Origin of the sequence: Arthrobacter luteolus NBRC 107841, from assembly GCF_001552075.1 — a bacterium.
GTDB classification, from domain to species: domain Bacteria; phylum Actinomycetota; class Actinomycetes; order Actinomycetales; family Micrococcaceae; genus Arthrobacter_B; species Arthrobacter_B luteolus.
The window spans coordinates 518,344-576,014 of record NZ_BCQM01000002.1; the positions used below are offsets into that span (position 1 = coordinate 518,344).

The following is a 57,671-nucleotide window of genomic DNA, read 5'->3' on the forward strand; positions in this document are numbered from 1 at the left end:
TACCGGCTGCTGTCCGGTGTGCCCGGTCGAACCTCGGGGACCGGGCCGTTGTTTACAAGGGCGACCTGTTTGCTCCCCTGCCCCGCACACTCCGCGGCCGGATCGACGTGGTGGTGGCGAACGCTCCGTACGTGCCTACGGAGGATCTGGAATTGATGCCGCGGGATGCCCGGGAGCACGAACCTGCCGAAGCCTTCGACGGCGGTGCACAGGGCATCTCGGTTCTGGGCCGGATCGCCGTTGAGGCACCGGAATGGCTCCGGAGCGGCGGCCGGCTGTTCGTGGAATGCAGCACCAGCCAAACACCGGCCCTGAGTGCCGTTTTTGCTGCTGCCGGTCTGCGGCCCACTGTGCTGCGGGACGAGGAAGCAGGCGCCACGGTCATGGCTGGATTGTGGTGCCCAGCAGACGGCAGTTAGCCCTGTGGGTAACCTGCGGGAACGTCCAGCTCCTGGACGGACCCTGCGAGTTTCTCCAATGCGCCCGGGACAAGTGAGTAATGTGCCCAGACTCCGCGTTTCTCGCGGTGCAGCAGCCCGGCAGCCACCATGATTTTCAGGTGGTGGGAGATGGTGGGCTGGCCCAGCTGAAGCTGCTCGGTGAGGTCGCAGACGCAGGCCTCCGCGCCCGGACTGGCCGAGATGATGGAGAGTATCCGCACCCGGTTCGGATCAGCCACCGCTTTGAACACCTTGGCCACGGCTTCGGCGCGGGCGGGTTCCAGGCCTTTAACGGCGCCGGAAGCACAGCTTGCGGCGTCCAGGGACAGGGCCGGGGCACCGGCGGGCGCGTTGAGGGATACGCTCATGCCTCCAGTATGCCGCAGAGATTGACAATCGTCGATGCATGAGGAAATACTTAAATTGAAGTTTGTCGATATCTGAGTTGTGGAGACCCATGAACACCCTTGCCGCCACTTCGGCCGGTTTAGCCCAGCCGGCGCGGCTATCCACCCTTGACCGGTTCCTCCCGCTCTGGATTCTTGCCGCCATGGCGCTCGGCGTGGGCATGGGCACCTGGATCCCCGGCCTCGGAAGCGCCCTCGAGGCCGTCCAGGTGGCCGGAGTGTCGCTGCCCATCGCCGTCGGCCTCCTGGTGATGATGTATCCGGTCCTGGCCAAGGTGCGGTACACGGAGACCGGCGGGGTGCTCCGGGACAAAAGACTGATGCTGACCTCCCTGGTGCTGAACTGGGTCCTCTCCCCCGCTCTGATGTTCGTGCTGGCCTGGGTGTTCCTGCCGGATTTGCCCGAGTACCGGACCGGTCTGATCATCGTGGGACTGGCCCGCTGCATTGCCATGGTCCTGATCTGGAACGACCTCGCCTGCGGGGACCGCGAAGCGGCAGCAGTGCTCGTCGCCGTCAACTCCGTGTTCCAGGTCCTGGCGTTCGGTGCCCTGGGATGGTTCTACCTGCAGATCCTGCCCGGCTGGCTGGGCCTGGAAACCACCAGTGCCGGATTCTCCTTCGGGGCAATCACGGGATCCGTGCTGGTTTTCCTCGGCCTTCCCCTCGCTGCGGGATTCCTCACCCGCGTGCTCGGAGAAAAGGCCCGCGGACGCACGTGGTACGAGGCCCGCTTCCTTCCCAGGCTCGGCCCCTGGGCGCTGTACGGACTGCTGTTCACGATCACCATCCTTTTTGCCCTGCAGGGGAAGCAGGTCACATCCAATCCCCTGGACGTGGCCAGGATTGCGCTGCCCCTCCTCGTGTACTTCGTGGTGGTTTTTGCGGCCGGCATGCTTCTCGGCTGGCTGCTGCGGCTGGGCTACGCCCGCACCACAACACTCGCCTTTACCGCTGCCGGGAACAACTTCGAGCTGGCCATCGCCGTGGCCATTGGCACCTTCGGCGCCGCGTCCGCGCAGGCATTGGCCGGCGTCGTTGGCCCCCTCATTGAAGTCCCGGTCCTGGTGGCGCTGGTCTACGCCGCCCTCTGGACCCGGAAACGGTTCTTCGCCCCCGGCGCACCCACCCTCCTCTCCGAAGGAACCCCCACCCCATGAAACCCAGTGTCCTCTTTGTCTGTGTCCATAACGCCGGCCGCTCCCAGATGGCTGCCGCCTACCTCACCCATCTTTCGGCTGGGCAGGTCCAGGTCCGTTCGGCCGGTTCAGCACCGGCGGCGGCCCTGAATCCGGCGGTCGTGGCAGCCATGGCCGAAGCCGGCATCGACATCTCGGCCGAACGCCCCACCGCCCTGGAAACAGCTACCGTCCAGGAGTCCGACGTCGTAATCACCATGGGCTGCGGCGACACCTGCCCGGTTTTCCCGGGGAAACGCTACGAGGACTGGGAACTGGCCGACCCGGCCGGGCAGGACCTTGAGACTGTCCGCCCCATCCGCGATGCGATCCGGCAGCGGGTGGGAATCCTGCTTGAATCCCTGTTCCCCGAACTGCAGAAGGAAAATCCATGAGTCAAATCTCCAGCAACCTCCCCGTCGCCGTCATCGGCGCGGGGCCCGTTGGGCTTGCCGCAGCCGCACACCTGCTCGAACGCGGCCTGCAGCCGCTCATCCTGGAAGCCGGTCCGACGGCGGCAGCCGCCGTCCAGTCCTGGGGACAGGTGCGGCTGTTCTCGCCCTGGCAGTACAACATTGACGCCGCGGCCCGCCGGCTGCTCACCGCTGCAGGCTGGGCCGCACCTGATCAGGATGAACTGCCGACCGGACAGGAACTGGCAGACCGGTATCTGCTGCCCCTCTCCCGCCTCCCCCGCCTTGCCGGGGCCCTCCGCACCTCCACCCGGGTAACGGCCGTGACCCGGCTGGGTCTGGACAAGACCAGGTCGGCAGGCCGCAGCGATGCGCCCTTCCTGGTTCGAACCGAAGGCGCGCAGGGCGGGCTGGCCGATTACACGGTGCGGGCCGTCATCGATGCGTCCGGCACCTGGCAGACGCCCAATCCGCTGGGCCAGGCCGGACTTACCGCTCCGGGCGAGCAGGCGGCCAGGGACGCGGGCTTTATTACCCAGCCCCTGCCGGACGTCCTCGGGGCGGATTCCCGGCTCTTCGCCGGAAAACACGTCCTGGTGGTAGGCGCCGGGCACTCCGCAGCCAACACGGTCCTGGCCCTGCACCAGCTGACGGTGGACGCCCCCGGCACCCGGATTTCCTGGGCCGTCCGCGGCGCCACTCCGGAGGCACTGTACGGCGGAGGGGACCTGGACGGGCTGCCCGCCCGGGGAGAGCTGGGCACCAGGCTGCGCGGACTGGTTGACGCCGGGGCGCTGACGCTGCTCACCGGATTCAGCATCACCGGGTTCACCGGGTTCCCTGCCGCTTCGGCGCCCGGCGGCGGAACCCTAACGGTGCAGGCGGAGACACCGGCGGGCCCGGCCGCCCTGGACGTGGACGTGGTGGTTCCGGCCACCGGGTTCCGGCCGGACCTGGGGTTCCTGCGCGAACTGCGGCTGGACCTGGATGCCTCGGTCGAGGCACCCAGCGGGCTGGGGCCGCTCATCGACCCGGAATTCCACAGCTGCGGGACTGTGGAGCCGCACGGCGCAAAGCTCCTGGCCCACCCAGAGGAAGACTTCTACATCGCCGGCATGAAGTCCTACGGACGGGCACCCACGTTCCTGATGGCCACAGGCTATGAGCAGGTACGTTCAATCGCCGCAGCGCTGGCCGGGGACCGTGCCGCTGCCGACCGGGTGGAACTGGAACTGCCGGAGACCGGCGTCTGCTCGGTGACCCCCGTCGCCTCCGGCAGCGCCGAAGCACCGGAGGCTTCCTCCTGCTGCAGCGCACCGGCCGAGCCACAGCCACTCACCCTTGGAATCCGCACCGGCCTGGTCCACGGACGGAGCGGCAGCTAGGTCAGACCGCGGAAACCTCTGCGGCCGCAGGAGCACCGCCGGTATCCTCCGCGGTTTCCTCCACCGCACCGGGGATGTGCCGGTGGCTGGCCAGGAAGGAGGCAATGCGGTTGACGGCGTCCCGGATGTCATCCTCAGCCGGGAGGATCACAAAGCGGAAGTGGTCCGGGTCCGGCCAGTGGAAGGCAGTTCCCTGCGAAACCAGGATCTTCTGCTCTTCGAGCAGGTCCAGGACAAACTTCTCGTCGTCGTCGAACGGATACATCTCCCGGTCCAGCTTCGGGAAGAGATACATCGCGCCGGCGGCCGGCACGCAGCTGACGCCGGGGATTTCGTTAAGCAGCCGGCACGCCAGGTCCCCCTGCTCCGCCAGGCGCCCGCCGGGCTTCACCAGGTCTCCGATGCTCTGGTAACCGCCCAGCGAGGTCTGGATGGCGTGCTGCGCGGGCACGTTGGGGCAAAGCCGCAGTGAAGCCAGCAGGCCGAGTGACTCCCGGTACGCCGCGGTATCGGCCCGCCTGCCGGTCACCGCGACCCAGCCTGCACGGTAACCGGGCATCCGGTAGGCCTTGGACAGTCCGGAGAAGGTCAGCACCGGCAGGTCCCCGGCCACCGACGCAGTGTGGATATGCACTGCGTCCTTGTACAGGATCTTTTCGTAAATCTCATCAGAGAAGAGCACCAGCTCGTGGCGGCGGGCCAGGTCAGCGAACTGTTCCAGAATGTGCCGGGGATAGACGGCGCCGGTGGGATTGTTCGGATTGATGATCACGATGGCCCGGGTACGGTCAGTGATCTTGGCTTCCAGATCGGCCATGTCCGGCCACCAGTTGCTCTGCTCGTCGCAGGCGTAATGCACGGCTTCACCACCGGAGAGCATCACGGACGCCGTCCACAGCGGGTAGTCCGGGGAGGGAATGAGCACCTGGTCGCCCGGTTCCAGGAACGCCTGCAGCGTCATGGAAATCAGCTCGCTGACACCGTTGCCGATGAAGATGTCCTCCACACCGATCTGCATCAGACCCCGGGTCTGGTAATACTGCGAGATCGCTGTCCGCGCGGAGAAGATGCCCTTGGAGTCGCTGTATCCCTGCGCGCCGCGCAGGTGGTGGATCATGTCCACCACGATCGACTCCGGCGCCTCCAGCCCGAAGGGCGCAGGATCACCCAGGTTCATTTTCAGGATCCGCTGGCCGGCGGCCTCCATTTGCTTGGCCACGTGCTGCACGGGGCCCCGGAGATCGTAGCGGATGTTCTGCAAACGGCTGGAATTCTGCATGGGACGCATCATCGGATTTTCCCACCACCGGGCTCGCTTACCAAAACGGACCGTTCCATGACGGTGGCTGCACCAGTCCGAAGGAGCCCGGAGTCCGGCGCCCGGACAACCGTGCACTCCCAGCAAAATTGCAGATGCTGCACGTAGGGTTTGGTGAATGACACCAGATGTACTCAGCGCGCAGGACCTGACCAAATCGTACGGGCAGGGGGAAAACCGCTTTGACGCCCTCAAGGGGGTCAGCCTCACCGTGGCGGCTGGTGACTCCCTGGCAATCGTCGGCAAGAGCGGCTCCGGCAAATCCACCCTCATGCATCTGCTGGCCCTGCTGGACACCCCTGACGGCGGCAACATCACGGTCAAGGGCCAGGACGCCCGCTCGCTGGGCAAGCAGGAAATGAACGAGCTGCGTAACCGGGACTTCGGTTTTGTTTTCCAGCAGTTTTTCCTCACCCCCAATTCCTCGGTGCTGGACAACGTGGTGCTGCCGCTGATGATCGCCGGCGTGAAACCGTCCGAACGGAAGAAGCGCGGCATGGAAGCCCTGGAGCGCCTGGAGATGGCCGACAAAGCCAGGAACAAAGCCACCGACCTTTCCGGCGGCCAGAAGCAGCGCGTGGTCATAGCCCGTGCCCTGGTGAACAACCCGTCCGTGATCTTCGCCGACGAGCCCACCGGCAACCTGGACACCGCCACCGGCGCCGTCGTCGAGGACATCCTCTTTGACCTGAACCGTGAGCAGGGCATCACGCTGATCGCCGTCACCCACGACGCCGATCTCGCCGCCCGCTGCGGCCGCCAGCTCTACATCAAGGACGGCCGCGAAGTATCCGCCGCCGAACTCACCTCCACCACCATCTCCACAGGGGCTTCAGCATGACCGCCGGCGATCTTCTCCGCTCAGCCATATCCAACACCTTCCGCAGCAAGGTCCGTACGGCACTGACCGTCGTCGCGATCTTCATCGGCGCGTTTACCCTCACGCTCACCAGCGCCATCGGCGCCGGCGTTTCGGACTACATCGACAAGCAGGTCGGTGCCATCGGCGGCGACGACCTGATGACGGTATCGCCGGCCACGGAGGCAGCCGCCGCCGATGACGGACCCAAGGAATATGATCCGGACGGTGCTGCCACACAGGGCAGCTTTACGCTGCTTTCGGACGAAGACATCGAGAGCATCCGCGCCACCGACGGCATCGACAATGTGGAGCCCGCCGCGATGCTGGCTCCGGACTTCATCCAGCACGACGGCGGCGCCAGGTTTGAGCTGACCGCCAACCCGATGGTGGGGCTGGCCGATGCCGACCTCGCCGCTGGCCGGCAGCTGGCCGACGGGGACGGAGCAGAAGTGCTGATCCCGTCCAGCTATGTGGAGGCGCTGGGCTTCGCCGACGCTGACGCCGCCCTGGAACAGCCAGTCACCCTCGCCGTGACCGACTACGCCGGCACGCAGCACACGGTGGAAGCTGTCATCGCCGGGGTGCAGAACGATTCGCTGTTCGGTGACGGGGCCGGCTTCAATGCTGATCTGCGCGCTGAACTGGATGCCCTGCAGCGCACCGGAATTCCAGCCGGTGTCTCCACCGGCTACATCACCTCCGTGGCCTATCTGGACGCCGGCACGGATGCGGACCAGCTTGCCGCCATCAAGGCTGACCTGGAAGCGAAGGGCTTCACCGGGCTCACCGTTGCCGACCAGATCGGCTCCATCCAGACTGTCATCAACGGCATCATCGGCGTCCTGAATGCTTTCGCCGTCATCGCCTTGATCGCCGCCGGCTTTGGCATCGTGAACACCCTGCTGATGAGCGTGCAGGAACGCACCCGTGAAATCGGCTTGATGAAGGCGATGGGGATGGGCGGCGGCAGGATCTTCGCCCTGTTCAGCGTGGAAGCCATCTTCATCGGTTTCCTGGGATCCGCCCTTGGAGCCGGCATCGCCGTCGGACTTGGTTCGGTGATCAGTTCGGTGCTCTCCGCTACGGTGCTGTCCGCACTGCCGGGGCTGCATATTATGTTGTTCACTCCGGCGTCCGTGGCCACTATCATCGGCGTCGTTATGCTGATCGCTTTCCTGGCCGGAACGCTGCCGGCCCGCCGGGCGGCCAAGCAGAATCCGATTGACGCCCTGCGGTACGAGTAGCTGCTGCAGGCTGCGGACCATTTCCATGGCGACGGAAGGAACGGATATGGACGACGCCGGCGCCGCCCCGGCTGAGGCCGCTCCGATGGAAGGGCTGCGCACCCGCAAGCGTGCAGCCATCCGTTCCGCCATTGAACGGACAGCCATCGACCTGGTCCGCCGGCACGGATACGAGCACGTGACCGTGGACATGATCTGCGCCTCCTGCATGGTCTCGCCCCGGACCTTCTTTAACTACTTCGGGGCGAAGGAGGGTGTCTTCCTCGGGCCCGGTCCCGCAGTGGCAACGGAGACCGTGGCCGGAATTTTCCTGGCCGATGCCGGCACTCCCGTGGTCCTGAGTTTGGCCTCAGCACTGGTTTCGGCACTGCTTGCGGGACAGCCCGATCCGGAGCTGGCCCGTGAGCGGATGAAGGTGGTGATGGGCTCGCCCGAGCTGCTGGCCAAGCAGAACGAAGGTCTGGCGGTCGCGGAAACCCAGCTGGCGGACCTGGTGCTGGCCCGGTACGCAGCCGGGTCGCGCCGGGGCACGGAACCGGAGCTTGCCGCTGAGGCCAGGATGGTAGTGGGCCTGGCGCTGGGCATGGTCCGCGTAGTGCTCCAGGAAAGCTGTTCCCGGGACGACGGCGGCTGGCCCGGTGCTGACGCAATGGCCCGCTCCGGACTGCTGCTGCAGCGGATCTTCGAGACGCCTGCCTGACCTCCTGACGGAGGTCTTTTCCGGTGATGCGCCGCCGGGGCCGGGTCAGGTCCGGGCGGCCTTTTTCCGTTCCGGCAAAGCGGCCCGGACACCGAACAGCTTGTCGTACAGCAGGCCCGCCGCCAGCGCCAGCACCACAAAGATCAGGATGATGACGCCCATTCCGATCATTCCTGCCTGAAGTCCGGCCCCTGCGTCGGCATCAAAGTAGAGGATCGCCTTGTTGGCGATGGTCATTTGATAGAGCGGCTCTGCCCTGGCGATGAAGCTGAAGAAGCCGGGAAGCATTTCCAGCGGAACCACGCCGGTGGCAGCAGGAAGCCCCATAAACACCACGTAGATCATCGAGAAAATCAGCCCGGCGCTGCCAAAGAGGCTCACCAGTCCCAGCGTGACGGCTGAAATCGTGGCGAGTGAGAGCCACGAGCTGAAGAAGAACCATCCGCCGTGCGGGATCGGCATGCCCACCAGATTGGCGATCCACATCACCAGGCCCGCGGTGGGCAGGGCGATAACCAGCATCAGCCCCCACTTGAGCAGGAACGTGACCCAACGGGCCGGCTGCAGCCGGGGGCCGAGGACAAACCTGGTGCCCAGCTCCACCGGACTGACCCCCAGCCGCGAATCGATGAGGAAGTGCAGCGTAACCGATCCGCTGATTCCCACCACCATAAGCAGCACGGAGTAGAAGAACGCGCCCATGCCAAGCGCAGCGCCTTCGGGCGGGCTTGCGAAGGGAGTCTGGGTCACCTGGATTGGATCCCGCAGGACCGCGGCTGACGTTCCATCGATCTGCGGGGTCAGGCTGCTCTCCACTGCTGCCGGCAGCGGTACCTGGGCCAGCGTCCGGTCCAGGGTCCGCTGCGCTTCGGCCTGGGCGGCCTGCGCCGAGGACTCCAGCTGACCGCCCAGGCTGCTGCTGGCCTCCCGCAGGGCCGGTTCAACGGCTTCCGCCGCCAGCTGGCTTCCCAGCGGACTGGCGAGCGGGTTGGTGTAGAGCGTGACCTCCGGCCGGCTGGCCTCCGTTGCCGTGAGGCTGGAGGACACCAGGCCGGTGGCGTCGGCGGAGAAATCCTCGGAAAACACCACCGCAGCATAGACCTGCCCGGAGCCCAGCTGCTGCTGGGCAGTGTCCCAGTCCAGCTGCCGGAGGTCGATCTCATCGGTCTTGCCGAAGTTCTCCGTCAGGGTGTCGGTGATGCTCTGCCCGAAGTTCTGTTCGGTGCCGCCGGCATTGCTGCCCTGGTCACGGTTGACGACGGCGATTGGCACGTGCTTCAGGTGATCGGCCGGACTGCCCAGCCCGCCGATATACAGTGCCGAACCGGTGCCTCCGAGCAGCAGGAGCACAAACAGGGGCAGCAGCCAGGTACGCACGGACAGGTACGCGCCCGCGTTGGACTCGCCGCGGTGGCGTCTGGGCCGGGCAGCCGGACGGGGAGCATCAGTGGAACGGGATTCATGTGCTGGCATGGGAACAACCTCCCGGATCGCCGGGCGCGCTCCGTGGTTCTGCCGAAGCGGTGTCCTGGTCGAAGCAGTGTCCTAGTCGACGCTACGCGGGGGCTTGCTGCGGCGAACAGCCCACAGGAACGCACAGCGCGAAATCGGTGCAACTTCGCTTACCGCAGTACTGCCGGCCTGCTCCGCTTCGCCGAATCATCCCCGTCCTGGCTGACACAGCCAGGGACCGGCGTCTACCCTGAACTGCACAACAACCCAATGGTGGCCTGCGTGCCGCCCGGCCCGGGAGGATAAGTGGATCCTGTTCCGCTGGAGGCGGCTGTGCGAACGGCCGCGGCCGGGAACAGCGGCGGTGCGGTGCCGGATAGGTTCGTCCGATTCCGGATAGCCCTGGCCTTCACGGATGCGGACCGGGAACGCCTGCTGGAGTTTCTGGGTGCCGGCCGGATAGCCACCATCACGGCAGACTTTCACCCGGCGCCGGTCAGCAGGCAGCAGCCCGCCGGCTGGGATCCGGACCCCGGCACGGATCCCGGCGCCGGTTTAGCGACCGGTTTAGGGACCGGCTTTCCTGTCCCGCCGCTCTATGGGGCGGCCGAGGCTCAGTGGCTCCGCGCCCAGGTGCGGGCCGCCGTCGTCGGAACCCAGCTGATCCTGGCCGGTCCGGAAACCGAGGTCCTCACGGCGCGGACCGATGCCCTGGCATCCGGAATGGTCTCCGCCGAAATCCTGCTGCTGCCCCGGCCGGACCCCGTCCGACGCGTTTACTGCCCGCACTGCCGGACCATCACCCGCACGGCACTGGAGCCCGGATCCAGCGCCGACTGCTGCGGCTGCGGGCGCGGACTGCGAATCGTCGGCCATTTCTCCCGTAGCCTGGCCGCCTACCTCGGGGTCGCCGCCGGCCTTGAGCCGGCACCTGAACGGAAGGGGCAAAGGTGAACCAGGCTCACATGTTCCGGGCTGACGGTTTCCGGCGCCCGCTCCCCCTGCGGCAGGGTTTCTCACTGGTGGTCCAGACCGTCCGTGACGAAGCGCCCGGAGTGCGGTCCCTGGTCCTGGCCCCGGACAGCGGGGCCACGCTGCCGGAGTTTGTGCCGGGCAGCCATCTCCTGGTCGAATGCGGCAGCAAGGTGAATGCCTACTCGCTCACCGGATCCGGAACAGACCCGTCCGAGTACACCGTCTCAGTTCTCCTGCACAACAACGGAGGCGGTGGCTCCCGCTTCATCCACGCTCTGCGGCCCGGAGACCGGGTCCAGGTGTCCCGGCCGCGCAACGGTTTCAGCCCGCGGCCGGCTGCCACACGGCACCTGCTGATCGCCGGCGGCATCGGGGTCACTTCGGTTCTATCCCACGTCCGGGCCGCTGAGATGTGGGGCCAGCCGTATTCGGTGCTCTACACCTACCGCCCCGGAACCGCACCGCACCTGCAGGAACTGCGGGAGCTGTGCGGCGGCAGGCTCACCGAGTGTGCGAACCGGGAGGCATTCCGCCGCCGGCTATTTACGGCGCTGGCATTCCAGCCCATCGGCACCCATCTCTATGTCTGCGGCGGCGCCGGCCTGGTTCAAGCCGTAGTCGGCGCTGCCGGGAGTTTGGGCTGGCCGGAGGAGCGGCTCCACCGGGAGGTGTTCGATCACACGGCGCTTGATCCGGGGCGGGCTTTCACCGCGCATCTGGAGCGCAGCGGCAGGGATGTGCCCGTGCCAGCCGGGATCTCACTGCTGGAAGCGCTGGAGGACGAGGGCTTCCGGGTACCCAACCTGTGCCGGCAGGGTGTGTGCGGCGAGTGCCGGCTCCCGGTGACCTCCGGGCTTCCCCTGCACCGCGACAGCTTCCTGCCGGCGGAGGCCCGGAGCAGCAATACCGTCCTGATGCCCTGTGTTTCCCGGGCTGCCGGAGACCGGCTCGGAGTGGACCTGTGACACGCGGCGGCGGCACGCAGATGGATACCGGGCTGCCCGCGCATGTGCGCCGCTTCCCGTTCCCTTTCCCGCACGGGCAGTACATGTACAGCGTCAATGTGGAGCCGGCCGGACGGTTCACCCCCACGGCCGCGGGCGGCTGGGGCGGCCGGATCGTCGACGTGGACGGCGGCTACTCCCGGGACCTCACCGCCCGGCGCAGCATTCTGGCGGCCGATCCCAGCCGCGCCGCCGAAGACCCGCAGATGCGGCCCAGCGTGTGGGGCACGTTGAACTATGTCCTGTCCGAACTGGCAGGCTCCTATCCCGGATCGATGCGGTACCAGCGCAGCGGAAGCCGGTGCCGCTGGGTCAACGAGCTGGCCGGCACCAACCTCTCCTTCACCTACGGAGATGAATCCACGCTCCCCGGCGGCGCGCTCCGGTTCCTGTCCAGCCAGATGCAGGAGGACTTTGCCCTTCTGGACCACCGCGGCGGAGCACTCTGGCTGGACGCCGGAGTCGTCACCTTTGCGTCCAACTGGTCCCTGCGGTTCGACGTCGGCCTTCCGTTCAGCGAGATCCACGCGCCCGTGCCCCGGCTGGCGGACATGGGCATCATCGAGCGGGCGGAAAAGTTCCTCATCGGCCTCCAGCCCGGTGAACCGTACCGGCGGACCAACTGGAGCGTTTCGGTGGACCGCCGCCTGGACATCTCCACCGAGACCTACCCCGTGTGGGGACCTGATCGAGCGGGAATCGCGGAGGATCCCGCACTGCCGGACCGGCTGCATCTGCGGGTGGAGGTCCAGCACCTGGTCAAGGTGCCCAGCACCGGCGTCCTGCTGTTCCTGATCCGCACCTATCTGCTGTCACTGCGGGACCTGGCCCTGGTCCCTCAGTGGCGCACACGGTTCGGTGAGGTTCTGCGCGGCCTGCCGGAGGATCTGGTCGAGTACAAGGGCCTTTCCCGTATCCGGGAGCCCGCCGCCGCTTGGCTTCTTGCGGAGGATATCTAGCCACCTGTCACGATGCGCGGACGGCGGCCGGGGGTGGGGGGGGCTGGGGATGGGGGCAGGTGGGGAGCTGGTCGCGGGTTGCGCGCCGAAAGCTACCTCCGGTCTCCGTGTCCTCCGCGCCCTTCGCCGTCTTGTGCTCCGCTGTCTTGTGCTCTGCCGGCATACCCACTGCCGCCGTGCCGGCCGCTGCCGTGACGGAAGTGGCCTGCCGGCGCGTTCTTCGCCAGGAGACCCAGTAACCGGGCAAGCTCCGCCCGGTCCCCGGCAGAGAGCGCCGCGAAGTACTCATCGGCTTCCCTGGCACGGTCCCTGCGGACTCCGTCGCGCATCGCTGTGCCTTCGGCCGTCAGGGAAATGAGCGTGGCCCGCCGGTCTGATGGATCCGGTCCGCGCTCCACCAGTCCCTTGCCCTCAAGCTGGTCCACCACTTCGGTCGCCGACCGCGGAGCGATCCGCAGCTGCTCCGCCAGTTCCTTGAGCCGCATGCCGCCGTCGTCCGTGTTCCGTGCGACGGCGTTGAGCGCCCGGTACTGGTGCGGTGTCAGGTCGAACGGTGCAAGCTGCGTCAGCCAGCGGCCGCGCAGACCGCGGAAGGCGGCGTGCATCAGGTCGCCAAGGGCGGCGGAATCATCGGAAGGGTGCGGCATGGGATCAGTCTAGTTCTTCGATACCCAACCACATTGTGAGGTAACCGCGATAAGGGCGGGCGTACACTCAACGCCATCACGGCATGCGGCTGACCGGGCAACGGCCCGGCAGGGAGGGGAAGCGGAGGGTTCCGGCCGGAGACGCGGCGCCCTGGCACCGGAAGGCATGGGACGGGAGACAGATTGAAAGAATTCGTCAAGCTCCCCCGTTGGGCCTGGGGGCTTGTTGGGTCGTCGTCCGGCTGGCTTGTCGCCATGGGCACCATACGGCTGATCAAGGCCGACGTTCCGCTGCCAGCGGCCATGCTCCCACTGTTGTCCGGAACAGCCCTTATGGTTCTTCTGTACATTCATCGTGCTCAGGGTCAGTCCCCACAGCGGCTCGCAGCGAAACGCAGTGCGGAAGCGGAAAAGCGCTGGGAGCAGGAGGCCTACCAACGGGAGCTTGACCGGCGCAGGGAGTACGAAGCACACCTGCGCCGGACCGGGCAGCATCCTGGTGACGGTCCCCCATGAGGCGGCGTCCGTCCAAGGGTGCGAGGACGGACAGGAGAAACACCGAGCAGGTTCACGGCAACCACATAATGAGGTAACCTCTACATATCCGGCCGCGGGCCACAGCTGCGCAGGCCGGGTTCAGCAAGGAGGAACCTTTGGCCATTCACAACACCACCCGGGAACGCCCGGGCGCCGGCATCCCTGACGGACCCGGAGCGGTCCCCGGATCCGGCCCCGGAGGCGGAGGCGGCGGCGGGCGGGGTCCCGCCCGGTTGAATCCGGCGGACAAGAAACAGCTGGGCCGTCATCCGGTCAGCCTGCGCCGCATCGCCGCGCTGTTCGCACCGCACAAACGGACCATCGCCGTCGTCGTGCTGCTGATCAGCGCCGCGTCGGTGATCAACCTGGCCCAGCCTTTCCTGGTCCGCGCCGTGATCGACGACGCCCTGCCGCACGGCAACACCAGGCTGCTGCTGATCCTCACCGCCTCCATGGTCGGGGTTGCCGCCCTTACCTCGGCGATCGGCGTCGTCCAGACCTGGCTGGCCACGGCGATGGGACAGCGCGTGATGCACACCCTCCGCGTCCGGCTGTTCACCCATCTGCAGGCGCAGTCCCTCGGGTTCTTCACCCGCACCCGCGGCGGTGAGGTGCAGTCCCGCCTGACGCACGACATCTCCGGCATGCAGTCGGTAGTGACGACGACGGCGACAGGCGTGGCTTCCAACCTCACCACCACGATCGCCACCGCTGCTGCCATGGCGGCGCTCTCCCCCGGCCTGAGCCTGATTTCCCTGGTGGTGCTTCCGCCTGCGATCTGGCTGTCCCGCAAAGTCGCCCGTCTGCGCCGGACCGTCACGGACGAGCGGCAGCGGGAACTCGCGGCGCTGCACACCCAGGTCGAGGAAGGCCTGTCCGTCTCCGGTGTCCGTCTGGCCAAAACCCTGGGCACCATTCCGCGCGACGCCGAACGGTTCACCGCCCGGTCGGAGAACCTGGTCGGCCTGGAGCTGCGCAGCCAGCTCGCCGGCCGCTGGCGGATGGCCACGATGCAGGTGGTTTTCGCCGCCATTCCGGCAGTGATCTACCTGGCCGCCGGTTTCCCGGCGACCAGCGGTGGCATGACGATCGGCACGCTGGTCGCGTTCACCGGCCTGCAGGCCACGATTTTCCGTCCGGTGATGGGACTGCTGGACATCGGCGTCCAGTGGGTCACCGCGCTGGCATTTTTCAGCCGCATTTTCGAGTACCTGGATCTGGATCCGCAGATCAAGGCCCCCGTGAATCCCGTCCAGCTGGATACCTCCCGCCTGCGCGGTGAAGTCCGGTTCGAGGATGTCCGTTTCTCCTACGACGGCGGCACCGACGTCCTCCACGGCGTCAGCCTGACGCTGCCCGCCGGGTCCACCACCGCCGTCGTCGGCCCCACCGGCTCGGGCAAAAGCACACTGGCCTCGCTGGTGCCGCGGCTGAACGATGCCTCCGGCGGCCGCATCACCATTGACGGCATCAACGTTAAGGACATTGCTCCCGGGGATCTGGCACGGATCGTGGGGGTTGTGTCGCAGGAAACCTACCTCATCCACGCCTCGGTCCGCGAAAATCTGCTGCTTGCTGCCCCCGAAGCATCCGACGGCGAGCTTTGGGACGCACTGTCCGCCGCGCAGATCGCCGGTGCCATCGGCGCCCTGCCGGAGGGCCTGGACACTCTGGTCGGTGCCCGCGGCCACCGCTTCTCCGGCGGTGAACAGCAGCGCCTGGCGATCGCCCGGACCATCCTGCGGAATCCGCCGGTACTGGTGCTGGATGAAGCCACGTCCGCCCTCGACAACACCACCGAAGCGCAGGTGCAGCTGGCGCTCGAACAGCTGTCCGCGGGCCGGACAACGCTGACCATCGCGCACCGGCTCTCCACGGTGGAGAACGCTGACCAGGTGGTGGTGCTCGACGGCGGCCGTATCGTGGAGCGCGGTACGCCGGCAGAGCTTCGTAACGGCAGCGGCCCCTTCGCCCGGCTGGCAGCCCGCACCGGCGCCGAAACCGGCAGCCGGCGCTGACACGCAGCGCTCATGACGCCGCCAGCCCGGGTCCCGCGGCCAGTTCTGGCAGGATGGGTACATGTTGAGCTCCCGCGCCGATTCTGCCGCCGAAGAAGGCTTTTATCCCTGGCCGCGCGAAATTCCCAGCGAATGGGTCCGCCGCGCCCAGCCCGCCATCCTGATGGTCTCGGCCCTGGTGCTCTACCACCAGTTCGCTCCCCTGCCTGCCAGTCCGATGGGCTACGTCAGTGAGTTGTTCGTGCTCAGTACGGCCTTTTCGTTCCTGTCGGCCCGCGGACGCAGGAAGGCATCACAACCCGGCGGCGCAACAAGGCCGGGCGGCCCAGCCGAGCCCGGCGGCCCAACCAAGCCCGGCGGCCCCACGCCTCCCCACGGTTCCTGACCCCGCCTGCTCCCCACCAGCCAGCCGGATACCGGCTACCGGCTACCGCGAGTCGAATCACGGTGTTCAGCCACACGGACGAAGGTCCCCGGCAGCTCCACAGCCAGGTCTTTGACGGCAACAGGCCGGCACCCGAGGGGGTGCCGGCCTGTTGCCGTTTTGCTGTGGACCATGCGCGGCCGCGGAAAGGTGCTTACCGCACCTCCGCCAGAGCGGAGTGTGCCGCGGAAGCCGGTTCCCCGCTGCGGCTTAGCCGCGTCAGGTACCCGGCGAATTCGTGCAGCTCCTCGATCGTCCAGGAGCCCAGCACCAGGGGGTCCAGCATGATCCCGGTCCGTACGGCGGTGACCCGCTCCTTAGCAGCCTGCGTCAGCACCAGCAGCCGGGCGCGTCCGTCCTGGGGGTCCGGCTGGACCTCAACCAGCCCCAATTCCTCGAGCTGGCGGGACTGCCGGCTGATGACACTTTTATCCACCATCAGCATCTCGGCAGCTGCTCCCGGGTGCAGTGGACCCGCACCCTTGAGCAGCTGCAGCACCTTCAGGCCGAACAGGGACAGGGCCGGGTCAACGTCCTTTGCTGCCGCGCGCATGCGGGCACGGACCAGCTCGGTGAGCCGCCGCAGGCTGTCCTCGACCTCCTGCAGCGCCTCCTCCCGGGTCATTCCCTCCGGCGTCATTTGACCGGGATTTCCTCGTTGACTGCTCCGCCGGGCGAGGTCGGGTCGTCGATGGCAACCGCACCGCTGACCGCAGCGGGCGCTGCGGCGGCGGCCGGCGCCGCCGGATCGGCCGGATTTGCCGGCTTCGACGCGGCGGCGTTCTTCAGCTGTACGGCATTCTGCCGTCCGAGGCTGGCGTTCGGCAGGAAGATCACGCCGATCAGGGTGATGATCGCCAGCGGCACGCTGTACAGGAACACGGAGCCGACGCCCACACCGTAGGCGCTCTCCACGAGGGCGGCGATGGCGCCGGGCAGTTCAGACACCTTGGGAATGGTTCCGCTGCCCAGGGCCGCGGCTGCCGCTGCCTGATCAGCGGGGGCCAGCGCACCGATGCCGTCCTTGATCTGGGAAGACACGATGGTGCCAAGTACCGATCCCAGGACCGAAACGCCCACCGTGCCGCCAAGGCTGCGGAAGAACGTTACTGCACTGGTGGCAACGCCGAGGTTCTTCACCTCGATGGAGTTCTGGACCACCAGCACCAGGTTCTGCATCAGCATGCCCAGGCCGGCGCCGAGGATGGCCATGTAGATACCCACGAGCACCAGGCTGGTCTGGTAGTCCAGGGTGCTCAGCAGCACGGTTCCGACCACCGCGAGGACGGCCCCGGACACCATGATGGCCTTCCACTTGCCGGTGCGGCTAATGACCGTACCGAACAGGGTGGAGGAGATCAGGAGCCCGGCCATCATCGGAATGGTCAGCAGGCCGGACTCGGTGGGGGTGGCCCCGCGGGCCAGCTGCATGTACTGGGCCAGGAACACCGACGTGCCGAACATGGAGACACCCACGGAGATGCTGGCCACGACGGCAAGCGTGAAGGTGCGGTTCTTGAACATGGACAGCGGAATGATCGGCTCCGGGGACTTGAACTCCACCAGCACGGCGGCGATCAGCAGCACTGCGGAACCCGCGACCATCAGGAATGAGGCCAGGGAGGCCCAGCCGAACTGGTTCCCTGCCAGGGTTACCCAGATCATCAGCATGGAGACGCCGCCGGCGATCAGGACGGCACCCAGGTAGTCAATGTGGACCTTGCGCTTGGGGTGCTTGGGCAGGTGCAGGGTGAGCTGCAGCAGGATGATCGCAGCAACGGCAACCGGCAGGGCGATGAAGAAGTTCCAGCGCCATCCGAAGGCATCGGTGACGACGCCGCCAAGCAGCGGTCCGCCGACGGTTCCAACGGCCATCACAGCGCCGAACAGGCCGGCATACTTGCCGCGGTCACGCGGGCTGATGATGTCCGCCATGATGATCTGGCTCAGGGCCGCCATACCGCCGGCACCCAGGCCCTGAAGCACGCGGAAGACAATCAGCGTTCCGGTGTCCTGGGAGAATCCGGCCAGTGCGGACCCGAGCACGAAGACGCCCAGGGCAAGCTGGATGAGCAGCTTGCGGTTGAAAAGGTCTGCGAACTTGCCCCAGAGCGGAGTGGACACGGTGGTCGCGAGCAGCGTGCCGGTGACCACCCAGGTGTAGGCGGACTGGTCCCCGTCGAGGTCGGAGATGATCAGCGGCAGCGACGTGGAGACCACGGTGCCGGCGAGGATCGACACGAACATGCCCAGGAGCAGCCCCGAAAGGGCTTCCAGCACCTGCCGGTGGGTCATGCTGCCGTCAGGCGAAACTGTCCGCTTGGGCGTTTTACCCGTCGGGGGCTTTTGCGGCGTTTGTGTAGAGGTACGTTCTGCGGGCGGCATCTGGCTCCTGCTTGGTAGTTGATTTACGTCAACTATATAAACTAGTTGCTTGAGACAACTAATTAAGTATCGAATCACACACGGCAGCTGATATGGAGGGGTGCAGGACCCCGCGGGATAGGATTCTGCTGTGCAGAACATCAGGATCGTCAAGAAGCCCGGTTATGCCGTGGACGCCGCGGACCGGGCACTGCAGCTGATCCTCCTCCTGCAGGAAACCGAATGGCTCCGCATCGGCGAAGCAGCCAAGGCGCTCGGCGTCGCACCCTCCACGGCGCACCGGCTGATGTCCACCCTCGTCTACCGGGGATTCGCCCTGCAGGACGATCAGCACCGCTACTGCGCCGGACCTGCCCTTCACCCGGAACCTGCTGCCAGCGCCGAACGGGCGCTGATCGCCGCTGCACGGCCGCACCTGGAAGAACTGGCTGCCGCGGTGCAGGAGACGGTGAACCTGGTGGAGCGGGTCGGCGCCACGGCCCGCTACCTGGCTACCGTGGAAGGCCCGCAGCTGCTGCGGGTCGGCAACCGCGCCGGAACCATCCTGCCCGCCCATGTCTCCGCCGCCGGCAAAGCCATCCTCTCCACGCTTCCGGACCACATGGTCGCAGCAGTCTGCTCGCGTCAGGCACCGCGCGGCGGTTCATCGCTGTCCGCGGATGCCGTACCGGACCTTCTGGCCGAGCTGGACGAGGTGCGCAGGCTCGGGTTCGCCGTCAATCTGGGCCGGACCGAGCCCGATCTGGCGGCGGTGGGTGCCCCGCTGTCGCCCGGAAACCGCCCCGCTGTCCTGGCTGTCTCCCTGAGTGCACCCTTGTCCCGGGCGGCACAGATCCAGGACCCCGCGTCGACCGCGGCGCTGGTGTCCTGCTGCCGGTCACTGCTGCTCGATCTGCAGGCGCAGGGACATCTCGCGGCAGGCAATGGTGCCTGATTCTGCTCAGCGGAATCTTCTACCGAAAGTGTCGGCTGGATCACTAGGGTTGTGCCAGCGCCTGCGGCGGCGCGGTAAGACTTCGGGCACATGCGCCCGCCGATCAGCAGGAGTACCAGTGCAGTTCTATTCCGACGGCTACCGCCCCGGCAACCCCGACATCCGTCCCGCAGCACCCGGCCGGGAGAATCCGGCCGCTCTGCCCACCGAAGTCGATGTCCTGATTGTGGGGACCGGCCCGGCCGGGCTGGTGCTCGCCGCCCAGCTCGCCGAGTTCCCCGGCATCACCACCCGGGTGGTGGAGCGCCGGGGAGGCGCGCTGGAAAAGGGCCAGGCAGACGGCGTCGCCTGCCGCACGGTGGAAATGTTTAATGCCTTTGGACTTGCCGAGCGGCTGCTGCGCGAAGCCTATTGGGTCAACGAGACCTCCTTCTGGCGGCCCGGCGCCGCGGACCGCAACGGTATCATCCGCAGCGGCCGGGTGCAGGACGTGGCCGACGGGCTCTCCGAATACCCTCATGTGATCGTCAACCAGGCCCGGATGCAGGACTTCCTGCTGGAACGGATGCGCAACTCCCCCAGCCGGCTGGAGCCGGACTACGGCCTGGAGGCCGTCAGCGTCGAGGTGGCAGACGGCGGCGACTACCCGGTGACGGCCACCCTGCAGCGGACCACCGAAAACGCCGGGGACGACGCCGGGTCTCACCTCACGGTGAAAGCCAGGTACGTGGTGGGCTGCGACGGCGCCCGAAGCGCCGTCCGGAAGTCAATCGGCGTCGAACTGGCCGGCGACGCCCGTAACCACGCCTGGGGCGTGATGGACGTCCTGGCCGTCACCGATTTCCCGGATATCCGCCTGAAGGCCGCCATTCAGTCCGACGGCGGCAACATTCTGCTCATCCCGCGGGAAGGCGGATATCTGACCCGCTTCTATGTTGACCTGGGCGACCTGGATCCGGCGGACCGTGCGGCCCGCAGCCGGTTCACCGTGGACCACATCATCCAGACCGCGCAGAACGTGCTGCGCCCCTACACCCTGGAGGTCAAGGACGTCGCCTGGTGGTCGGTGTATGAGGTGGGCCAGCGGGTCGCGGACCGGTTCGACGACGTTCCGCCCGCCGAGCGCGGCACGCGCACCCCTCGGGTCTTTATTGCCGGCGATGCCTGCCACACGCACAGCGCCAAGGCCGGCCAGGGTATGAACGTCTCCATGCAGGACGGATTCAACCTTGGCTGGAAACTTGCGGCCGTGCTCGAGGGCCGCAGCCCTGCCAGCCTGCTGGACACCTACACGGGTGAACGCCAGGCAATCGCCCAGGAACTCATCGACTTTGACACCCGCTGGTCCAAGACCATGGGCTCCAAACCCAGGGACCCCGACGCCGCGGGCCAGGACGGTGTGGATCCGGCCGAAGTGGAGCGGCAGTTCGTCGAAGCGGGCCGGTTCACAGCCGGTTTCGCCACCGACTACCAGGCCTCCATGATCACCGGCGCAGATTCCCATGAGCATCTGGCGAAGGGCTTCCCCGTCGGTGAACGGTTCCACTCTGCACCGGTCCTCCGGTTGGCCGATGCCAAGCCGCTCGGCCTGGGACACACAGCCGAGGCCGACGGCCGCTGGCGGTTGTACGCCTTTGCCGACGCTGCGGCCCCAACGGCGGCGGGTTCCCGTCTCGCGGCACTTTGCCGCCACCTGGAATCAGCGGACTCTCCGGTCCGCCGGTTCACCCCGCAGAGCGCCGACCCGGATGCCGTGTTCGACGTCCGCGCCGTGTTCCAGCAGCACCACCGGGACCTTATGCTCAACGAGATGCCGGCGTTCCTGCTGCCCCGGAAGGGTCCGTTCGGACTCATCGACTACGAGAAGATGTTCACTCCGGACCCGAAGTCGGAGGACATTTTCGAGGCGCGCGGCATCGACCGCTCCCAGGGCGCGGTGGTCCTGGTGCGGCCGGACCAATACGTCGCCCACGTGCTGCCGCTGGATGCGTTTGCCGAGCTGGATGAATTCCTTTCCGGAATTTTCCTGCCCGCGTTCGGCTGAATCGTCCCCCATCGCGATCCTCCCGCTCATGGTGGGCCTCGTGGGAATCGGCCAATAGGCCCGGCCGGGGTTGACTCACCTCCCGGCGGACGGTGAGTGTGTGCCTATGACGCAGAGCGGTCCATCACCCGCGGACGACGACGCCGACCCGCCCGTTTCGGCCACCGTCCTGGACTGGGCGTTTTTCGTTTTCGGTGGGATCGCGGCTGTGTGGTTCGCCTTCCTGCTCCTCGACGAAAGCCTGAGCTGGCAGCGCATCTGGTTCCTGATCGTCTTCTGGGCGGCCCTCGCGTACCTGGTGCTGCCCCGCCTGCACCGGATCCTGACCCGGATCTATGTGCCCAACTACTTCATGGGGCGCACCCGGACCAGCGACGGCCTCTTCGGCGACCCGGTGAATCTGGCTTTCCTGGGCGAAGCGGACCAGCTGCGCGGGGCCATGGTGCGGGCCGGCTGGACCGAGGCGGATCCGGTCAACCTGGCCAGCAGCTGGCGCATCATCACCTCCACTGTCCTGCGCCGGAGCTACGACGCGGCGCCTGTCAGCCCGCTGCTGCTGTTCGACCGGCAGGAGGACTTCGCCTATCAGCAGGAGGTGGACGGGACCCCGGGCCGGCGGCACCACATCCGCTTCTGGAAGTGCCCGCAGGGGTGGATGCTGCCCGGCGGCATCGCCGTGGACTGGCTCGCTGCCGCCTCGTACGACCGCGCCGTCGGACTTTCCTACTTCACGCTTCAGGTCACCCACCGGATCAGCCCCAACGTGGATCAGGAACGGGACCACGTCCTCGACACCGTCACCCAGGCGTCACCGGCGGCGGTAGTGCACGTTATCAAGGACTACTCCACCGGGTACCACTCCCGGAACGGCGGCGGAGATTCGATCCAGACCGACGGCGACCTGCCCATCGTGGACCTGACCGCACTGCCGATGCCAGCCGAGCCCGCGGTGGTTCCGCCGGACAGCCGCGACCGGCTGCCCGCACCCACCGTCGTCGGCTCCGCCCTGGTGCTGCTCCGGATGATCGCGGCACTGGCCGTCTCCGGTGTGCTCCTGAGCGGCTCAACGGAAGGCACCTGGATCGGCGATCTGATGGGCCAGGACCAGCAGGTGCTGGACGCAACACAGGCCTACGTACCCATCGGCACAGGGCTGGTGCTCTTTGCGTGTGTTGAAGCGGCCCTCGCCGTGCTGATCCTGCGCGGAAGCAACGGGGCCAGGCTGACCGCGATGGCTTTCAGCACGGCATCGATCCTGCTGCAGGGGCTGTCGTTCGTCACCGGCGGTCCCGGCACCCTGCAGGGTGAGCGCCCGGCGTACGCCCTGGACGTCCTGATCCTCCTGGCCCTGTCCAGCGACCGGGCCAGGATTTATGCCCACCGCAGGCGGGCCCGGCGGAGGGTACGCCAACAGGCCAGGTAATGGTCCTGTTCCGCGGCTCACAACAACCTGCGGCTAACCTCGGCAAAGCCCCAGCACAGCATGGTTTGCAAGCATGGGTTCTCCCCCACCATGAATTTTCGGAGAACACCGCATGAATATCTTGACCATGGCAGCGGCAGATCTTGCCGCAATTTTCCTGCTGACTTTCGGCCTGTACCTGCGGCGGCACCGCCGCAGGGACCTCGCTGTCTCCTACCTGGGCATCAATGTGGGAGTCTTCGCGGTGGCGTCCGTGCTCAGCGGTTCGGCTGCCACCGCGGGGCTGGGCCTCGGACTGTTCGGAGTGCTTTCCATCATCCGGCTGCGCTCCACCGAGCTTGAGCAGCACGAGGTTGCCTACTATTTCTCCGCGCTGGCGATCGGACTCATCTCCGGCATCGGCAGCACCCCGGCCTGGCTTGCACCGGCCCTCATCGTCCTGATCCTGGGAGTTATGTTCGTGGGCGACCATCCGCGGGTGCTTCCCGCCTACCGGCACCAGCGGGTTGTCCTGGACCAGGCCGTCAGCCGCGAAGACGAGCTGTACCGGCGGCTGCAGGAGGTTTTGGGCGGCGAGGTGCACTCCGCCACCGTGCTTGAACTGGACCTGGTCAATGACAAAACGATCGTCAACGTCCGCTACTCAAGCCAGCCGTGTACCGGGCTGCCGAGGCCGCTGCCAGCCGAAGCAGCCGCTTATCCGGCCCAGGATCCGGCCTTCCCCACCCGCACCGTATGAGCACCGGAACGTTCCACCGCCCGGATAAGAAGCTGACTTTCGCTGACGCGCTGCCGGCAATCGGTCTCGACGCGCTGAATACTTCCGCTGCCCTCCAAACCCGTGTGGACCGCAAGTACCTCGTGGACTCCGCTTTGGCGGACACGGTTCTCGCCTCTCTGCCGGCCCGTGCGATGGTCCTGGAAATGGCCGGCCTGCGGTCCTTCACCTATGACTCTGTCTACTTCGACACCCCCGCCCGGGAGAGCTATCTGCTGGCCGCGCACGGACGCCGCCGGAGATACAAAATCCGTACCCGCACCTACTTGGAAAGCGCTCTGAGCTTCCTGGAGGTCAAGACCGAAGGGGCCCGCTCAGCAACCGTGAAGGACCGTATTCCCTATGGCCCGGCGGACCGAAGCCGGCTCACCCTCGCGGGCCTGGACTACATCGCCGAAACCCTGGGCGCTTTCGGGACACTGCCTGCTCTCAGGTTGCTGGGCCCGGTGCTGGAAACCGGATATGCCCGCACGACTCTTTTTCTGCCCGGCTCCGGCAGCCGCGCAACGATCGATTCGGACGTTACCTGGCGGATCCCGGGGAACCATGGCTGGACCCTGGACCGCAAGGTGGTGGTGGAAACCAAGTCCGGTTCCACTGCGGGAGCCCTCGATCGGCACCTCTGGGCCCACGGCGTCCGCCCGTGCCGCATTTCCAAGTTTGCGACCGGGCTTGCCGCGCTGTGTCCGGACCTGCCGTCCAACCGCTGGCACCGCACACTCGCCGCCGGATTCGCCCTGCGTCCGGAGGACGCACAGTGAACCCATCAGCGCAGCCCCCCTTTCGGCACGCAGAAGGAGCTTCCCCCGTGATTCCCCCTAAAAAAGCATCCACCCGGGCCTTCTCCGGCCCGCACTGGCCACGTTCAGCCCTGACCGCCGCTGCCCTCTCACTGGCACTGGGTGTCGGCGGCTGCGGCACCGTTACCAGCGAAGGATCGCTTCCCCCGGAGGATTCGGCAATCTCCTTCTTCGACGATTCCCTCGTCCACGGAATCAGTGTCGAGTTCAGCGACGAGGACTACCAGGCGATGCTGGCTGCCTACAGCGCCTCCGGTGACAAGGACTGGATCTCAGCGACCGTCACCATCGACGGCACCGTATTGAAAGACGTTGGACTGCGGCTGAAAGGCAACTCCAGCCTGAATGGCCTCTCCGGCCAGGGCGGAGACGGCGGCGGCACCTCCGAGCAGCCCGAAACCCTTCCCTGGCTCATCCGCACCGACAAGTACATTGACGGGCAGGACTACCAGGGCCGGACAGATCTGGTGGTCCGGGGCAACAACAGCGAGAGTTCCCTCAACGAGGCACTGGCCTTGGAACTGATCGGCGCCGCTGACCTCGCGACGCTCGAAGCGTCCGCCACCCGCTTCAGTGTCAACGGCAGCGCCCAGCAGCTGCGCCTGGTCATCGAGTCCCCCGACGACGACTTGTGGAATGAGGACACCTTCGGCACCGGGGGCAGCACGTACAAGGCTGAAAGCACCGGGGACTACACCTACCGCGGAGAGGATACGGAATCCTACACAGATGTCTTTGAGCAAAAGGCCGGCGGTACTGAAGATCTGCAGCCGGTGATCGAGTTCCTGGACTTCATCAACAACTCCACCGACGAGGACTTCAACGCCCACCTGGCTGACCACCTTGATGTCGATGCCTTTGCCCGCTACCTGGCCGCCCAGGAACTGCTGGGGAACATGGACGGCATTGACGGCCCGGGCAACAACTCCTACTTGCGCTATGACTCAGGGACCGGCCGCATGACCGTCGTCACCTGGGATCTGAACCTGGCCTTCGGCGGCATGGGCGGCATGGGCGGGAGCCAGCCGCCGGAGGGTCTCCCGGAGGGAATGGAACCGCCCGAGGGGATGGAACCTCCCGAAGGCCTGCCCGACGGCGTTCCTGACGGGCGTCCCGACGGCCTTCCCGACGGCACTCTCTACGGCACTGCGCCGCCTGCCGGAGCACAGCTCCCGGCCGACGGGACGGAACAGAAGGGTGCCGGGATGCCCGGATCGGCGGATAATCCACTCACCACAAGATTCCATGCGGATGCGGAATTCGAGGCCGCATATGACCAGGCCCTAACGGACCTTCGAACGGAGCTTTACGAGTCGGGCCGGGCGCAGGAGATCCTCGACGCCTGGACTGCTCTGCTCACCGAACAGGCAACGGACCTGGTTTCTGCGGAAACGGTCCTGGAGGAATCCGCCGGCATCGCGGAGTACTTCACCTCCGGGGAATCGGATGCCGGCACCGGACCCGCGCCGGAAGCCAGCGCTGCGGCCGGGCTGCCCTGACAAACCGGGCTGCCCTGACAAACGGATGGCCCCGCCCGGACCGTTGGGTCCGGGCGGGGCCATCGTCAGGTCCGGCTGCTTAGCTCAGCTTGGAAGCGACCAGGCTGGTGAGGTCCACCAGGCGGTTGGAGTAGCCCCACTCGTTGTCGTACCAGCCGACGATCTTGACCTGGTTTCCCATGACCTTGGTCAGGCCGGAGTCCAGGATGCAGGAGGCCGGATCGCCCACGATGTCAGAGGAGACAATCGGGTCTTCGGTGTAGGTGAGGATGCCGGACCACTGCTCGGATGCAGCAGCGGCGCGGAACGCGGCGTTGACTTCTTCCGCCGTCGTCTCCTTGTTCACGGTGACGGTCAGGTCGGTGGCGGAACCGGTGGGGACCGGAACGCGCATTGCGTAACCGTCCAGCTTGCCCTTCAGCTCCGGCAGCACCAGGCCAATGGCCTTGGCAGCGCCGGTCGACGTCGGCACCACGTTCAGCGCAGCGGCGCGGGCACGGCGCAGGTCGCTGTGCGGGCCGTCCTGCAGGTTCTGGTCCGCGGTGTAGGCGTGGATCGTGGTCATCAGACCCTTTTCGATCCCGAATTCCTTGTTCAGGACATCCGCCATGGGTGCCAGGCAGTTGGTGGTGCAGGAGGCATTGGAGATGATGTTGTGCTGCTCGGCGTCGTAGTCACCGTCATTGACGCCCATCACCACGGTGAAGTCCTCGCCCTTGGCCGGTGCGGAAATGAGCACCTTCCGGGCACCGGCGGCGATGTGCTTCTTGGCGTCGTCGGCCTTGGTGAAGAATCCGGTGGACTCGATCACGATGTCAACGCCCAGCTCACCCCAGGGCAGGTTGGCGGGATCACGCTCGGCGAGGACCTTGATGGTCTTCTCCCCCACCAGCAGGTTGCCGTCTTCAACCGAGACGGACTGGGACAGGCGGCCGGCCACGGAATCGTACTTCAGCAGGTGGGCCAGCTGCTTGGGGTCGCCCAGGTCATTAACGGCCACGACGTCGAAGCCGCTTCCGTTCTGCAGGGCGGCGCGGAGGAAATTGCGGCCAATACGGCCAAAACCATTGATGCCGACGCGGATCGTCACTTGGGCCTCCTCAGGCACTCGAGTTTTCCAGCTATGTATCCAAAGATTAGATTTAGGCACTAAATATATGTCCTAGTACAATTATGCTGTTACGAACGCCACTCGTCAAAAGGGCCGCCTCATGGACACCTCCGCCAGTACCCCGCAGCTTCTGCGCCGCACCAACCTGCGGACCGTCCTGGACGTGCTGCGCTCTGTCCCCTCCGCCACCGGTTCCGACCTGATTGAAGCCACCGGCCTCACCCGCGCCACGGTGATCGCCGTCTGCGACGACCTGATCGCCAGGGGCTGGGCGCTTGAGCGCGAATCTCCCCGCACCGGCGGGCAGAAAGGGCGTCCGGCCCGGCGGTTCGAGTTCAATGCGGGAGCCGGTTATGTCCTGGGGCTCGACGTCGGCCTGGCCACCGTCCGCGTGCTGGCCGCCGACCTGGCCGGCACAGTGGTGGGGCGGACGGAGGTCCGGTTCCCCCGGCACGGCGGCGCTCCGGAAGAACGGCGGTCAGCCGTCCTGGCAGCCGCGGCGCAGGCCATGGCTGATGCCGGGATCGCGCCGTCGTCCGTGCTTTGTGCCGCGATGGGCATCGCCGCACAGGTCACCGCCCAGGGCACCATCGCGCCCGGCGAGGAGCTTGCTCCGATGTTCGACCTTGGACTGGCGAAGGACTTCGGGGAGGCCGGCTGGCCGGTGCTCGTGGAGAACGATGCGAAGCTTGCAGCGCTGGCCGAACGGTGGCGCGGTGCGGGAACGAACGAATCCGACCTCGCCGTGATCCTGGCGGGCGAACGGCTGGGCACGGGCGTGATCGAAGCGGGCCGCCTGCTGCACGGCGCCCGCGGAAGGGCCGGAGCGATGGGCGGGCTGGAACTGGTGGACGGCGTCGGAAACCAGGACGGCATTGCCAAGCTGGCCCGCCTGTGGGGCAGCGCGGCGTTGGAGGCCGGCCACAACGGTCTGATCCGGGAGCTCGTTGGGCCCGAAACCGACCGCGCCTCTGCCCGCTATGTCTTTGAGGCCGCAGCTGCCGGTGATGCTGTGGCCGCCGGGATCCTGGACCGGATCGCCCGGCGCATGGCCCGTGTCCTGGCACTGGTCTCCACCTTCTTTGACCCGCGCCTGATCGTGCTGGGTGGCGCTGTTGCCGCCTCCGCCACCGCCCTGCTGCCGGTCATCACCGAGGAACTTGCCCGGTATGTGCCGGACCCGCCGCGCATTGCCGTTTCAGGACTGGGCGAAATGCTGGTCCCCACCGGTGCCGTGCGGCTGGCCCTGGACCATGTGGAGGCACACATGCTGGAACTCACGCCGCGGCCTGCCGTCTAGCGGACAGGGCGGTTTCCCTGTCCTAGACTGACCCTGCCCCGGAACATCCGGCTTTCCGGGCGGGCGGGGGTCACGGGCATGGACAGGGTTCGACGCACTGAGCTGCTGGCGCGGCGGCTGAGAAGCCATGGCCTGACCACGTCAGTGTCTATCGCCGGCGGCACACCGGGGACAGTGGACCGGCTTTTCGCCCTGCAGGGGCAGGACCTGCCGGGAGCGTTGTGGTCCCTCGGGCTGCGGTCCGGACGCACATTGGCAGAGGTCTCGGCGGCGTTCGACGACGGCACACTGGTGAGGAGCTGGCCCTTCCGCGGCACATTGCACGTGCTGCGCGGCGAGGACGTGCACTGGACCCTGGCCCTGACGTCCGAGCGGATCCTGCGCTCCGCGGTCCGGCGCCGGGAAGAACTCGAGCTCGATGCCGAAACCCTGGAGAAAGCCACAGCGGTTGCTGTTGGCGCACTCACCGGCGGGGGACGGCTCAGCCGCCGGGAACTGCTGGAGCTCTTCGAAACGGCCGTTATTCGGACCACCGGGCAGCGCGGTTACCACCTGTTGTGGCACCTCTCCGTCACCGGCACCACGGTCCTGGGCCCGATGCAGGGCTCGGAGCAGCTGTTCGTGCTGCTCGATGAATGGGTTCCTCGGCCGCGGCGGCTGGACCGGACGGCGTCCCTGGCCGAACTGGTGCGCCGCTACCTTGCCGGCCGCGCCCCGGCCACCACCGCAGACATCGCCTGGTGGGCCAAGCTGCCCCTGGCTGACGTCCGTGCCGGGCTGGCCGAGACGGCCGCTGATCTGGAAGAAGTGGAATACAACGGCACTCCGCACTGGCGGCTGAGCGGCGGCGCAGCTGACGCCGCCGGTCCCGCTGCCCGGACCCGGTCCGTGGCCCTGCTGCCCGGCTTCGACGAATATCTGCTCGGCTACACGGACCGCAGCGCAGCCCTGGCCGCGGAACATGCCCAGCTGACCGTCCCGGGCGGCAACGGCATCTTCAAACCCACCCTGGTGCTCGACGGCCGCATTGCCGGCCTGTGGTCCCGGAAGTCCTCGGCGAAGAAAACCGTCCTCACGGTCCGTCCGTTTGCCCCGATTCCGCAGCGGGCCCTCCCCGGCATTCGGCGGGCTGCGAAGGAGTACGGCCGGTTCCTTGGGGTCCCTGCGGAGGTCGATCCGTTCTAGGGTTTAGCCGTGCAGCAGCTGCTCCAGGGCATCGAGCACCTGCACCTGCCCCTTAACCAGCTTGGTGCGCGCAGCGGACTCACTGAACCAGCCGGCGTCGTCAATCTCCGGAACCTCCTGAAACCGGCCAGAGCGCGGCGGCCATTCCAGCGCGAAGGTGTTGCTCACGATCCGTTCCGGCTGGAACTCCGCCTCGGCGCAATACACAGTGATGGTTTTCCGGGAGGATTGACGGAAGTGGCCGAGCAGCCGGTAATCAGCTGCCGGGGGCGGGCTCCCCATTTCCTCTTCGAACTCCCGCAGGGCGGCCGCATACGGATCCTCTCCCGGAGCGTACTCGCCCTTGGGAATGGACCACGCGTGCTCATCCTTCCCGGCCCAGAACGGCCCGCCCATGTGTGCGATCCACACCTGGCGTTCCCCGTCCGGAGCAAACCGGTAGAACAGGATTCCAGCACTGCTGATCATTATTTCCCCCTCTCCGGGCGGGCAGGTCCGCCGCATCAGGATAGATGACACCTGCGCCGGGACGATCTTTCCCGCCAGAGCGGATTAAACACCGGACCAGCCCGTGCGGAAACCCGGATGATTCCCTACCGTGTAGGAGTGCCCATGCCTGAAGTGACTCCCACCCCCGGTTCCTCCGCCAGCCGGCGGACTGCCCTGGCAGCGCTCGGTGCGGCTGCGGTGCTGGGGATAGCGGCTTGTGCCCGCGGCGCAGCAGAGCCCGCCCACACCTCGCCCCCGGGCTCAGGTTCGCTGCCGGGCACCAAGTCACCGCGGGTGCAGGCAACCGGGCTTCCGTCGGCGTCTGCTCCTGAAACTCTCCCGGAGCCGGCACCTTCGGCTCCTGCCCGGCCGGTATTTGTACCTGATTACGTGCTCCCGCCGGTCGCGAACGGTCTGGCCCCGGTCATCACCCGTATTCCCACCAGCCATCCGGTGGTGTTCCTGACTATCGACGACGGCGCCCACCGGACTCCGGAGATGGTGGCCCTGATGGCCGAGTACGGATATCAGGCCTCGATCTTCCTCTCGCAAGCATTCGTGCAGGAGGATCCCGCCTATTTCAACCAGTTCCTTGCCCAGGGCAGCCTGATCGAAAACCACACTGTCAGCCACAACATCAACATGATCGGCCTCAGCTATGCCCAGCAGCTGGCCGAAACCACCGGCATGCAGGATTTCGCCCAGCAGCACTACGGCCGGCTGCCCACCCTCTTCCGGCCGCCCGGGGGTGCCTACTCCCCTGCGATGCAGCAGGCCGTGGCAGCAGCGGGACTGCGCGCGGTGATCACCTGGGAAGCGAAGGCCAACGCCGGGGGGATGGATTACCAGGTGGGCAACTCGCTGCGCCCGGGAGACATTGTGCTGATGCATTTCCGGCCCGAGTTCGCCGCCGACCTGAACGCCTTCCGGCAGGCGCATCTTGCCGCCGGACTCGAGGTGGTGCTGCTGGAGGAGTTCCTGGCTGTCTAGGGCAACCGGGGGTACTGAGGCATCATGTTGGTTGCGCATGAGTCACGAGGATCTGCATGCAAGGACGGGTGAACGGCCCGCAGGTTTGATGGTTACCGTCCCGTTCCGAATCTAAGCGGCCTGAGCACCGTAAGGCGTCTCCGGGGGCTCGGCAGGGAAGACTGGTCCTGTTCGGGGTTTTAGGTCGGGTTGCCCGCCCACGTGGTGGAAGAAGCGGGTATCCCCTGGCCGGGTACAGGTGCGGGCGGCTGGCGCGGGTGGTGGAAGGAGCCGGTACGGCAGGTGAGTAGCGCAGCGGACGATGAGGCGGGCGCGGCCGGTGGGCGCGGCGGCGAGTAGCGCAGCGGACGATGAGGCGGAACAGGCCGGCGGGAGCGGCGGCGAGTAGCGCAGCGGACGATGAGGCGGAACAGGCCGGCGGGAGCGGCGGCGAGTAGCGCAGCGGACGATGAGGCGGAACAGGCCGGCGGGCGCGGCGGCGGACGATGAGGCGGGCGAGGCCGGCGGGCGCGGGTGGCGAGTCGCGCAACGGACGGTGAGGAGGGCCAGGCCGGCGGGCGCGGCGGCGAGGCCGGCTGAAGCGACAGAGGGCGGTGGCCGGCGGAGCCGACGCAGCGGACGGCGAGGTGGTCGAAGCCGGCGGAAGCGGCGGAGCTACGGCGGGCGAGTCGGCGCGGCAGGACAGCGCTGGCACAGGGGGGCAAGGCGCGGCGGCAAGACAGCCGGAGCGGGCGCGGCGTGCGAGCAACAGGTGCGATGCCTTGGGCAGCGGAAGCCGGACGCGGAAAGCACAAGGCGCGGCGAGGCAAGGCGCGGCGGCGGAGCCGGCCCAGTAAAAGGCACCGCGAGCGAGGCCCTCGCGGGCGGGCGGAGCCACGGCGGGCGGGTCACGGCGTTGCTGTTCCCGCATTCCCTTTCCCTTCCTCCCTTCCTCCCTTCCTCCCTTCCCTCCCTTCCTCCCTTCCTCCCTTCCTCCCTTCATCCCTTCCTTCCTTCCTCCACAGCTTCCGCTTTCCACCGGTGACAGCGAGTGATATCCACATTCGAACCGACCTCTGGCCCGGCTTAGCGGGATGGATTCTAGTCTGTGGCCATGTTGGAAATGGGAACGGATCCACGCGGCAGCGTTCAGCGAGCCACAGCCACAATCACAACCACAGGCGATTCCACTGGCAAGCACAGGAACATCTCGATGCGCCCGAGGAGCCGCAGCCAGTCTGACAATCTGACCGCTAAGCAAACAGGGTCAGTGGATCCAGGGTCGGGACCGGACGACCGTCCCGGCCTACCGCCCCACCCATCTGCGGGTCCTGCAGGACTTGTGGGACGTGTGGGTCGAGTGCGACGTGTGGTTCAGGTGGGTCATGCAGGTCAGACCCTCGTTTCCGACGTCCGCCAGTGGAACATCCGATTGCAGGAGCACCGCGCCGCTGGAGAGGCTGCTGATGCCGGCCTGATCGACCCTGGCCTTATTGAAGAGGACCTGACTGACGGTGATCTGATTGACCTGGTCCGGGCTCTGGAGGAGCTGAAGTCCGCAGCCGCTGCAGCCCAGGCCCGTGCCACCGCAGCGTTCGACGCCTCCCAACAGCAGGCACAGGCCCGTGCCGGGATTCCTGCCGCTCAGCTCGGCCGCGGGATCGGGGCACAGATCGCGCTGGCCCGGCGGGAATCTCCCCACCGCGGAGGCAGATACCTCGGCCTCGGCAAAGCCCTCACCTACGAAATGCCGCACACCCTGGCTGCCCTGTCCGCCGGGGTCCTCAGCGAATGGCGGGCAACCCTGCTGGTCCGGGAGACCGCCTGCTTGGAGAAGGAAGACCGGCGTAGGGTAGATGCGCTCGTCTGCGGGAACCCATCAGGCCTCGAAGGTCTCGGAGACCGCAGACTCATTGCCAGAATCCGGACCCTGACACAGGCCATCGATCCGGCGTCCCAGACCCGGCGGCATGCCAAGGCGGTCGCAGACCGGTATGTGTCCTGCAGGCCGGCTCCGGACACCATGGCGTATCTGACCGGGCTGCTGCCGGTGGCTCAGGGCGTGGCCGTGTTCGCGGCCTTGTCCCGTACCGCAGAGAGTCTGCGTGCTTCCGGAGACGAACGCGGTATGGGCCAGATCATGGCCGACACCCTGGTGGAGCGGATCACCGGGCAGGCCGCCGCCGCACAGGTTCCCGTCGAAGTCCACCTCGTCATGACCGACCGAACGCTCTTCGGCAGCAGTTTAGAGAGCATGACCTTCCGGAGCAGTACTTCCGAGCCTGCGGCGGTCGGGCCGAAAGCGGGAACACCCCGCACCACAGACACCACCAACACCACAGGCTCCACCAACACCACCGACACCACCAGCTGCACACCCGGCACCGCAACGCGGACACCATTGCGGGATGAGCCGGCCTATTTGCCCGGGTACGGGATCGTCCCCGGGCAATGGGCCACAGCCCTCATCACCGACGCACTTGGCGGTCAGGGCCAGTGCCCGCCCACTGCCCACCATCCACACGGCCAACACAGTCCCGACGATCGCCTCCCACCCGGCCGGCGCGAAACGCCCCGCGGACGCCCCGACGGCTGCCCCGACGTCAGCGCCCACAACACATACGATCAGGCCCGGGTGACCCTGCGCCGGCTGTACCTGGAGCCTGAGACGGGAGAGCTGGCCGCAATGGATTCCAAGGCCCGCTATTTCCCGCCCGGGCTGGCCCGGTTGATCCGCATCCGCGATCAAACCTGCCGGACACCGTGGTGCGACGCACCGATCCGGCATATCGACCACATCCGTTCACACACTGAAGCAGGACCAACGAGCTACGCGAACGGTCAGGGACTCTGCGAGGCCTGCAACCACGCCAAGGAAGCCCCGGGCTGGAAGGCCCTCACCTCCGACGCGCCCGGCCAGCGCCACACCGTCCGGACGATCACCCCCACCGGCCACACCTACCGTTCCGTGGCACCACCTCTGCCGGGGGCCTCCTCCGGGTAAGTGCTTCGACCGCGCTTCGCAGGAAGGCTGGGCCGATCGCCAGGCCGTCACCTCCACAACCAGGCCCGCACCGGCCACCCTGGGCAACCAAGGTGCCGTCTCAGAACGGCTGGACGCGCGCTGCCACGGCTGCCGCGGTGTCCGCCATGATCAGGTCTCCGTTGATCGCGGCGCCCGTCATCAGGCCGGCGGACGCCGCACCGATAACCTGGGCCATCGGCGCGGCCAGGTTTCCGGCGGCATAAACCCCGGGAACCTCCGTGGCACCCATGGGATTTACGGTGAGGGCGGTGCCGATGGGAGTTTCCCCAGCGAACTGCTCTGTTGGAATGACCCCCAGGCCCGCCAGATACCCGGCCCGCGCACTCAGCCGGGTGAACACCACAACGGCGTCCCGGGCTTCGAGCTCGCCACTGGCCAGGCGCACACCGGTGAGCCGGTCCTGCCCTTCCACCCCTGCCACTTCCCCGGGCACCACGCGGATGCCCCGTGCGGCCAGCTGCTCCGCCTGGCCCGCATCCGGTTCGCCGCTGGTGTTCAGGAAAAGTACGACGTCGGCACTCCACTGCCGCCACATCAGTGCCTGGTGCACCGCGGTCGGAAGGTCGGTGGCCAGGATGCCAATCGCCTGGTCTCTCACTTCCCAGCCATGGCAGTACGGGCAATGCAGCACTCCGGTCCCCCAGTGCTCCTTCAGCCCCGTGATCGCCGGGAGCACATCTGTGACGCCGGTGGCGGCCAGGATCCGCCGCGCCCGGACCAGTCCTTCCCCGGTCAGCTCAACCGCAAACAGGCCGCTGTCTTCGCGCGTGATGCCGGCCACGAACCCCTCGGCAAGGGCTGCCCCGTAGCCTTCGATTTCCTTCCGGCCGATGGCGTAGAGCTCGGCCGGAGGCGTCCCTTCACGTCCCAGATAGTTGTGGACGTGACCTGCGGGCGCGTTGCGGGGATCGCCGCCGTCGATCACCAGGACCGAACGGCGCGCGCGGGACAGTGCCAGGGCACCACTCAGGCCCGCTGCCCCGCCTCCCACCACAACCACGTCGTAGGTCTCGCCGGCCAATGCCGGCTTGGCCTGGGTATCTTGTGTGCCTGTGTCAGTGTTCATCGTTGCTCGCTCTCCTGCCCGAGCGGCTGGTCACCGCTTCCCTGGTTCCAGTCTTGGCGTGTACCTCAAGAGGGAGCAATCTTTTTTGCCGGTATGGCAAGATGCAGCTCATGGCCGAAACCTTCCAGGACACCCTCAGCGGCATCGGAGCGCGGCTCCGCTCACTCCGCACCGACAGGCAGTTGACACTGTCCGACGTATCCGAGCACACCGGGATCTCCGTCAGCACGCTTTCCCGGCTGGAGTCGGGCGGCCGCCGCCCTACCCTGGAACTGCTGATGCCGCTCGCCAGGACCTACCGGGTGAGCATCGACGAACTAGTGGGCGCACCACCCACCGGAGACCCTCGGGTGCATATGCGTCCGATCCGGCGGCATGGTGCCACGATTATTCCGCTCACCGAAAAGGCCGGTGGCATCCGGGCCTACAAGTACATCCTGCCGGCCCGGAAGCAGCCGGAGACTCCGGAGCCGCGGACCCATGAGGGCTACGAATGGTTGTATGTGCTCAGCGGATCGCTGCGGCTGGTGCTGGGAGCACAGGAGCTCATTCTCCAGTCAGGTGAGGCCGCCGAGTTCGACACCACGCTGCCGCATTGGATGGGAGCCGACGCTGCCGGCGGGGTGGAATTCCTGGCTCTTTTCGGCCCGCAGGGTGAAAAGGCCCATCTCCGCGCCCGGCCGGTGGCGAAGCGGCCCGGCTAGCTGCGGCCGGCCTGGGGCAAGGGAGGCTCAGGCGGCGGGGCGGCGCCGCCAGAACGCCGCCATCAAGGCGCCGGAAACGTTGTGCCAGACCGAAAAGACTGCCGCCGGCAGGGCAGCCTCAGGGGTGAAGTAGTCCCTGGCCAGCCCGGCGGCCAGGCCGGAATTCTGCATCCCCACCTCGATGGCCATGGTGCGCCGGGCAGCGACAGGCTGGCGGAAGAGTTTCGCGGCGCCGTAGCCAAGCGCCAGGCCCAGTCCGTTGTGCAGGATGACTGCGAGCAGAATCAGCCAGCCAGCCGTGAGGATGGCGGCAGCACTGCCCGATACGACGGCCACCACCACGAAGGTGATGGCGATAACGGAGACCCAGGGCAGGACCGGCAGGACCCGGTCCACCAGCCGGGGTGCCAGATACCGGATGACCAGGCCCAGGAGGACGGGAATCAGCACGATCTGGACAATCGAGAGGGCCATGGCTCCGGTGTCGACCGCCATGTACCGGCCGGCAAGCCAGAGGGCCAGCAGCGGTGTAAAGATCGGTGCCAGCAGGGTCGAAACCGAGGTCATGGCCACGGACAGCGCCACGTTGCCCCTGGCCAGATAGGTCACGACGTTGGACGCGGTTCCACCCGGGGCGCACCCCACCAGAATGACGCCGGCTGCCAGCTCGGGAGGCAGCTGCAGGGCCCAGGCGATGCCCAGGCCCAGCAGCGGCATAATCACGAACTGTGCCACAACACCCAGGAGGACCGGCAGCGGCTGCCGGATCACCAGGGCGAAGTCCGGCAGCGTCAGCGTCAGTCCCATGCCGAACATAATCAGCATCAGGCCCGGGTTGATCAGCGGGGACAGCCCGGTAAACGGTTCCGGGATCAGCAGTGCCAGTGCTCCCCCCGCCAGGATCAGCAGGGGGAAGACGGTCACCGCAACCCGTGCGCTGCGCTCTTCGGAGGACTGGACACGCTCAGGGGCTGGACGAACGGTGTTGGGAGACATCCCCACATCGTGGCACGGCGCCTGGGCCTGCCCTAACTGTGAAGGGCGGGCTGACCGTGACTTTCTGACTGGCTTGGACCTTCAGACGGACCGTGACCTTCAGACGAACTGGGGCTATCCGACCGGTTGGGGCCATCAGACAGGCTGTGACGCGGTGACGCTGCCGGTGCGGCCTCCACCGGCCAGGCCTCCGTGCGCGGCGGCTTGATCCGGTCAATGATGGCCAGTACCGCCAGGGACACAGCACCCCAGATGCCTAACGTGAGCAGATGGGTGCCCACCGTGTCGCCGCCGAAGTACAGGATGGAACGGATGGACTCCACCGCCGCGGGCATCGGAAGGACCTCGTGCAGGAAGCGGAAGAGGTCCGGTTCCATGTAAATCGACATGGCGGCACCGGATGCCGGGATTCCGAGGAACATCAGGATGGCGATGACCGGAAGGATGGCGAGCATCCCCATGAACCGGTCGAAAACGGCCGTGAACATGGCCATGCAGAAGATCGCCACCGCTCCCACCGCCCACAGCGCCCAGAAATGGCCGTCGATGGCACCGACAAAAACGTCAACGATCACCCAGAGGACGGCTGAGAAGCCCGCCGCCCAGCCGGCCACAACCGGCAGCAGCTTGCGCAGCGGTCGGCTCGCCGGGGCGGCCGTCGCACCCACAACGATGATCATGAATCCGGCCATGATCCAGCCCATGGCCAGGTACATCGTGGCCATGCCCATGGAGTCTTCGGCAGCCAGCGGAGCGACGTCCTCAGTGGCCAGTTCCGTCTGCTGACCGGCCGCCACCTGGGTAAACACCCGGTCCACCACCTGCTGTGCACTCATTCCCGCAGCCTGATTGGTGATCAGGACAGCTGTGGGATCCTCCGCCGTCGGCAGCACGAAGGCAGCGGAAACCTCGCGGTCCCTTACCTGTTCCCGTGCCTGCCCGGCGGAATCCAGGGCACGCAGGTCGAAGAGTCCGGACAGGTTCTCCTCCAGTCCGGCAACGGCATCTTCCGCCTGTTCAACGGTGCTGCCGACGACGGCGACGGGCATGTCCCGCGGGGTGGGCTGGTACATGGCGCCCAGCATCATCGAGAGCATCATCGCCACCATGGCCAGTGGGAAGAAGCCAAGGGTGAGGTAGCGCCAGGTGCGGCTCTTCGGGCGGGGTCCGCCGTGCAGCGACGCCACCTGAACCGCCGGAGGTGCAGCGTCCGGCGTGCGGTGGCGCCGCAGGGCATCGATTCCGAGTGTCAGCAGCAGGGCAGCGGCTGCACCGATAACCAGGACCAGCAGATGGGATCCGGCCCCGTCCCCGCCAAAGTAGAGCACCGAGCGCAGCGATTCACCGGTGGCGGCAGCGGGCAGGAAGCTGTGCAGCAGCGGATAGAGCCCGGGCATCGTATGCACCGACATGCTCATGTTGGACGCGGGTACTCCGAGCACCATCAGGAACAGCATGCCGGCGAGGACGGCCATGGGGCCGAGGATGCGGGTGAGGAAAAGCTGGACGCTTCCCACCGCAAAAACGGCAAGCCAGCAGATTCCCAGGACGGCGGCGGTATGCCCCTGGATGACTCCCATGACGGGTCCGACGACGGTCCACACCAGGGCGGCAATCAGGGCAGCCCAGCCGGCGAGGAGGGGTACGAAGCGGCGGAGGCGGAGCAGCTCCGGTGAGTTGGAGAGGATCAGGCTCAACGGCATGTAGCCCGCGAGCATGAGAGCGGTGGTCATGAACATGGCGCCCAGGCCTGCCATGTCATTGGACGGCAGCGGCGCCAGGTCCTCGGTCTGGAGAGCCAGCCCCTCGGCCAGCACCTGCGGAGCCAGCAGTGCGGTGACCGTGCTTGACTGCGAAGCACCGGCCGCACCTGCGGTATAGACGGTTGCACCGCCGTCGGCCAGTGACACAGCGCCGGCTACTTCGCGGTCCAGCACCAGCTGGCGTGCGGTGTCGGCGGAATCCACCACCCGGACATCAACGGCATCGGCATTGCCGGACTCGAGGGCGGCAGCAAACTGGCCTGCCTGCTGGGCGGAACCGGCGACGGCGACCTGCATGTTGTGGGGTTCGGGAGCATGCATGGCCGCGAGGTAGCCCCAGACCAGCATGGAGACCATCAGCAGCGGCATGAGGAACATGGCAACATAGCGCCCGATTTTCTCTGCCTTGGCGCGTTTGAGCGCCGCAGCATCAAGGTGCTGGCTATCCGGCTCCGGGGCCTCGCTCGCCGCCGTATCCACCGTGTCCGGCGGGGAAGGCGTGGGGGAAGTGTGGGTCAAGGCCGTGCTCCTGTGCTGTGATTCGATGGATGGTGCGAGAGGCGTGTGGACCAGACGGTCACTACGCGGTCGGTGAGACCAACTCGTCAAAATTACGCCACGTGGCGTAAAATTGGTAATCGACTCGGCAACCACGGCAAAGACCCTTGTTGGGCAGCTGGAGAAAAGGGCACACCACATGGGACAACACGGCGACAAGGCACGCGAAGCCCTTCTGGACGCGGCTGAGGAGCTTTTTGCCCGCCACGGCATCGATGCGGTGTCCAACCGCCGGATCGCTGAACACGCCGGAACGGCAAACCATTCCGCCGTCGCCTATCACTTCGGCGGCCGGGATGAGCTCGTCCGCGCCCTCATCACCAGACACGCGGAGGACACCAACCGGCGCCGGGCCGGACTGGCAGCCAAGTTGGACCCGGACGCCGGCCTGCCTGACGTACTCGCCTGCCTGATCCTTCCCTGGGTGGAGCATCTGGGATCGCTGCCTGTGCCAAGCTGGCGGGCACGCTTTGTACAGCAGATCCGGACCACGCCGTCCATGCAGGAGGTGCTGGCCGGTGCGGCCGTGCCCAATCCGTTGACCGAAGAGCTGAACCGCCGGGTGGAGACGTCCGCCGGAAGCATGGATCCGGCAACCCTGTACGGCCGGTCCTGGATTCTTGGCAACATGGTGCTCAGCGTGTGCTCGGAATACGAGGCGCGGGTACAGGACGGCGTGGAAAAGCCCAACTGGACCGGTGTCGGCTACTTCCTCATTGATGCCTGTGCCGGAATGCTGGCCGCCCCGGCGACCCATCCGGGGAACTTCATCAGGTCCCCCTCCCCCGTGAGTCTGCTCTGACGCTGAGCCTGCTCCGACGCCGACCGAAACGGCAACGGCCGGGTTCACTGCTCCGGCGGCGCAGGGCGGGACGAGCAGGAGCATATCCGGTTCCAGATCCACCGCCTGGCCGACGGTTTCCGCGGAACCCCGATGCTGCTGCGTCGGCTGGTCCACACGGCATGGTGGGCTGTTGCCATCGGAGCCGCCGGTGTTCTCGCCTGGGATCACCGCGGCGCTTTGAAGGCCTGCGGCTTGCCGCCCCTGCAGTTTCTGCCGGCCGCGCTTCGCCAGTTCGCGCAGGCGTCATCGGCGGTGATGTCCCCGGCGCCCGGTGCTGCCTACGGCCCCAGCAGCGCCGCGTACCGGCTCCCGCCGGAACCGGCGAAAGCGTGAGAGCGCAGCTGCCCGCCCTCCGTGCGGCCACTTACTCAGGCTTTTTCCTCCCCGGCGGCACTGCATCCGTGCAAGGATCGGCGTATGCCTGACCGTTTGATGCTCCTCGACACCGCATCCCTGTACTTCCGTGCCTTCTACGGGCTGCCGGACACCATCCGCCGTGCGGATGGCACCCCGGTCAACGCCGTGCGCGGCCTGCTGGACATGATCGCCCGGCTGACCACCGAGTTCGAACCCACGCACCTTATAGCCTGCTGGGACGATGACTGGCGGCCGCAGTGGCGCGTGGACCTCATCCCCTCCTACAAGGAGCACCGGGTCGCCGAAATTGTCCGCGGCGGATCGGACGTTGAGGTCGTGCCGGATGCCCTCGAAGCCCAGATTCCGATGATCCGGAAGGTGCTCGCCTTGGCGGGCATCGCCGTCGTCGGCAGGCCCGGCTACGAGGCGGATGACGTCATCGGCAGCTATGCCGCCCAGGCGGAAGGCCCGGTCGATGTGGTGACCGGAGACCGCGACCTGTTCCAGCTCATCAACGACCGCAGCGGTGTGAGGGTGATCTACACGGCCGGCGGGATGAAAAACCTGAAAGTGATGGACGACGCCGCGATGGTCGCCAAATACCGGGTCCTGCCGGAGCAGTATGCCGACTATGCGACGCTCCGCGGCGACAGTTCAGACGGACTGCCCGGTGTGGCCGGAATCGGGGAAAAAACGGCCGCGTCGCTGCTCGCCGAGTTCGGCACGCTGGAATCCCTGCTCGCCGCCGTCGAGGACCGCGGCAGCGGACTCTCCTCGGCCATGCGGGCCAAGCTCACTGCTGCGGCCGGTTATCTCGAGGCCGCGCCGTCCGTGGTGCGGATCGTGCGCGGCCTCGAGCTGCCGTCACTGGACGAGGCCGGAGCCCGGCTCCACCCCGTTGAGGGTGAAAGCCGGGCCGGGCTCCAGAAGCTGGCCGAGGAGTGGAACCTGGGCGGTTCCGTGCGCCGGCTGCTGGAGGCCCTGGATTCGGTGGCCCAGCGCCGGTCCTAGTACTTCGCGATGAACCGGCCGATCACACCGCCGGCCCGGAGCTTGTCGATGGCCTCCGGAATCTCGGCCTGGGTGATGATGTTCATCGGCGGGTTCAGCTTGCCGGACTTCATCAGCTCATAGAGCGCTTCGAGGTCCTCCTTGGTGCCGGACTTCGAGCCCTTGATGCTGAGCTGGTTGATGATCAGCGGGTAGGTGTTGATGGTGGACTCGAGGCGTCCCATCCCCACCTGCACCAGCGTGCCGAACTCGGCCAGGGTTTCCAGGGCTGCCGCCGTGGTGGTGCCGAAGCCGGCGTAGTCCACGATCAGGTCCAGTCCCTTGTCCTTGAACTCGTCGATGGAGGCAGCCACACCTGCAAGGCCGATCTCATCCGCCAGCTTCTGCGTTTCCGGATTGATCTCAGCACCGTAGACTTCCGCGCCGGACAGCACGGCCACACGGGCACCGATGTACCCGAGCCCGCCGAGGCCGATCACACCAACCTTCATGCCGGCCTTCGCCCCGCCGACCGCCATGATGGCGTGGTATGCGGTCAGGCCTGCGTCGGTTGCCATGGCGGCGAGGTCGAAAGGCACCTCGTCGGGGAGCTTGACCAGGTTGTCATCGGTGGCGAGGAGCTTCGGTCCGAAGCCGCCGTCCCACTTGCCGTAGCCGAGGGCGTCGCCGTCGCTCATCACAGGCGCGAGGCCCACGCGGTCCCCGACTTTCCAATGATCCATGCCCTCGCCGACCTCCACGATCACGCCGGCATTCTCGTGGCCCATGGTCCGCGGCAGGACCGGGAAGAGCGGCATCCATCCCGGATCATCCAGCGCTGTCACATCGGAGTGGCAGACTCCTGCGGCTTTCACCTCGACGACAACCTGGCCCGGGCCGGCCTGAGGCTCGGGAACTTCGTTGAGTTCCAGGGGATTGTTGGTACCGGTAAACTGCCATGCCTTCATGGGGCATCTCCTTCTCTATTTCCCGATATATGCACGCATGTTCATTCATGCGATCACATATATTTTGAGCCTACTCCTGAACCGCTTCCGCCGGGACCGCAGGGAGAGCCGCAACACCACCCCCTGTGATGCACCTCTCCCGGCCTGCCCGGGATATCCTGCCGGGACAGCACACAATCGTGAACGGGGCAGCAATGGGGACACCGCGGGGAGCCGGGCGCACCGGCCCGGAGCTGGAGGCTGTTCCCTCCCAGCGGCGTGTGCTCTCGGTCCTGGTGGTGGGCCAGATCCTGGGTGGAATCGGTATGGGTGCCACACTCTCCCTGGGAGCGCTGCTCGCCGCGGAGCTCTCCGGGTCCGCAGCGTGGTCCGGGATGGCGGCCACCATGAGCACCCTGGGGGCGGCAGCGGCCGCCGTGCCGCTGGCCAGGCTCGCCGAGGCATCCGGGCGCCGGGTTTCGCTTTCCACCGGTGCGTTGATCGCTGCCCTGGGGGCCGTCACAGCGGTCGGTTCCGCGGTTGCCGGGTTTTTCCCCGCCCTTCTGGCAGGGCTGGTGCTCCTTGGCTCGGGCAGCGCCGTCAGCCTGCAGGCCAGGTTCGCGGCGGCAGATCTGGCCGAGCCCCAGACCCGGGGCCGGGACCTGTCCGTGGTGTTGTGGTCCACCACCATCGGCGCGGTCCTCGGACCCAATCTGTTCGGTCCCGGCGAGGTCGTCGGAGCCGCGCTGGGCCTTCCACCGCTCACCGGTGCCTTTGTTTTCTCCCTGACCGCCCAGGTGGCGGCTGCCGCCGTCTATCTGACCGGGCTCCGGCCGGACCCGCTGCTGGCGGCCCGGCGGCGGCGGAACGCAGGGAACGACGGCGAGGCACCGCCTCCGCGGAGGTCCGGCCTGGCCATCCTGCGGACCAATCCGGCCGCACGCTACGCGGTGGCCGTGATCGCGCTCAGCCACGCGGTGATGGTGGCCCTGATGTCGATGACCCCGGTGCACCTGACCAGCCACGGTGCGAGCATCACCATTGTCGGTTTCACGATCAGCCTGCACATCGCCGGGATGTATGCCCTCTCACCGGTGTTCGGCTGGCTGTCGGACCGGATCGGGCGCAAGTCCGTGGTCCTGCTGGGTCAGGGGTTCCTGCTGGCCGCACTGATGGTCGCCGGGCTGGCCGCCCAGTCCGCGGTTGCCGTGACCGTGAGCCTGGTGCTGCTGGGCCTTGGCTGGTCGGCATCGGTGGTGTCGGCGTCGGCACTGGTTTCCGAAGCGGTCGCCGCTCCTGAGCGGCCGGCCATCCAGGGGGTTTCCGATCTGGGCATGAACGCTGCCGGGGCCCTCGGCGGTGCCTCGGCGGGGCTGATACTAGCTGCGGTTGGCTACTCCGGCCTGGGCTACTCCGCCGTTTTGCTGGTGGCTGTGGTGATCGCCTGGACCATGCTGCAGGGGCTGCGTCCCCTGGCAAAAGAAAACACCCCGGTCTAAAAAGCCGGGGTGCGGGGGCGTCGGAACAGAGTCAAAGTGCCCGAAGTGGGACTCGAACCCACACACCTTTCGATACTGCATTTTGAGTGCAGCGCGTCTACCGATTCCGCCATTCGGGCAGGCCCTGTGACGTTGATCAACCAGATTGATCCCTCGTGTTGGGCGCGAAACTACTCTACATGCAGATAGGCTGTTTCCGTGAACTACCGGTCACCACCGGTGGTGCTGTCGTCTTTTGAGGAGCATCTGTGTCTGAGTCAACCGAGCCCGTACCGTCCAACACTCCCGCGCGGCGCGTCCTCGTTGCGGAGGATGAGACGCTGATCCGCCTGGACATCGTGGAAATCCTCACCGGCGAAGGATACGACGTCGTTGGCGAAGCCGACAACGGAGAAAAAGCCGTGCAAATGGCGAACGAATTGAAGCCCGATTTGGTGCTGATGGACGTGAAGATGCCGGTCATGGACGGCATCAGCGCAGCAGAGGCCATCGTGAAGGCCCGCATCGCCCCTGTGGTGCTGCTGACTGCGTTCAGCCAGAAGGAACTCGTTGAGCGCGCCCGGGAAGCCGGAGCCATGGCCTACGTGGTGAAGCCCTTCACCCCTGCGGACCTGATTCCGGCCATCGAAATCGCCCTGTCGCGGCATGAGGAAATCAAGGCGCTGGAGAACGAGGTCTCAGACCTCAAGGAACAGTTCGCCACCCGCAAGCTCGTAGAGCGGGCCAAGAGCCTGCTCACCACCAAGATGGGGCTGACCGAGCCGGAGGCCTTCCGCTGGATCCAGAAGACTTCCATGGACCGCCGGCTGAGCATGCGCGAGGTCGCTGAGACCATCATCAACCAGGTCAACTGACCTGGTTGCCCATCACCTCTGACGGGCACACTGAACGGCCGCCGCGTCACCTCGGATTTCGGGTGACGGCGGCCGTTCTGCTGTCAGCGGCCCAAGCTGCTCTGCCTGCGCCCTGATCCACAGACAAGAAATCCCTTCCCAAGCTTCCGCTCCTGACCGGCCCGGTGAACAATTGAGACCACACCGGCTCCGCTGTGAGCCATGCCTCCCGGAATCAGGACTGGATCAGGAGCAGCACATGGACATCGGCCCCGTAGAAGTAGTGATCCTCACCTTCCCCCGGACGGAAGTCGACGCCGGCGTGATCGCCACGCTCGGCGAGACAGTCCGCGGCGGTGCCGTGTCCCTCATCGACCTGGTCCTCGTCACCCGGGATGGGGACGGCAGGGTACACATCCGCGATATCGAAGATGACCTTCCTGAGGCCTGGGCCGATGTGCTTGTTGATTCCCGCCCGCTGACCCTGCTGAGCGAGTCGGATCTCGACATTGCGGCCGAGTCGGTGGGTCCCAATGAAACCGCAGTCGTTGCCGCGTTCGAACACAAGTGGGCGCAGCCCCTCTCCGCGGAGGTACGGCGTGCCGGCGGGACCACCGCCCTGCACGTCCGGATTCCCCGCGAAACAGTAGACGCCGCGCTGGAGGCCAGCGCAGCAGCAGGTTGAGCCGAGACGGAGGAAGAACATGCCATTCGACAGAGGCGGCAGGCCCGGCCTGCTGGGAACCATAGCGCGCACCGCGGTTATCTCGGGAACTGCCCAGGCCACGTCCAACGCGGTCAACCGCCGGGCGCGGGCCCGCAGCGAACGTGAATACGCTGCGGCAAACGTCCCGGAACAGGCCCCGCCGCCGCCCCCGGCTCCCCCGCAGCCGGCCCCTCCGGCCGCCTCCGGCGGGAACCAGCTCACGGATCAGCTGACCCGGCTGGCGGACCTGCACTCATCCGGAGTGCTCACTGATGAAGAGTTCGCAGCGGCGAAGGCCCGGCTGCTGACCTGAGCAGCTCTCCTCAACAGGAGCTGAACGCAGAACTGCCCGGCCGGTTGACCCCGGCCGGGCAGTTTGCGCGTGGACTCACACCATCAGCAGATTAGATCGGCTTGGCTTTGCCCTTGTTGGATTCCTTGACCGGCCAGGGGCCAACCTTTTCCTTCTCGAGGCGGCTGTCTTCACCGGCGTCTGCTGCGTCGCCAACACGGTGCACCTTGATCAGGTTGGTGGACCCGGCCTGTCCGGGAGGCGAACCTGCTGCGATAACCACCATGGCACCTTCGTCGACGATGCCGCGTTCAACCAGGATGCGGTCCACCTGGGCGGTCATCTTGTCAGTATGCTCAGCGAACTCCACCAGCATCGGCTGGATGCCCCAGAACAGGGACATGTAGTTCAGGGTTGATTCCACCGGGGTGAAGGCAAACACCGGCTTCTTCGGGCGCAGCCGGGACAGGCGGCGGGCCGAGTCACCGGACTGGGTGAAGGTACAGATGCAGGCCGTGTCCAGCTGATCCGCGATTTCGACGGCGGCACGGGTGATGGCGCCGCCGCGGGTCCGGGGCTTGCTGCCCAGCGGGGGGACGCGGTTCAGGCCGTGCTCTTCGGTGGACTCGATGATCCTGGCCATGGTCTTGACCGTGTCGATCGGGTACTTACCCACGGAGGTTTCGCCGGAGAGCATCACGGCATCGGCGCCGTCGAGCACGGCGTTGGCGCAGTCCGACGCCTCGGCGCGGGTGGGGCGGGGGCTTTCGATCATGGATTCCAGGACCTGGGTGGCCACGATCACGGGCTTGGCCCAGCGGCGGGCCAGCTCAATCGCGTTCTTCTGCACCAGGGGCACGTCTTCGAGGGGCAGTTCCACGCCGAGGTCGCCGCGGGCCACCATGATCGCGTCGAAGGCATCGATGATTTCCTCGATCGCAGCCACGGCCTGCGGCTTCTCGATCTTGGCGATGACCGGGACGCGGCGGCCTTCCTCATCCATGATTTCGTGGACACGGCTGACGTCTTCGGCGTTGCGGACGAAGGAAAGGGCAACCATATCCACGCCGCGGCGGATGGCCCAGCGGAGGTCTTCCTCGTCCTTTTCGCTCATGGCGGGCACGTTCACGGCCACGCCGGGAAGGTTGATGCCCTTGTTGTTGGAGACGGGTCCGGGGACGGTGACCTCGGTGACAACCTTGGTATCGTCCACGGCGGTGGCCCGGAGGGCGACCTTGCCGTCGTCGATCAGCAGCGAATCGCCCACGTTGACGTCGCCCGGAAGGCCCTTGTAGGTCGTGGAGCAGATCTCCGCCGTGCCGGGAACATCCTCAATCGTGATCGTGAAGGTGTCGCCCCGGTTCAGGAAATGCGGTCCATCGGTGAACCGGCCCAGACGAATCTTGGGACCCTGGAGGTCCGCGAAAATGCCAACCGGCTTGCCGAGCTCGGCGGAAGCCCGGCGCACGTTTTCGTACGTGTTGTTGTGGACCGAATGGTCACCGTGGCTCATGTTCATGCGTGCAACGTCAACGCCGGCACGCAGCACGGCTACGGTGTTTTCGTAACTGGCGATGGCAGGGCCAAAAGTGGCAACAATCTTTGCGCGTCTCATAATCTCTAGCCTAGTCTCCTGTTGGTCCTGCACCTAAGCCCGGGGGCTCATCCTCCGGGGTGGAATCCTCAAACCCGGCAAGGGGCGGGCGGGCTTCGCCGCGCCCCTTGCCGCTGAATCTCCGCGTTGGGCTACAGCGGGGCGATGGCCCGGTCGCTGGGTGCCACCGGCGCCGGCAGGCGGGTGGAGCCTTCCAGCCACTTGTCGACGGCGGCAGCGCAGGCGCGCCCCTCGGCGATCGCCCAGACAATCAGCGACTGTCCGCGGCCCGCGTCACCCGCAGCGAAAACGCCCGGCGTGTTCGTCATGTAGTAGCCGTCGCGCAGCACATTGGACCGCTCATCGAACTCGGTGTGCACCTGATCAGCCAGGCCAGCCGGTTCCGGGCCGGTGAAGCCCAGCGACAGGAAGACCAGGTCCGCCGGAATGATCCGCTCGGTGCCGGCCTTTGGCAGGCGCTTGCCGTCCCTGTATTCGGTCTCGGCGACCTTCACCCCGGTCAGTTTTCCGTTCTCCCCGACGAACTCGACGGTGGAGGCCAGGTAGGTGCGCTCACCGCCTTCTTCGTGGGCGCTGGCCACCTCGAACAGGGTCGGGTACATCGGCCAGGGCTGATGTGCCGCCCGCTCGGTGGGCGGCTGCTTGCCGATCGCCAGTGTGGTGACCGAGGCGGCCTGGTGCCGGTGGGCGGTGCCGATGCAGTCCGCGCCGGTGTCGCCGCCGCCCAGGATCACCACGTGCTTGCCCTCGGCGTGGATCTGGTTCTTGACCTTCTCCCCCGCCACGGCCCGGTTGGACTGCACCAGATATTCCATGGCGAAGTGCACGCCGCTGAGTTCACGGCCCGGGATGGGCAGGTCCCGCGGCACGGTGGCACCGGTCGCGATCACGACGGCGTCGTACCGGCGGCGCAGCTGCTCCCAGGAGATGTCCTTGCCTACCTCGACGCCGGTGCGGAAGCGGGTGCCTTCCGCCCGCATCTGGTCCAGCCGGCGGTCCACCTGCAGTTTTTCCATCTTGAAGTCCGGAATGCCGTAGCGCAGCAGGCCGCCGATCTTGTCATCCCGCTCGTACACGGCCACGGTGTGGCCGGCCCGGGTGAGCTGCTGGGCCACCGCCAATCCGGCGGGCCCGGAACCGACGACGGCGATGGTTTTGTCCGTGAGCCGCTCCGGGGCGTGCGGAACAACCCAGTTCTCGTCGAAGGCCTGGTCGATGATGGAGACCTCGACCTGCTTGATCGTCACAGCGGGCTGGTTGATGCCCAGCACGCAGGACGCTTCGCACGGCGCCGGGCAGAGCCGCCCGGTGAACTCCGGGAAGTTGTTCGTGGCGTGGAGCCGTTCGATCGCTTCCTGTCCTTTGTCCCGCCAGGTCAGGTCGTTCCATTCCGGAATAAGGTTGCCCAGCGGGCAGCCCTGGTGGCAGAACGGAATGCCGCAGTCCATGCAGCGTCCGGCCTGCTCCTTGAGCACGCCCTTCTCCTGCCGTTCGTAGACTTCCTTGAAGTCCATGATGCGGACGGGTACGGGCCGGCGCGGCTGTGTTTCGCGTTCGCGCACTTTCAAGAATCCACGTGGGTCAGCCACCGGTTACCTCCAGAATTTTGGTCCATGCTTCGGCGCCGTCGGGGTCCAGCCCCGCTTCGGCCGCGGAGGCGCGGGCGTTCAGTACTGCCGCGTAATCCCGCGGCAGTACCTTGGTGATGCGGGAAACCGTGCCGGCAAAGTCGGCCAGCAGTTCCGCGGCCAGCGTCGATTCGGTTTCCTCAGCGTGTTTGACCAGCAGGCCGCGGATGATGTCCGCGTCCTCTGCGTCGGGTTCCAGCAGCAGCAGCTCACCCTTGTCCAGGGCGTCCTTGTTGACCCGGGCCCGGACCAGGTCCACCACAAACGCGGTGCCGCCGGACATACCGGCGCCGAAGTTCCGCCCGGTGGTTCCCAGGATCAGTGTCTGGCCGCCGGTCATGTACTCGCAGCCGTGGTCGCCAATGCCTTCCACGACGGCGGTCGCCCCGGAGTTGCGGACCATAAAGCGTTCGCCAACCAGGCCGCGCAGGAACATTTCGCCGCTGGTGGCGCCGTAGCCGATCACGTTCCCGGCAATAACGTTCCGCTCCGCGGGGAACACATTGTTCCGGTCCGGGCGGACGATGATCCGCCCGCCGGACAGTCCCTTGCCCACGTAGTCGTTGGAGTCTCCGAACAGCCGCAGGGTGATGCCGGCCGGCAGGAACGCGCCCAGTGACTGCCCGGCCTGCCCGGTCAGCGTCACGTCGATGGTGTCCGTGGCCAGCACGTCGGTGCTGAACGTTTTGGTGACCGTGTGGCCGAGCATCGTGCCGACAGACCGGTCGGTGTTGACCACGTCCAGGGTGATCCGGACGGGCTGGCGGTTCTGCAGCGCGTCCGCGCTCATTTCGATCAGCTTGTTATCGAAGTGCGCGTCCAGCTCATGGTTCTGGCGGTACAGGTTGCGCAGCGGAGCGCCGGGTTCCATGTCGTGTCCGCGGAGGATCGGTTCCAGATCCAGGCCGTCGGCCTTCCAATGGTCGACGGCGGCCCTGGTGTCCAGCATTTCGCTGTGGCCGATGGCTTCCTCGAGGCTGCGGAATCCAAGTTCGGCGAGCAGTTCGCGCACTTCCTCGGCCAGGAACTCAAAGAAGTTCACCACGAATTCGGGTTTGCCGCTGAAACGGCTGCGCAGCTCGGGGTTCTGCGTCGCTACGCCCACCGGGCAGGTGTCCAGGTGGCAGACCCGCATCATGATGCAGCCCGAAACCACCAGCGGGGCGGTCGCGAAACCGAATTCCTCGCCGCCCAGCAGCGCTGCGATCACAACGTCGCGGCCGGTCTTGAGCTGCCCGTCCACCTGCACCACCACGCGGTCGCGCAGCCCGTTGAGCATCAGGGTCTGCTGGGTCTCGGCCAGGCCGAGCTCCCACGGAGCCCCCGCATGCTTGAGCGAGTTCAACGGCGACGCGCCGGTGCCGCCGTCGTGCCCGGAGACGAGGACGACGTCGGCCTTGGCCTTGGTCACGCCCGCTGCCACGGTGCCGATCCCGGCTTCGGAGACCAGCTTCACGTGGACCCGGGCGCTGGGATTAGCGCGCTTGAGGTCGTAGATCAGCTGGGCCAGGTCCTCGATCGAGTAAATGTCATGGTGCGGCGGAGGTGAGATCAGGCCCACGCCGGGGGTGGAGTGCCGGGTGCTGGCTACCCACGGGTAGACCTTCTGCGCCATCAGCTGCCCGCCCTCGCCGGGTTTGGCGCCCTGGGCCATTTTGATCTGCAGGTCCTCGGCGTTGGTCAGGTACAGGCTGGTGACGCCGAACCGTCCGGAAGCGACCTGTTTGATGGCGGAGCGGCGCTCTGGATCCAGGAGCCGGTCGACGTCTTCGCCGCCTTCACCGGTGTTGGACTTGGCGCCCAGCCGGTTCATGGCGATGGCCAGGGTTTCGTGGGCTTCCTGGGAAATGGAGCCGTAGCTCATGGCCCCGGTGGAGAAGCGCTTGACGATCGAGGAGACCGGTTCCACTTCCTCCAGCGGCACGGCCGGGCGTTCCCCGGTGCGGAAGTCCAGCAGCCCGCGCAGGGTCATCAGGTTCTTCGACTGGTCATCCACGCCGGTGGTGTAGGCCTTGAACACGTCGTAGCGGCGTTCCCGGGTGGCGTGCTGCAGCCGGAACACGGTCTCCGGATTGAACAGGTGCGGCGGGCCTTCGCGGCGCCACTGGTACTCGCCGCCGTTTTCCAGCCGGCGGTGCGGTTCTTCGATTTCGTCCGCCGGGTAGGCGCTGGTGTGCCGGGCCGCGGCCTCCGCGGCGATGACGTCCAGGCCGACGCCGCCGAGCTGGGTCTGGGTGCCGTGGAAGAACTCGTCCACCAGCTCCTGGCCCAGGCCGATCGCTTCGAAGGTCTGCGCGCCGCAGTAGGAGGCAACGGTGGAGATGCCCATCTTGGACATGATCTTCAGGACGCCCTTGCCCAGTCCCTTGATCAGATTGGTCACGGCCTGCTCCCGGCTGACACCGGTGATGTCGCCGTTCCGGACCAGCTCCTCGCAGCTTTCCATCGCCAGGTACGGGTTCACGGCAGAGGCGCCGTAGCCGATGAGCACAGCGACGTGGTGCACTTCGCGCACGTCGCCGGCCTCGACCAGCAGCGAAATCTTGGTCCGGTTGGCGCTCTTGAGCAGGTGGTGGTGCACGGCGGAGAGCAGCAGCAGCGACGGAATCGGCGCCCACTGGGCGTTCGAGTCACGGTCGGAGAGCGCCACATACTGCACGCCGCGGTTGACGGCGCCGGAGACCTTTTCGCAGATCTCGCTGATCCGTGCGCGGAGCTCCGATTCGCCGCCGTCGGGCCGGTAGAGGCCGCGGACCTTCAGGGCAACCTTCTCGCCGTCGTCGTTGGTCAGGTTCGCGATCTTCGCGAGTTCATCATTGTTGATGACCGGGAATTTCAGCGCGATCTGGCTGGTTTTGACCTGGCCCAGGGACAGGATGTTACCGTTCGGGCCAATCGAGCTCTGCATGGAGGTGACCAGCTCTTCGCGGATGGCGTCCAGCGGCGGGTTGGTTACCTGCGCGAAGGACTGCACAAAGTAGTCGAAAAGCAGCCGGGGGCGCTGGGACAGCACGGCAATCGGCGTATCAGAACCCATGGCACCCAAGGGCTCGGCGCCGGTGCGGGCCATCGGGCCGAGCAGGATCCGCAGTTCCTCCTGGGTGTAGCCGAAGGTGCGCTGGCGGCGGTTGATCGAGGCCTTGGTGTGCAGCACATGCTCACGCTCGGGCAGTTCCTCGAGCGAAACCTGGTTCTCGCGGACCCATTCCGCCCACGGGTTGGCGGCCGCGATCTCGTCCTTGATTTCCGAGTCCTCGATGAGCCGGCCCTCGGCGGTGTCCACCAGGAACATCTTGCCCGGGGATACCCGTCCCTTGCGGACGATCTTCGCCGGGTCCAGGTCCACCACGCCAACCTCGGAAGCCAGGACCACCAGGCCGTCTTCGGTAATCCAGTAGCGTGCCGGACGCAGGCCGTTACGGTCCAGGACCGCACCCACCTGGTCCCCGTCGGTAAAGGACACAGCTGCCGGACCGTCCCACGGCTCCATCAGCATGGAGTGGTACTGGTAGAAAGCGCGCCGGGCCGGGTCCATGGTCGCGTGGTTTTCCCAGGCTTCCGGGATCATCATCATCACCGCGTGGGTGATCGGCCGGCCGGAGAGCATCAGCAGCTCGGCAACCTCGTCGAAGGAGGCCGAGTCCGAGGCGCCCGGGGTGCAGATGGGGAACAGTTCCTCCGGGGTCTCCCCCAGCAGCGGGCTCTTGAGCTGGGACTGCCGGGCGCGCATCCAGTTGCGGTTGCCCTTGACGGTGTTGATTTCCCCGTTGTGGGCAATGGTGCGGAACGGCTGGGCCAGCGGCCAGGACGGGAACGTGTTCGTGGAGAAGCGGGAGTGGACAATGCCGAGTTTGGTTTTGAACCGGGGGTCGGAAAGGTCCGGGAAGAACGGTTCCAGCTGGGCGGTGGTCACCATGCCCTTGTAGACCATGGTCTTGGAGGACAGCGACGGGAAGTACACGCCGAATTTGTTCTGGGTGCGCTTCCGCACCCGGAAGGCACGCGCGTCCAGGTCCGTGCAGCCGGTATCGGCGGGGGCCAGGAACACCTGCACGAAGTGCGGCATGCAGGCCCGGGACATGGCGCCGACAATATCGGCAGCGACCGGAACCTCGCGCCAGCCCAGGACCGTCAGTCCCTCGGACTCGGCGATGGCTTCCAGCCCGGCCTTCGCCGTCTCCTGTTCCCGTTCCTCGGTGGGCAGGAAAGCGGTGCCGACGGCGTAGCTCCCGGGAGCGGGCAGCGGAAAGCCGGTAACGGCCCGGAAGAACTCGTCCGGAACCTGGGTGAGGATGCCGGCGCCGTCGCCGGTGCCTTCGTCGGCGCCAACGGCACCGCGGTGTTCAAGGTTGCGCAGGGCGGTCAGCGCTGCGTCGACGATGTCATGGCCGGGAACTCCGCGGAGCGTGGCGATGACCGCCAGGCCGCAGGCGTCCTTCTCGTTCTCGGCGCGGTACAGCCCTGAATCCTCCGGATAGGCCGCGAACCGTTTGAACGGCGACACCACCTGTGCGGACTGAGGGGACAGTGAATCAGTCATAGGGTAAGTCCTTCCCCCTGTTGTGCGTTGGGAGGGGACGACATTGGCCCCACACCGGCGGCATGTGCTGCCGGTGGGTCAGAGAATGATTTTACGGTCGCGAATCCGGGAGGACCCTGCATGCGGGATGGGGGCTGGCTCTGGAAAACGTGATCCGTGCGGTTGCCTGCCGGGGTTGTCCCCGGGTACGGTCACCGTTGCCGCCACCTCGATGTGGCCTCGGGACTGGTTCCGGGAGGTAACCCGGAACAGGTCCTAAGTGGCTGGGCCCGACTCGTCGGGCCGCTGAGGCTTGGATGCCTCATTTTTTGTCTCTGCGAGACTAGCACGCTGTTCACGGATTTGTGACGCAGATTTCACGCTGCCGGAATCTGTTTCGTTCTTGTTATCAACCGGTGAATTGTTACTGCGGTCTGCGGGTTCACTCTCCCCGTCCTGCCGGCCGTCCAGGTAAAGCGAAGACCCGGGCGTCTTCCGGGCCCGGACGGAAAGGTAGATGAACATCCCGATGGAGACCAGCAGCATCACCAGGCTGGTCCACACGTTCAGGCGCTGGGTGAGGCCGAAGAACGTGATCATTTCGGCGTCATCGATCCGGAGCATTTCGATCCAGGTGCGTCCCAGCGTGTAGATCGCCGCGTAGAGCCAGAACAGCCGCCCGCCGCGCAGCCGGAAGCGTTTGTCCAGTGCGAGCAGCAGGGCAACGCCGGCCAGGTTCCAGAGTGATTCGTACAGGAACGTGGGATGGAAGAGTGTGCCGGGCGCGGTGCCGTCGGGGAAGTTGTTGTTATTGGGGTCGATTTCCAGGCCCCAGGGAAGGTCGGTGGGGCCGCCGAAGAGCTCCTGGTTGAACCAGTTGCCCCAGCGGCCAACGGCCTGGGCCAGCAGCACCCCGGGTGCAGCGACATCTGCGAAGGTGGAAAGTTTGATGTTCGCCCGGCGGCAGCCAATCCAGGCACCCACCGCGCCTAGCGCGATCGCGCCCCAGATTCCCAGCCCGCCGCGCCAGATCTGCGGAATAAGTGCCAGGTCCCCGTCCGGACCGAAATACGCAGCCGGGGAAGACACCACGTGGTACAGGCGTCCGCCGATGATACCGAACGGGATGGCCCAGATAGCGATGTCCCAGACGGCGTCTGTGGGCAGCCCGCGGCGCTTCCAGCGCACCGAAGTCATCCACAGGGCCAGGACAATCCCGGCGAGGATGCACAGCGCGTAGGCGTGGATGGTCAGCGGCCCCAGCGAGATGCTGCTGAAGTCGGCTGGCGGGCTGGGGATTGCGGCTGGAACCGCCAGGGACATCGGCATGGTCAGCTCTTTCGGGTTCCGGTGCTGAGTTCACTGGTCAGGGTGCCGACGGCGTCAGGGCCGCCGTCGCGCAGGGCGGCCACCAGGGCGGTCCCCACGATCACACCGTCGGCGTAGGCGCCGATTTCGCGGACATGGCTGGCGGTTGAAACGCCCAGGCCCACGCACACCCGTTCGGCTCCGGCGTGGCGCGCTGCGGTGACCACGCCCTCAGCGGCATCGGAGACCTGGTTCCGGGTTCCGGTGACGCCCATGATGGACACGGCGTAGACGAAGCCGCGGCTGGCCTCGACGGTGGCCTTCATGCGCTCAGGGGTGGAGGACGGTGCCACGAGGAAAACGCGGTCCAGTCCGTACTTATCCGAGGCAGCCATCCATTCGGCGGCTTCGTCTGGAATGAGGTCCGGTGTGATCAGTCCGGCTCCCCCGGCCTCGGCCAGGCGGCGGGCAAATTCGTCAACACCCATCCGCATCACGGGGTTCCAGTACGTCATAACCAGGACGGCGGCGTCGGTGGCGGCGGTGATGCCTGCTACGACGTCGAACACCTCCTGCACGCGGAAACCGTTTTCCAGTGCCTGGCTGGTTGCAGCCTGGATGACCGAGCCGTCCATGACCGGGTCCGAGTACGGAATACCGATTTCGATCAGGTCCGCGCCGTTCCGGGCCAGCGCGATGCCGGCGTCGATGGTTTCCTGCACGGAGGGGAAGCCGGCGGGCAGGTAACCGACCAGTGCGGCGCGGCCGTCAGCCCGTGCCCGGTCGATTGCTGCGGCGGACTTGCTCAGGGTCGAGATGCTCACAGCTGTTCTCCTTCTTTGCCGATCTCGGCTTCAGCTGACTTCTCGTCCAGCAGGTTGAACCATTCAGCGGCGGTCGCCACGTCCTTGTCTCCGCGGCCGGAGAGGTTGACCAGGACAATCCTGTCCTGAACCGTGCCGTCGGATCCGGCCTCGGCGGCGAGCCGCTGGCCTACCTTGATGGCTCCGGCCAGGGCGTGGGAGGACTCAATCGCGGGAATAATGCCTTCGGTCCGGCAGAGCAGCTGGAACGCTTCCATCGCTTCGGCGTCCGTGATCGGTTCGTAGATGACCCTGCCGATGTCCGCCAGGTAGGCGTGCTCCGGACCGACACCGGGGTAATCCAGGCCGGCGGAGATCGAGTGCGACTCGATCGTCTGCCCGTCTTCGTCCTGCATCAGGTAGGTCCGGGCCCCGTGCAGCACACCGGGGCGGCCCAGGGTGATGGTGGCGGCATGGCGGGGCGTGTCCACGCCGTCGCCGCCGGCCTCAAAGCCGTAGATCTTGACGCCGGGGTCGTCCAGGAAGCCGTGGAAGAGACCAATGGCATTGGAGCCGCCGCCCACACAGGCACAGACGGCGTCGGGCAGTTTGCCGGTCTGTTCCAGGATCTGGGCACGGGCTTCTTCGCCGATGACTTCGTGGAAGTAACGGACCAGGGCCGGGAAGGGATGCGCGCCGGCAGCGGTGCCGAGCAGGTAGTGGGTGTTGTCCACGTTGGCCACCCAGTCGCGCAGGGCCTCGTTGATGGCATCCTTGAGGGTTGCCGACCCGTGGCTCACCGGAATGACCGTAGCGCCGAGGAGTTCCATGCGGGCGACGTTCAGGGCCTGCCGGCGGCAGTCTTCGGCGCCCATGTAGACAACGCATTCCATGCCCATCAGGGCGGCGGCGGTGGCGCTGGCCACGCCGTGCTGGCCGGCACCGGTCTCGGCGATGATGCGCGTCTTACCCATGCGCTTGGCCAGCAGTGCCTGGCCAAGGACGTTGTTGATCTTGTGCGAGCCGGTGTGGTTCAGGTCCTCGCGCTTGAGGAAGATGCGGACGCCGCCGGCATGCTCGGCGAAACGCTTGGCCTCGGTGAGCAGGGAGGGCCGGCCGGAGTAGTTCCGGTTGAGGTCCGCGATCTGTGCCGTGAACTCCGGGTCGGCCTTGGCCTTTTCGAAGGTGTCGGTCAGCTCGTCGAGGGCCGCGATCAGCGATTCGGGCATCCAGCGGCCGCCGTACTCACCGAAGTAGGGTCCCGCCGCGTGGCGCAGTGAGGGCCCGCCGGCCAGGAAGGATTCCGTCACCTGCTCCGACACGCTGTTCCCCCCTGTGCTGGGCGTACTGGCGGAGGTGCTGTTTTCCGGGGTCCCGGTCATGGAGCCTGTCCTGTCCTGCTCTGGTCCGGATTCGCTGCGGCAAGTCCGGAAATAGGTATGTCGTTAGTTATCCCTGGCTGCTTGCGTGCAGCCGGGCTGCGATTGCGCCCGCCCCAGCCTGCATGAATTCGGCGATCGTGGCGGACGGGTCATTGTGTTTGACCAATGCCTCGCCCACCAGCACGGCGTTCGCGCCGTGTTCGGCGTAATGTGCGACGTCGGCGGAGTCCCGGACACCCGATTCGGCAACCACAACTGCTTCGGCGGGGATCGAAGCCGAGAGTGCGGCGAAGACCGAGCGGTCGACGTCGAGGGTCTTGAGGTTCCGGACGTTGACTCCGATGATCCGGGAGCCCACGGCCACTGCCCGCTGGATTTCCTCCGCGGTGTGCGCTTCCACGAGGGCATTCATGCCCAGTTCGTGGGTCAGGTCCAGGAAGGAGCGCAGCTGTGCGTCGTCCAGTGCGGCGACGATCAGGAGCACCAGGTCCGCGCCGTGGGCACGGGCTTCCCAGATCTGGTACGGCTCGACGGTGAAGTCCTTGCGCAGCAGCGGAATCCGCACTGCCGCCCGGACGGCGTCGAAATCTGCCAGTGATCCCTTGAAGCGCCGCTGCTCTGTGAGGACGCTGATGACGGCCGCGCCGCCGTTCTCGTAGCGCACCGCCAGGGCAGCCGGGTCGGTGATGTCGGCCAGTTCGCCTTTGGAGGGGCTGCTGCGCTTGACCTCGGAGATCACCCGGAGGGTGGCGCGGGGTGAGTCGTTGCCGCCGAGGGCGGCGAAGGCATCAAGGGCAGGAGCGGCCGCTGCGGCGCGCTCCTGCACCTTTTCCAGCGGCATAGCCTGCTGCCGCTGGGCCAGGTCCTCGCGGACGCCGGCAATGATGTCGTCAAGAACGCTCATTAGTGCCCGTTGCCTGAGAGCTTGGAACCGC

General features: G+C 66.7%; 50 protein-coding genes and 1 tRNA gene (2 of these 51 only partly in view). 30 read left to right on the forward strand and 21 right to left on the reverse strand.

Annotated elements, in window-relative coordinates:
* Positions 1–419, forward strand: partial view of a putative protein N(5)-glutamine methyltransferase gene (locus AL3_RS06375; protein WP_066298181.1) — the 3' end only. It extends 442 nt beyond the left edge of the window; 419 of the gene's 861 nt are visible here — the last part of the coding sequence; its start codon lies beyond the left edge, outside the window; it ends in the stop codon at positions 417–419.
* Here the strand turns inward: AL3_RS06375 and AL3_RS06380 are convergent.
* The gene (locus AL3_RS06380; RefSeq protein ID WP_083521500.1) at positions 416–808 is read right to left on the reverse strand and encodes an ArsR/SmtB family transcription factor; all 393 of its coding nucleotides are present in this window, start codon (positions 806–808) and stop codon (positions 416–418) included. The two genes, AL3_RS06375 and AL3_RS06380, sit on opposite strands and share 4 nt — an antisense overlap.
* Before the next feature lie 89 nt (positions 809–897).
* On the opposite strand from AL3_RS06380, the gene arsB reads away from it, so the two are divergent.
* From arsB to AL3_RS06395, 3 genes are read left to right on the forward strand one after another with little or no spacing between them, the layout of a single operon-like run.
* Positions 898–2,007, forward strand: a complete 1,110-nt coding sequence (gene arsB, locus AL3_RS06385) for an ACR3 family arsenite efflux transporter (RefSeq protein ID WP_066298183.1) — start codon at positions 898–900, stop codon at positions 2,005–2,007.
* Complete coding sequence (locus tag AL3_RS06390) at positions 2,004–2,420, forward strand: arsenate reductase ArsC (protein WP_066298187.1); 417 nt, start codon at positions 2,004–2,006, stop codon at positions 2,418–2,420. The genes arsB and AL3_RS06390 overlap by 4 nt, the downstream gene beginning before the upstream one ends.
* Positions 2,417–3,823 carry an FAD-dependent oxidoreductase gene (locus AL3_RS06395; RefSeq protein WP_066298189.1) on the forward strand — a complete coding sequence of 469 codons (1,407 nt, stop codon included), beginning with the start codon at positions 2,417–2,419 and terminating at the stop codon, positions 3,821–3,823. The genes AL3_RS06390 and AL3_RS06395 overlap by 4 nt, the downstream gene beginning before the upstream one ends.
* A 1-nt stretch (position 3,824) precedes the next feature.
* On the opposite strand, the gene AL3_RS06400 is transcribed toward AL3_RS06395, so the two are convergent.
* The gene (locus tag AL3_RS06400) at positions 3,825–5,111 is read right to left on the reverse strand and encodes a pyridoxal phosphate-dependent aminotransferase (protein WP_066298485.1); all 1,287 of its coding nucleotides are present in this window, start codon (positions 5,109–5,111) and stop codon (positions 3,825–3,827) included.
* Positions 5,112–5,259: 148 nt separating this feature from the next.
* On the opposite strand from AL3_RS06400, the gene AL3_RS06405 reads away from it, so the two are divergent.
* From AL3_RS06405 to AL3_RS06415, 3 genes are read left to right on the forward strand one after another with little or no spacing between them, the layout of a single operon-like run.
* Positions 5,260–5,982: an ABC transporter ATP-binding protein gene (locus AL3_RS06405; protein ID WP_066298192.1), complete on the forward strand. Its 723-nt coding sequence runs from the start codon at positions 5,260–5,262 to the stop codon at positions 5,980–5,982.
* The gene (locus AL3_RS06410) at positions 5,979–7,247 is read left to right on the forward strand and encodes an ABC transporter permease (RefSeq protein WP_066298195.1); all 1,269 of its coding nucleotides are present in this window, start codon (positions 5,979–5,981) and stop codon (positions 7,245–7,247) included. Before AL3_RS06405 ends, AL3_RS06410 begins: the two co-directional genes overlap by 4 nt.
* A gap of 25 nt (positions 7,248–7,272) precedes the next feature.
* On the forward strand, positions 7,273–7,947 hold the full coding sequence (locus tag AL3_RS06415) for a TetR/AcrR family transcriptional regulator (RefSeq protein WP_083521501.1): 675 nt from the start codon (positions 7,273–7,275) through the stop codon (positions 7,945–7,947).
* A gap of 45 nt (positions 7,948–7,992) precedes the next feature.
* On the opposite strand, the gene AL3_RS06420 is transcribed toward AL3_RS06415, so the two are convergent.
* A complete protein-coding gene (locus AL3_RS06420) occupies positions 7,993–9,420 on the reverse strand; it encodes a YhgE/Pip domain-containing protein (protein WP_066298197.1) in 1,428 nt (475 codons plus the stop codon).
* Positions 9,421–10,032: 612 nt separating this feature from the next.
* On the opposite strand from AL3_RS06420, the gene AL3_RS19095 reads away from it, so the two are divergent.
* From AL3_RS19095 to AL3_RS06435, 3 genes are read left to right on the forward strand one after another with little or no spacing between them, the layout of a single operon-like run.
* On the forward strand, positions 10,033–10,353 hold the full coding sequence (locus tag AL3_RS19095; protein WP_370665096.1) for a dimethylamine monooxygenase subunit DmmA family protein: 321 nt from the start codon (positions 10,033–10,035) through the stop codon (positions 10,351–10,353).
* Complete coding sequence (locus AL3_RS06430; RefSeq protein WP_215727398.1) at positions 10,350–11,339, forward strand: PDR/VanB family oxidoreductase; 990 nt, start codon at positions 10,350–10,352, stop codon at positions 11,337–11,339. Before AL3_RS19095 ends, AL3_RS06430 begins: the two co-directional genes overlap by 4 nt.
* Positions 11,336–12,337 (forward strand): heme-dependent oxidative N-demethylase family protein, encoded by a 1,002-nt coding sequence (locus AL3_RS06435; protein WP_246168546.1) that lies wholly within the window; start codon positions 11,336–11,338, stop codon positions 12,335–12,337. Before AL3_RS06430 ends, AL3_RS06435 begins: the two co-directional genes overlap by 4 nt.
* 92 nt (positions 12,338–12,429) lie before the next feature.
* Here AL3_RS06435 and AL3_RS06440 read toward each other — a convergent pair whose 3' ends face one another.
* On the reverse strand, positions 12,430–12,984 hold the full coding sequence (locus tag AL3_RS06440; RefSeq protein WP_083521502.1) for a MarR family winged helix-turn-helix transcriptional regulator: 555 nt from the start codon (positions 12,982–12,984) through the stop codon (positions 12,430–12,432).
* Between the two features lie 695 nt (positions 12,985–13,679).
* Here AL3_RS06440 and AL3_RS06450 point away from each other — a divergent pair.
* Together AL3_RS06450 and AL3_RS06455 are read left to right on the forward strand one after the other, a co-directional pair.
* Positions 13,680–15,539 carry an ABC transporter ATP-binding protein gene (locus AL3_RS06450; RefSeq protein ID WP_066298493.1) on the forward strand — a complete coding sequence of 620 codons (1,860 nt, stop codon included), beginning with the start codon at positions 13,680–13,682 and terminating at the stop codon, positions 15,537–15,539.
* A 61-nt stretch (positions 15,540–15,600) separates the two neighbouring features.
* On the forward strand, positions 15,601–15,924 hold the full coding sequence (locus tag AL3_RS06455) for a hypothetical protein (protein ID WP_066298205.1): 324 nt from the start codon (positions 15,601–15,603) through the stop codon (positions 15,922–15,924).
* A 193-nt stretch (positions 15,925–16,117) separates the two neighbouring features.
* On the opposite strand, the gene AL3_RS06460 is transcribed toward AL3_RS06455, so the two are convergent.
* Both AL3_RS06460 and AL3_RS06465 read right to left on the reverse strand, forming a co-directional pair.
* Positions 16,118–16,603 carry a MarR family winged helix-turn-helix transcriptional regulator gene (locus tag AL3_RS06460; RefSeq protein WP_066298208.1) on the reverse strand — a complete coding sequence of 162 codons (486 nt, stop codon included), beginning with the start codon at positions 16,601–16,603 and terminating at the stop codon, positions 16,118–16,120.
* Complete coding sequence (locus AL3_RS06465; RefSeq protein WP_066298210.1) at positions 16,600–18,258, reverse strand: MDR family MFS transporter; 1,659 nt, start codon at positions 18,256–18,258, stop codon at positions 16,600–16,602. Before AL3_RS06465 ends, AL3_RS06460 begins: the two co-directional genes overlap by 4 nt.
* A gap of 220 nt (positions 18,259–18,478) precedes the next feature.
* Between AL3_RS06465 and AL3_RS06470 the strand changes: the two genes are divergently transcribed.
* The 6 genes from AL3_RS06470 to AL3_RS06495 all read left to right on the forward strand — a co-directional run bounded on the left by AL3_RS06470 (position 18,479) and on the right by AL3_RS06495 (position 25,826).
* On the forward strand, positions 18,479–19,282 hold the full coding sequence (locus tag AL3_RS06470; RefSeq protein WP_066298213.1) for an IclR family transcriptional regulator: 804 nt from the start codon (positions 18,479–18,481) through the stop codon (positions 19,280–19,282).
* A 118-nt stretch (positions 19,283–19,400) separates the two neighbouring features.
* A complete protein-coding gene (locus tag AL3_RS06475; RefSeq protein ID WP_066298215.1) occupies positions 19,401–21,326 on the forward strand; it encodes an FAD-binding monooxygenase in 1,926 nt (641 codons plus the stop codon).
* Positions 21,327–21,432: 106 nt separating this feature from the next.
* Entirely contained in the window at positions 21,433–22,749 is a 1,317-nt protein-coding gene (locus AL3_RS06480) for an LssY C-terminal domain-containing protein (RefSeq protein ID WP_066298218.1), read from the forward strand.
* A 112-nt stretch (positions 22,750–22,861) separates the two neighbouring features.
* Positions 22,862–23,488, forward strand: a complete 627-nt coding sequence (locus tag AL3_RS06485; RefSeq protein WP_066298219.1) for a DUF4956 domain-containing protein — start codon at positions 22,862–22,864, stop codon at positions 23,486–23,488.
* The gene (locus AL3_RS06490) at positions 23,485–24,288 is read left to right on the forward strand and encodes a polyphosphate polymerase domain-containing protein (protein ID WP_066298223.1); all 804 of its coding nucleotides are present in this window, start codon (positions 23,485–23,487) and stop codon (positions 24,286–24,288) included. The genes AL3_RS06485 and AL3_RS06490 overlap by 4 nt, the downstream gene beginning before the upstream one ends.
* A 47-nt stretch (positions 24,289–24,335) precedes the next feature.
* Entirely contained in the window at positions 24,336–25,826 is a 1,491-nt protein-coding gene (locus AL3_RS06495) for a CotH kinase family protein (RefSeq protein WP_066298227.1), read from the forward strand.
* A 79-nt stretch (positions 25,827–25,905) separates the two neighbouring features.
* Here the strand turns inward: AL3_RS06495 and gap are convergent, their stop codons facing one another.
* The gene (gene gap / locus AL3_RS06500; protein ID WP_066298230.1) at positions 25,906–26,916 is read right to left on the reverse strand and encodes a type I glyceraldehyde-3-phosphate dehydrogenase; all 1,011 of its coding nucleotides are present in this window, start codon (positions 26,914–26,916) and stop codon (positions 25,906–25,908) included.
* 121 nt (positions 26,917–27,037) lie between these two features.
* On the opposite strand from gap, the gene AL3_RS06505 reads away from it, so the two are divergent.
* A complete protein-coding gene (locus AL3_RS06505) occupies positions 27,038–28,237 on the forward strand; it encodes an ROK family transcriptional regulator (RefSeq protein WP_066298232.1) in 1,200 nt (399 codons plus the stop codon).
* 78 nt (positions 28,238–28,315) lie between these two features.
* Positions 28,316–29,422, forward strand: a complete 1,107-nt coding sequence (locus tag AL3_RS06510; RefSeq protein WP_083521503.1) for a winged helix DNA-binding domain-containing protein — start codon at positions 28,316–28,318, stop codon at positions 29,420–29,422.
* A gap of 3 nt (positions 29,423–29,425) precedes the next feature.
* Here the strand turns inward: AL3_RS06510 and AL3_RS06515 are convergent, their stop codons facing one another.
* Positions 29,426–29,893 carry an NUDIX hydrolase gene (locus AL3_RS06515; protein ID WP_066298495.1) on the reverse strand — a complete coding sequence of 156 codons (468 nt, stop codon included), beginning with the start codon at positions 29,891–29,893 and terminating at the stop codon, positions 29,426–29,428.
* Between the two features lie 141 nt (positions 29,894–30,034).
* Between AL3_RS06515 and AL3_RS06520 the strand changes: the two genes are divergently transcribed.
* Both AL3_RS06520 and AL3_RS18895 read left to right on the forward strand, forming a co-directional pair.
* Positions 30,035–30,901 carry a polysaccharide deacetylase family protein gene (locus AL3_RS06520; protein WP_246168541.1) on the forward strand — a complete coding sequence of 289 codons (867 nt, stop codon included), beginning with the start codon at positions 30,035–30,037 and terminating at the stop codon, positions 30,899–30,901.
* A 1,411-nt stretch (positions 30,902–32,312) separates the two neighbouring features.
* On the forward strand, positions 32,313–33,884 hold the full coding sequence (locus AL3_RS18895) for an HNH endonuclease (protein WP_246168540.1): 1,572 nt from the start codon (positions 32,313–32,315) through the stop codon (positions 33,882–33,884).
* Positions 33,885–33,984: 100 nt separating this feature from the next.
* Here AL3_RS18895 and AL3_RS06530 read toward each other — a convergent pair whose 3' ends face one another.
* Positions 33,985–34,992, reverse strand: a complete 1,008-nt coding sequence (locus AL3_RS06530) for an NAD(P)/FAD-dependent oxidoreductase (RefSeq protein WP_066298238.1) — start codon at positions 34,990–34,992, stop codon at positions 33,985–33,987.
* A gap of 110 nt (positions 34,993–35,102) precedes the next feature.
* Between AL3_RS06530 and AL3_RS06535 the strand changes: the two genes are divergently transcribed.
* A complete protein-coding gene (locus AL3_RS06535; RefSeq protein WP_066298502.1) occupies positions 35,103–35,696 on the forward strand; it encodes a helix-turn-helix domain-containing protein in 594 nt (197 codons plus the stop codon).
* A 27-nt stretch (positions 35,697–35,723) separates the two neighbouring features.
* On the opposite strand, the gene AL3_RS06540 is transcribed toward AL3_RS06535, so the two are convergent.
* On the reverse strand, positions 35,724–36,692 hold the full coding sequence (locus AL3_RS06540; RefSeq protein ID WP_066298240.1) for a bile acid:sodium symporter family protein: 969 nt from the start codon (positions 36,690–36,692) through the stop codon (positions 35,724–35,726).
* Positions 36,693–36,724: 32 nt separating this feature from the next.
* On the reverse strand, positions 36,725–38,974 hold the full coding sequence (locus AL3_RS06545) for an ABC transporter permease (RefSeq protein ID WP_174522119.1): 2,250 nt from the start codon (positions 38,972–38,974) through the stop codon (positions 36,725–36,727).
* A gap of 178 nt (positions 38,975–39,152) precedes the next feature.
* Between AL3_RS06545 and AL3_RS06550 the strand changes: the two genes are divergently transcribed.
* The 3 genes from AL3_RS06550 to AL3_RS06560 all read left to right on the forward strand — a co-directional run bounded on the left by AL3_RS06550 (position 39,153) and on the right by AL3_RS06560 (position 41,225).
* On the forward strand, positions 39,153–39,815 hold the full coding sequence (locus AL3_RS06550; RefSeq protein ID WP_066298242.1) for a TetR/AcrR family transcriptional regulator: 663 nt from the start codon (positions 39,153–39,155) through the stop codon (positions 39,813–39,815).
* A gap of 132 nt (positions 39,816–39,947) precedes the next feature.
* A complete protein-coding gene (locus AL3_RS06555; protein ID WP_066298244.1) occupies positions 39,948–40,190 on the forward strand; it encodes a hypothetical protein in 243 nt (80 codons plus the stop codon).
* Between the two features lie 84 nt (positions 40,191–40,274).
* Positions 40,275–41,225, forward strand: coding sequence for a 5'-3' exonuclease (locus AL3_RS06560; protein ID WP_066298247.1), 951 nt, complete (start codon positions 40,275–40,277; stop codon positions 41,223–41,225).
* Here the strand turns inward: AL3_RS06560 and AL3_RS06565 are convergent.
* Positions 41,222–42,172, reverse strand: coding sequence for a zinc-binding dehydrogenase (locus AL3_RS06565; RefSeq protein ID WP_066298248.1), 951 nt, complete (start codon positions 42,170–42,172; stop codon positions 41,222–41,224). The two genes, AL3_RS06560 and AL3_RS06565, sit on opposite strands and share 4 nt — an antisense overlap.
* 179 nt (positions 42,173–42,351) lie before the next feature.
* On the opposite strand from AL3_RS06565, the gene AL3_RS06570 reads away from it, so the two are divergent.
* Entirely contained in the window at positions 42,352–43,650 is a 1,299-nt protein-coding gene (locus AL3_RS06570; protein WP_370665083.1) for an MFS transporter, read from the forward strand.
* Positions 43,651–43,687: 37 nt separating this feature from the next.
* On the opposite strand, the gene AL3_RS06575 is transcribed toward AL3_RS06570, so the two are convergent.
* Positions 43,688–43,769 (reverse strand) — tRNA-Leu (locus tag AL3_RS06575).
* Positions 43,770–43,898: 129 nt separating this feature from the next.
* On the opposite strand from AL3_RS06575, the gene AL3_RS06580 reads away from it, so the two are divergent.
* The 3 genes from AL3_RS06580 to AL3_RS06590 all read left to right on the forward strand — a co-directional run bounded on the left by AL3_RS06580 (position 43,899) and on the right by AL3_RS06590 (position 45,502).
* Positions 43,899–44,504, forward strand: coding sequence for an ANTAR domain-containing response regulator (locus AL3_RS06580; protein WP_066298250.1), 606 nt, complete (start codon positions 43,899–43,901; stop codon positions 44,502–44,504).
* A 238-nt stretch (positions 44,505–44,742) separates the two neighbouring features.
* Complete coding sequence (locus tag AL3_RS06585) at positions 44,743–45,168, forward strand: DUF6325 family protein (protein ID WP_066298252.1); 426 nt, start codon at positions 44,743–44,745, stop codon at positions 45,166–45,168.
* A gap of 19 nt (positions 45,169–45,187) precedes the next feature.
* Positions 45,188–45,502, forward strand: a complete 315-nt coding sequence (locus tag AL3_RS06590) for an SHOCT domain-containing protein (RefSeq protein ID WP_066298254.1) — start codon at positions 45,188–45,190, stop codon at positions 45,500–45,502.
* Between the two features lie 91 nt (positions 45,503–45,593).
* On the opposite strand, the gene pyk is transcribed toward AL3_RS06590, so the two are convergent.
* The 8 genes from pyk to AL3_RS06630 form a co-directional block, all read right to left on the reverse strand.
* Positions 45,594–47,096 (reverse strand): pyruvate kinase, encoded by a 1,503-nt coding sequence (gene pyk, locus AL3_RS06595; RefSeq protein ID WP_066298257.1) that lies wholly within the window; start codon positions 47,094–47,096, stop codon positions 45,594–45,596.
* Positions 47,097–47,227: 131 nt separating this feature from the next.
* Positions 47,228–48,685, reverse strand: a complete 1,458-nt coding sequence (locus AL3_RS06600) for a glutamate synthase subunit beta (protein WP_066298260.1) — start codon at positions 48,683–48,685, stop codon at positions 47,228–47,230.
* On the reverse strand, positions 48,678–53,264 hold the full coding sequence (gltB, locus tag AL3_RS06605; RefSeq protein WP_066298262.1) for a glutamate synthase large subunit: 4,587 nt from the start codon (positions 53,262–53,264) through the stop codon (positions 48,678–48,680). The genes AL3_RS06600 and gltB overlap by 8 nt, the downstream gene beginning before the upstream one ends.
* 255 nt (positions 53,265–53,519) lie before the next feature.
* Positions 53,520–54,572, reverse strand: coding sequence for a prolipoprotein diacylglyceryl transferase (lgt, locus tag AL3_RS06610; RefSeq protein WP_151723929.1), 1,053 nt, complete (start codon positions 54,570–54,572; stop codon positions 53,520–53,522).
* 2 nt (positions 54,573–54,574) lie between these two features.
* Positions 54,575–55,375, reverse strand: coding sequence for a tryptophan synthase subunit alpha (trpA, locus tag AL3_RS06615; protein ID WP_066298263.1), 801 nt, complete (start codon positions 55,373–55,375; stop codon positions 54,575–54,577).
* Positions 55,372–56,736, reverse strand: a complete 1,365-nt coding sequence (trpB, locus tag AL3_RS06620; protein ID WP_246168537.1) for a tryptophan synthase subunit beta — start codon at positions 56,734–56,736, stop codon at positions 55,372–55,374. Before trpB ends, trpA begins: the two co-directional genes overlap by 4 nt.
* Positions 56,737–56,803: 67 nt before the next feature.
* A complete protein-coding gene (trpC, locus tag AL3_RS06625) occupies positions 56,804–57,640 on the reverse strand; it encodes an indole-3-glycerol phosphate synthase TrpC (protein WP_066298268.1) in 837 nt (278 codons plus the stop codon).
* Positions 57,640–57,671: the end of an HGxxPAAW family protein gene (locus tag AL3_RS06630; protein ID WP_083521505.1), read on the reverse strand. The gene runs 259 nt beyond the window's last position; the window shows 32 of its 291 coding nt (coding positions 260–291); its start codon lies beyond the right edge, outside the window; the stop codon is at positions 57,640–57,642. Before AL3_RS06630 ends, trpC begins: the two co-directional genes overlap by 1 nt.

Coding starts and splice junctions, on each gene's coding strand:
- AL3_RS06380 (WP_083521500.1), bottom strand. CDS start 808: ATGAGCGTATCCCTCAACGCGCCCGCCGGTGCCCCGGCCCTGTCCCTG.
- arsB (WP_066298183.1), top strand. CDS start 898: ATGAACACCCTTGCCGCCACTTCGGCCGGTTTAGCCCAGCCGGCGCGG.
- AL3_RS06390 (WP_066298187.1), top strand. CDS start 2,004: ATGAAACCCAGTGTCCTCTTTGTCTGTGTCCATAACGCCGGCCGCTCC.
- AL3_RS06395 (WP_066298189.1), top strand. CDS start 2,417: ATGAGTCAAATCTCCAGCAACCTCCCCGTCGCCGTCATCGGCGCGGGG.
- AL3_RS06400 (WP_066298485.1), bottom strand. CDS start 5,111: ATGCGTCCCATGCAGAATTCCAGCCGTTTGCAGAACATCCGCTACGAT.
- AL3_RS06405 (WP_066298192.1), top strand. CDS start 5,260: ATGACACCAGATGTACTCAGCGCGCAGGACCTGACCAAATCGTACGGG.
- AL3_RS06410 (WP_066298195.1), top strand. CDS start 5,979: ATGACCGCCGGCGATCTTCTCCGCTCAGCCATATCCAACACCTTCCGC.
- AL3_RS06415 (WP_083521501.1), top strand. CDS start 7,273: ATGGCGACGGAAGGAACGGATATGGACGACGCCGGCGCCGCCCCGGCT.
- AL3_RS06420 (WP_066298197.1), bottom strand. CDS start 9,420: ATGCCAGCACATGAATCCCGTTCCACTGATGCTCCCCGTCCGGCTGCC.
- AL3_RS06440 (WP_083521502.1), bottom strand. CDS start 12,984: ATGCCGCACCCTTCCGATGATTCCGCCGCCCTTGGCGACCTGATGCAC.
- AL3_RS06455 (WP_066298205.1), top strand. CDS start 15,601: ATGTTGAGCTCCCGCGCCGATTCTGCCGCCGAAGAAGGCTTTTATCCC.
- AL3_RS06460 (WP_066298208.1), bottom strand. CDS start 16,603: ATGACGCCGGAGGGAATGACCCGGGAGGAGGCGCTGCAGGAGGTCGAG.
- AL3_RS06465 (WP_066298210.1), bottom strand. CDS start 18,258: ATGACCCACCGGCAGGTGCTGGAAGCCCTTTCGGGGCTGCTCCTGGGC.
- AL3_RS06480 (WP_066298218.1), top strand. CDS start 21,433: ATGACGCAGAGCGGTCCATCACCCGCGGACGACGACGCCGACCCGCCC.
- AL3_RS06485 (WP_066298219.1), top strand. CDS start 22,862: ATGAATATCTTGACCATGGCAGCGGCAGATCTTGCCGCAATTTTCCTG.
- AL3_RS06490 (WP_066298223.1), top strand. CDS start 23,485: ATGAGCACCGGAACGTTCCACCGCCCGGATAAGAAGCTGACTTTCGCT.
- AL3_RS06505 (WP_066298232.1), top strand. CDS start 27,038: ATGGACACCTCCGCCAGTACCCCGCAGCTTCTGCGCCGCACCAACCTG.
- AL3_RS06510 (WP_083521503.1), top strand. CDS start 28,316: ATGGACAGGGTTCGACGCACTGAGCTGCTGGCGCGGCGGCTGAGAAGC.
- AL3_RS06520 (WP_246168541.1), top strand. CDS start 30,035: ATGCCTGAAGTGACTCCCACCCCCGGTTCCTCCGCCAGCCGGCGGACT.
- AL3_RS06530 (WP_066298238.1), bottom strand. CDS start 34,992: ATGAACACTGACACAGGCACACAAGATACCCAGGCCAAGCCGGCATTG.
- AL3_RS06535 (WP_066298502.1), top strand. CDS start 35,103: ATGGCCGAAACCTTCCAGGACACCCTCAGCGGCATCGGAGCGCGGCTC.
- AL3_RS06540 (WP_066298240.1), bottom strand. CDS start 36,692: ATGTCTCCCAACACCGTTCGTCCAGCCCCTGAGCGTGTCCAGTCCTCC.
- AL3_RS06550 (WP_066298242.1), top strand. CDS start 39,153: ATGGGACAACACGGCGACAAGGCACGCGAAGCCCTTCTGGACGCGGCT.
- AL3_RS06555 (WP_066298244.1), top strand. CDS start 39,948: ATGCTGCTGCGTCGGCTGGTCCACACGGCATGGTGGGCTGTTGCCATC.
- AL3_RS06560 (WP_066298247.1), top strand. CDS start 40,275: ATGCCTGACCGTTTGATGCTCCTCGACACCGCATCCCTGTACTTCCGT.
- AL3_RS06565 (WP_066298248.1), bottom strand. CDS start 42,172: ATGAAGGCATGGCAGTTTACCGGTACCAACAATCCCCTGGAACTCAAC.
- AL3_RS06585 (WP_066298252.1), top strand. CDS start 44,743: ATGGACATCGGCCCCGTAGAAGTAGTGATCCTCACCTTCCCCCGGACG.
- AL3_RS06590 (WP_066298254.1), top strand. CDS start 45,188: ATGCCATTCGACAGAGGCGGCAGGCCCGGCCTGCTGGGAACCATAGCG.
- pyk (WP_066298257.1), bottom strand. CDS start 47,096: ATGAGACGCGCAAAGATTGTTGCCACTTTTGGCCCTGCCATCGCCAGT.
- gltB (WP_066298262.1), bottom strand. CDS start 53,264: ATGACTGATTCACTGTCCCCTCAGTCCGCACAGGTGGTGTCGCCGTTC.
- lgt (WP_151723929.1), bottom strand. CDS start 54,572: ATGCCGATGTCCCTGGCGGTTCCAGCCGCAATCCCCAGCCCGCCAGCC.
- trpB (WP_246168537.1), bottom strand. CDS start 56,736: ATGACCGGGACCCCGGAAAACAGCACCTCCGCCAGTACGCCCAGCACA.
- trpC (WP_066298268.1), bottom strand. CDS start 57,640: ATGAGCGTTCTTGACGACATCATTGCCGGCGTCCGCGAGGACCTGGCC.